Origin of the sequence: uncultured Corynebacterium sp. (assembly GCF_945649885.1) — a bacterium.
Classification (GTDB): Bacteria; Actinomycetota; Actinomycetes; order Mycobacteriales; family Mycobacteriaceae; genus Corynebacterium.
Genome location: NZ_CALZFS010000007.1, coordinates 1 through 42315 on the forward strand (window position 1 = coordinate 1; position 42315 = coordinate 42315).

General features: G+C 58.1%; 37 protein-coding genes. 17 read left to right on the forward strand and 20 right to left on the reverse strand.

Annotated elements, in window-relative coordinates:
- Nucleotides 1–129: 129 nt before the first annotated feature.
- Entirely contained in the window at nt 130–828 is a 699-nt protein-coding gene (locus tag Q0M74_RS01520; RefSeq protein WP_293951104.1) for a metal ABC transporter ATP-binding protein, read from the forward strand.
- Nucleotides 825–1709 (forward strand): metal ABC transporter permease, encoded by an 885-nt coding sequence (locus tag Q0M74_RS01525; protein ID WP_293951106.1) that lies wholly within the window; start codon nt 825–827, stop codon nt 1707–1709. Before Q0M74_RS01520 ends, Q0M74_RS01525 begins: the two co-directional genes overlap by 4 nt.
- Before the next feature lie 86 nt (nt 1710–1795).
- Here the strand turns inward: Q0M74_RS01525 and rlmB are convergent, their stop codons facing one another.
- The 6 genes from rlmB to Q0M74_RS01555 all read right to left on the reverse strand — a co-directional run bounded on the left by rlmB (nt 1796) and on the right by Q0M74_RS01555 (nt 9560).
- The gene (gene rlmB, locus Q0M74_RS01530) at nt 1796–2737 is read right to left on the reverse strand and encodes a 23S rRNA (guanosine(2251)-2'-O)-methyltransferase RlmB (RefSeq protein WP_293951108.1); all 942 of its coding nucleotides are present in this window, start codon (nt 2735–2737) and stop codon (nt 1796–1798) included.
- Nucleotides 2738–2771: 34 nt separating this feature from the next.
- Nucleotides 2772–4151, reverse strand: a complete 1380-nt coding sequence (gene cysS / locus Q0M74_RS01535) for a cysteine--tRNA ligase (protein ID WP_293951110.1) — start codon at nt 4149–4151, stop codon at nt 2772–2774.
- A 42-nt stretch (nt 4152–4193) separates the two neighbouring features.
- The gene (locus tag Q0M74_RS01540; RefSeq protein WP_059289832.1) at nt 4194–6179 is read right to left on the reverse strand and encodes a sucrose-specific PTS transporter subunit IIBC; all 1986 of its coding nucleotides are present in this window, start codon (nt 6177–6179) and stop codon (nt 4194–4196) included.
- Between the two features lie 150 nt (nt 6180–6329).
- Nucleotides 6330–7631, reverse strand: a complete 1302-nt coding sequence (gene scrB, locus Q0M74_RS01545; RefSeq protein ID WP_293951112.1) for a sucrose-6-phosphate hydrolase — start codon at nt 7629–7631, stop codon at nt 6330–6332.
- A gap of 17 nt (nt 7632–7648) precedes the next feature.
- Nucleotides 7649–8410, reverse strand: coding sequence for a glucosamine-6-phosphate deaminase (locus Q0M74_RS01550; protein WP_293951114.1), 762 nt, complete (start codon nt 8408–8410; stop codon nt 7649–7651).
- A gap of 31 nt (nt 8411–8441) precedes the next feature.
- Entirely contained in the window at nt 8442–9560 is a 1119-nt protein-coding gene (locus tag Q0M74_RS01555; protein WP_293951116.1) for an N-acetylglucosamine-6-phosphate deacetylase, read from the reverse strand.
- 144 nt (nt 9561–9704) lie between these two features.
- Between Q0M74_RS01555 and Q0M74_RS01560 the strand changes: the two genes are divergently transcribed.
- From Q0M74_RS01560 to Q0M74_RS01570, 3 genes are read left to right on the forward strand one after another with little or no spacing between them, the layout of a single operon-like run.
- Nucleotides 9705–10643, forward strand: coding sequence for a dihydrodipicolinate synthase family protein (locus tag Q0M74_RS01560; RefSeq protein WP_293951118.1), 939 nt, complete (start codon nt 9705–9707; stop codon nt 10641–10643).
- Nucleotides 10644–10657: 14 nt separating this feature from the next.
- Nucleotides 10658–11575, forward strand: a complete 918-nt coding sequence (locus Q0M74_RS01565; RefSeq protein WP_293951120.1) for an ROK family protein — start codon at nt 10658–10660, stop codon at nt 11573–11575.
- Nucleotides 11576–11602: 27 nt separating this feature from the next.
- Nucleotides 11603–12310, forward strand: a complete 708-nt coding sequence (locus tag Q0M74_RS01570; protein WP_293951122.1) for an N-acetylmannosamine-6-phosphate 2-epimerase — start codon at nt 11603–11605, stop codon at nt 12308–12310.
- A gap of 78 nt (nt 12311–12388) precedes the next feature.
- Here the strand turns inward: Q0M74_RS01570 and Q0M74_RS01575 are convergent, their stop codons facing one another.
- The 3 genes from Q0M74_RS01575 to Q0M74_RS01585 are packed head-to-tail and all read right to left on the reverse strand — an operon-like array spanning nt 12389 to nt 13635.
- Nucleotides 12389–12592: a hypothetical protein gene (locus tag Q0M74_RS01575; protein WP_293951124.1), complete on the reverse strand. Its 204-nt coding sequence runs from the start codon at nt 12590–12592 to the stop codon at nt 12389–12391.
- Entirely contained in the window at nt 12564–12935 is a 372-nt protein-coding gene (locus Q0M74_RS01580) for a fibronectin type III domain-containing protein (protein ID WP_293951126.1), read from the reverse strand. The genes Q0M74_RS01575 and Q0M74_RS01580 overlap by 29 nt, the downstream gene beginning before the upstream one ends.
- On the reverse strand, nt 12916–13635 hold the full coding sequence (locus tag Q0M74_RS01585; RefSeq protein WP_293951129.1) for a FadR/GntR family transcriptional regulator: 720 nt from the start codon (nt 13633–13635) through the stop codon (nt 12916–12918). Before Q0M74_RS01585 ends, Q0M74_RS01580 begins: the two co-directional genes overlap by 20 nt.
- A 357-nt stretch (nt 13636–13992) precedes the next feature.
- Here Q0M74_RS01585 and Q0M74_RS01590 point away from each other — a divergent pair, with 357 nt between their 5' ends.
- From Q0M74_RS01590 to Q0M74_RS01605, 4 genes are all read left to right on the forward strand, one after another.
- A complete protein-coding gene (locus tag Q0M74_RS01590; RefSeq protein ID WP_293951131.1) occupies nt 13993–15609 on the forward strand; it encodes an ABC transporter substrate-binding protein in 1617 nt (538 codons plus the stop codon).
- Between the two features lie 159 nt (nt 15610–15768).
- Entirely contained in the window at nt 15769–16734 is a 966-nt protein-coding gene (locus tag Q0M74_RS01595) for an ABC transporter permease (protein WP_293951133.1), read from the forward strand.
- Complete coding sequence (locus tag Q0M74_RS01600; RefSeq protein ID WP_293951135.1) at nt 16734–18746, forward strand: dipeptide/oligopeptide/nickel ABC transporter permease/ATP-binding protein; 2013 nt, start codon at nt 16734–16736, stop codon at nt 18744–18746. The genes Q0M74_RS01595 and Q0M74_RS01600 overlap by 1 nt, the downstream gene beginning before the upstream one ends.
- On the forward strand, nt 18746–19555 hold the full coding sequence (locus tag Q0M74_RS01605; protein WP_293951137.1) for an ABC transporter ATP-binding protein: 810 nt from the start codon (nt 18746–18748) through the stop codon (nt 19553–19555). The genes Q0M74_RS01600 and Q0M74_RS01605 overlap by 1 nt, the downstream gene beginning before the upstream one ends.
- Here Q0M74_RS01605 and ispF read toward each other — a convergent pair.
- From ispF to Q0M74_RS01620, 3 genes are read right to left on the reverse strand one after another with little or no spacing between them, the layout of a single operon-like run.
- Nucleotides 19552–20046, reverse strand: a complete 495-nt coding sequence (gene ispF, locus Q0M74_RS01610) for a 2-C-methyl-D-erythritol 2,4-cyclodiphosphate synthase (protein WP_293951139.1) — start codon at nt 20044–20046, stop codon at nt 19552–19554. The genes Q0M74_RS01605 and ispF overlap by 4 nt on opposite strands.
- Complete coding sequence (gene ispD / locus Q0M74_RS01615; protein ID WP_293951141.1) at nt 20039–20794, reverse strand: 2-C-methyl-D-erythritol 4-phosphate cytidylyltransferase; 756 nt, start codon at nt 20792–20794, stop codon at nt 20039–20041. The genes ispF and ispD overlap by 8 nt, the downstream gene beginning before the upstream one ends.
- Before the next feature lie 12 nt (nt 20795–20806).
- Nucleotides 20807–21400, reverse strand: coding sequence for a CarD family transcriptional regulator (locus Q0M74_RS01620; protein ID WP_293951143.1), 594 nt, complete (start codon nt 21398–21400; stop codon nt 20807–20809).
- A 468-nt stretch (nt 21401–21868) separates the two neighbouring features.
- Between Q0M74_RS01620 and Q0M74_RS01625 the strand changes: the two genes are divergently transcribed.
- The 3 genes from Q0M74_RS01625 (at nt 21869) to disA (ending at nt 25113) form a co-directional block, all read left to right on the forward strand.
- On the forward strand, nt 21869–22456 hold the full coding sequence (locus tag Q0M74_RS01625) for a hypothetical protein (RefSeq protein WP_293951145.1): 588 nt from the start codon (nt 21869–21871) through the stop codon (nt 22454–22456).
- 143 nt (nt 22457–22599) lie between these two features.
- Nucleotides 22600–24000: a DNA repair protein RadA gene (gene radA, locus Q0M74_RS01630; protein WP_293951147.1), complete on the forward strand. Its 1401-nt coding sequence runs from the start codon at nt 22600–22602 to the stop codon at nt 23998–24000.
- Nucleotides 24001–24081: 81 nt separating this feature from the next.
- Complete coding sequence (gene disA, locus Q0M74_RS01635) at nt 24082–25113, forward strand: DNA integrity scanning diadenylate cyclase DisA (RefSeq protein ID WP_293951171.1); 1032 nt, start codon at nt 24082–24084, stop codon at nt 25111–25113.
- Nucleotides 25114–25203: 90 nt separating this feature from the next.
- On the opposite strand, the gene Q0M74_RS01640 is transcribed toward disA, so the two are convergent.
- Together Q0M74_RS01640 and Q0M74_RS01645 are read right to left on the reverse strand one after the other, a co-directional pair.
- Nucleotides 25204–25953 carry a hypothetical protein gene (locus tag Q0M74_RS01640; RefSeq protein WP_293951173.1) on the reverse strand — a complete coding sequence of 250 codons (750 nt, stop codon included), beginning with the start codon at nt 25951–25953 and terminating at the stop codon, nt 25204–25206.
- A 77-nt stretch (nt 25954–26030) separates the two neighbouring features.
- Nucleotides 26031–26654 (reverse strand): carbonic anhydrase, encoded by a 624-nt coding sequence (locus Q0M74_RS01645; protein ID WP_293951149.1) that lies wholly within the window; start codon nt 26652–26654, stop codon nt 26031–26033.
- A gap of 63 nt (nt 26655–26717) precedes the next feature.
- Between Q0M74_RS01645 and Q0M74_RS01650 the strand changes: the two genes are divergently transcribed.
- Complete coding sequence (locus Q0M74_RS01650; protein ID WP_293951151.1) at nt 26718–27599, forward strand: A/G-specific adenine glycosylase; 882 nt, start codon at nt 26718–26720, stop codon at nt 27597–27599.
- On the opposite strand, the gene Q0M74_RS01655 is transcribed toward Q0M74_RS01650, so the two are convergent.
- Entirely contained in the window at nt 27578–27748 is a 171-nt protein-coding gene (locus Q0M74_RS01655) for a DUF4236 domain-containing protein (protein WP_293951153.1), read from the reverse strand. The two genes, Q0M74_RS01650 and Q0M74_RS01655, sit on opposite strands and share 22 nt — an antisense overlap.
- A 505-nt stretch (nt 27749–28253) precedes the next feature.
- Between Q0M74_RS01655 and Q0M74_RS01660 the strand changes: the two genes are divergently transcribed.
- Nucleotides 28254–29690 (forward strand): Rib/alpha-like domain-containing protein, encoded by a 1437-nt coding sequence (locus Q0M74_RS01660; RefSeq protein WP_293951155.1) that lies wholly within the window; start codon nt 28254–28256, stop codon nt 29688–29690.
- An 87-nt stretch (nt 29691–29777) separates the two neighbouring features.
- On the opposite strand, the gene Q0M74_RS01665 is transcribed toward Q0M74_RS01660, so the two are convergent.
- On the reverse strand, nt 29778–32561 hold the full coding sequence (locus tag Q0M74_RS01665; RefSeq protein ID WP_293951157.1) for an ATP-dependent Clp protease ATP-binding subunit: 2784 nt from the start codon (nt 32559–32561) through the stop codon (nt 29778–29780).
- A 317-nt stretch (nt 32562–32878) separates the two neighbouring features.
- Between Q0M74_RS01665 and Q0M74_RS01670 the strand changes: the two genes are divergently transcribed.
- Nucleotides 32879–34312 (forward strand): GuaB1 family IMP dehydrogenase-related protein, encoded by a 1434-nt coding sequence (locus tag Q0M74_RS01670; RefSeq protein WP_293951159.1) that lies wholly within the window; start codon nt 32879–32881, stop codon nt 34310–34312.
- Here Q0M74_RS01670 and Q0M74_RS01675 read toward each other — a convergent pair.
- The 3 genes from Q0M74_RS01675 to Q0M74_RS01685 all read right to left on the reverse strand — a co-directional run bounded on the left by Q0M74_RS01675 (nt 34309) and on the right by Q0M74_RS01685 (nt 37628).
- On the reverse strand, nt 34309–34557 hold the full coding sequence (locus tag Q0M74_RS01675; RefSeq protein ID WP_293951161.1) for a hypothetical protein: 249 nt from the start codon (nt 34555–34557) through the stop codon (nt 34309–34311). The genes Q0M74_RS01670 and Q0M74_RS01675 overlap by 4 nt on opposite strands.
- A 69-nt stretch (nt 34558–34626) precedes the next feature.
- Nucleotides 34627–36075, reverse strand: a complete 1449-nt coding sequence (locus Q0M74_RS01680; RefSeq protein ID WP_293951163.1) for an MDR family MFS transporter — start codon at nt 36073–36075, stop codon at nt 34627–34629.
- Between the two features lie 125 nt (nt 36076–36200).
- Nucleotides 36201–37628, reverse strand: coding sequence for a DHA2 family efflux MFS transporter permease subunit (locus Q0M74_RS01685; RefSeq protein WP_293951175.1), 1428 nt, complete (start codon nt 37626–37628; stop codon nt 36201–36203).
- 314 nt (nt 37629–37942) lie between these two features.
- Here Q0M74_RS01685 and Q0M74_RS01690 point away from each other — a divergent pair, with 314 nt between their 5' ends.
- The gene (locus tag Q0M74_RS01690) at nt 37943–39709 is read left to right on the forward strand and encodes a hypothetical protein (protein ID WP_293951165.1); all 1767 of its coding nucleotides are present in this window, start codon (nt 37943–37945) and stop codon (nt 39707–39709) included.
- Between the two features lie 312 nt (nt 39710–40021).
- Nucleotides 40022–41065, forward strand: a complete 1044-nt coding sequence (locus Q0M74_RS01695; protein WP_293951167.1) for a hypothetical protein — start codon at nt 40022–40024, stop codon at nt 41063–41065.
- On the opposite strand, the gene Q0M74_RS01700 is transcribed toward Q0M74_RS01695, so the two are convergent.
- The gene (locus Q0M74_RS01700; RefSeq protein ID WP_293951169.1) at nt 41045–41809 is read right to left on the reverse strand and encodes a hypothetical protein; all 765 of its coding nucleotides are present in this window, start codon (nt 41807–41809) and stop codon (nt 41045–41047) included. The two genes, Q0M74_RS01695 and Q0M74_RS01700, sit on opposite strands and share 21 nt — an antisense overlap.
- Nucleotides 41810–42315: the final 506 nt, after the last annotated feature.

A 42315-nucleotide genomic window follows, 5' to 3' on the forward strand; every position in this document is an offset into this window, starting at 1 on the left:
ACCTGGCACTGGAGACTGACATTCCAGTCGTGGAGATTGCTGAAACCCCTGAGGTGGATGGAAAGTTCCTCGACACCTTCACCACCGCTGTCACCGACCTTGAGCAGGCTGGCCGCTAGAATCAACACAATGCTATTGAATTTCACCGATGCCGCGGTGGATCCCCTGTGGAAGGACCTCAATCTCGGGCTCCGTCGGGGTGAGATGATCGCTGTCCTGGGCCCCAACGGGGTGGGAAAATCCACCCTCCTGGGCACAATTCTGGGCACCCGCAAACTCACACACGGCTCAGTGGAAACCAAGGCCCGGATCGGTTTCATCCCCCAGCAGCGGATGTTCCCGCGGGACCTGCCCTTGAGATCACGCGATCTTGTCTCCCTCGCCTCTGCGCATGGGGTGTTCAAGAAGCGTCGGGCGGCCAAGGGGGACGTCGACAAGCTCTTGGAACGCGTCGGTGCCACCGGCCTGGCTGATCGCCGGGTGGGTGAGCTTTCCGGCGGCCAGCAGCAGCTGATCCGTCAGGCCCAGGCCCTGGCCACACGGCCGGAGGTGCTGCTTGCCGACGAACCACTGCTCAGCCTCGATCCCGGCATCCAGCAGCGCACCGTCGGGCTGCTCGGTGAGCTTCGTGCCGAGGGGATCGGTCAGATCATTGTCACCCATGACATCAATCCCCTGATCAGGCTGGTGGATCGGATTCTCTACCTGGCCCCGCATGGACACACCATCGGTACCGTTGATGAGGTCATGCAGTCCGACCGACTCTCAGAACTCTACGACGCCCCCGTCACCGTGGTCCGCGTCGATAACCGAATCGTGGTGGTTTGACCATGGAAGCCTGGCTCACCGATACCCAGTACCTGCTGTCCGTCGGCTTTGTTCAGCATGCCCTCATCGCAGCAGCCCTGCTTGGGCTGCTCTCCGGAGTGATGGCCCCGCTGATCGTGGTGCGGCAGATGTCCTTCTCCGTCCACGGCACCGCAGAGCTTGCCCTCATGGGCGCATCCGCCGCACTACTCTTCGGGCTGAATGTCGGCGGTGGCGCAGTGATCGGATCCATCGTGGCAGCCATCATGCTCGCGGTACTGGGCATGAAAAACCAGGACAGTGCCGTGGGTGTGGTGATGAGTTTCGGGCTCGGCCTGGCAGTGCTCTTCATTCACCTGTATCCCGGGCGCAGCTCCACCGCATTCTCCCTGCTCACAGGGCAGATCGTGGGAGTATCCTCAGCTTCCTTGTGGATCCTGGTGGCGGTGACCGTGGTGGTCGTTGGTGCCGTGATCCTCTTCTGGCGCCCCCTGATGTTCGCCTCCGCTGATCCGCTGCTGGCCCAGGCATCCGGACTCAATATCCGCATGATCGCCATCGGCTTTGCCATCATGGTGGGTCTGACCACCTCACAGTCCGTTCAGATTGTGGGCGCGCTGCTGGTGATGGCCCTGCTGATTGTCCCTGGTGCAGCAGCTGTCCAGATCACCGCCAACCCTGTCCTGGCGGTGGTGTTCTCTGTGATCTTCGCCCTGGTTTCAGCAGTCGGTGGTCTTGTCATTTCCCTCGCCCCGGGCCTTCCGGTAAGTGTTTTCGTCACCACCATTTCCTTCATCATCTACCTGGTGTGCAGGTTACTGGGGTGGCTCCGTGGGCGGGGCGCCCAGCGTGATGAGGACGCCTACAGGCGTCGACTCCTACACACGGACCATCATCACTAAAACACCGGTTTATCCAGCGCAGAGATAAACCCTGGCTGTCCACATCATGGACACCCAGGGTTCATCTGTTGGCACAGTCTTGACAACTAGCCCTTCAGGCGACGCTGACGGGCGAACTCTGACAGCACCACGCCGGCCGCGACAGAGGCGTTGAGTGATTCCACCCAGCCTTCAGTGGGGATGGACATGATGGTGTCGCAATTTTCCTTGACCAGACGGGAGATACCCTTACCCTCTGAACCAACGACGATGACAACATTGTCGGTGCCGTCGTAGGTGTCCAGGGTGTGATCGCCACCGGCATCCAGACCAACGATCTGGTAGCCGTTCTTCTGGAATTCCTTGATGGTGCGGTTCATGTTGGTTTCCTTGGCCACCGGCACACGCGCTGCGGTACCTGCGGAGGTACGCCATGCCACTGCGGTCACGGATGCGGAACGACGCTCCGGGATGATGACACCGTTGCCACCGAAGGCACCCACGGAGCGGATGACCGCGCCGAGGTTGCGTGGATCGGTGATGTTGTCAAGGATGACGAACATACCTGGCTTGGGCAGGGCCGCAGCATCTGCGATGAGATCATGCAGATCTGCATATTCAAATGGTGGGATGGCCAGGCCGATGCCCTGGTGCATGCCGTTACCGGTCATACGATCCAGTTCCAGCTTATTCACCTCGAGCACCGGAAGTGCACGGTTGGCAGCCAGGTGGACGGCTTCGCTCAGACGCTCATCATTGGAGGTGCCTTCCGCAACATAGAGCGCGGTTGCCGGGACCTTAGCCTTCAGGCACTCCAGAACTGGGTTGCGGCCGACAACAATTTCAGTCTGTTCACGCTGGTGACGGCCCTTATCACGACGCTGACGTTCCAGCTTGCGCTTGTGTGCCGCGTGATAGACACGGTCTTCTGCCTTGGGGGTTGGGCCTTTGCCGCGGAGGCCACGTTGGACTTCTCCACCGCTGCCCTTCTGGGCACCCTTCTTGTTTGTCTTGCGGACACCGCCGTGGCGGCCGTCATTTCCTGCCATTGTGAAAAAATTCCCTTCCTAGAAGTCTCCCACTCTACTGCAGTTTCCAAGACACGCCATCAGCGGTGTCTACCACATCGATTCCTGCAGCTGCCAGACGGTCGCGCACTTCATCGGCGACAGCCCAGTTCTTTTCCTCGCGTGCCTGCGCACGTCGTTCTAATTCAGCGTTGACCAGCACGTCTAATGCCTCGAGTGCTGCGCCATCATCGGAGTCTGTGGCCCAGAGCTGTGGGTCGAAGCCTAAAACACCGGTCATCGCGCGAACGGTACCGGCGATGCGCTGTGCTGTTTCCATATCCCCATTGGCCAGTGCACTGTTACCTTCACGCACTGCATTGTGGATTTCTGCGAGTGCCTTGGGCACTGCCAGGTCTTCATCCATGGCAGCTTCAAAATCAGCGGTCCACTCGCCAACCTCGACCGCACCCACGCGCTCCAGGAAGGCTTCGATGCGCCTGTAGCCGGCTGCCGCCTCCGACAGTGCTCCCTCGGAGTACTCCAGAACGGAGCGGTAGTGCGCGGATCCGAGGTAGTAGCGCAGCTCCACCGGACGCACACTTTCCAGCATCTTCGGCACGGAGAGAACATTGCCCAGGGATTTGGACATCTTCTCCCCTGCCATGGTCACCCAGTGGTTGTGCATCCAATACTGGGCGAAGTCATCGCCAGCGGCGTGTGCCTGGGCGATCTCATTTTCATGGTGTGGGAACTGCAGGTCCAGTCCACCGCAGTGGATATCAAACTCCGCGCCCAGGTAGTAGGTAGCCATGGCTGAGCACTCAAGGTGCCAGCCGGGGCGTCCCGCACCCCAGGGGGTGGGCCAGTTCGGTTCGCCCGGCTTGGCGGCCTTCCATAAAGCGAAGTCCTGGGGGCCACGTTTGCCGAAGTTGTCGGTTTCGCCCTGTTCCATCTCCTCGACACGGTTACCGGACAACGATCCATAATCAGAGCCCTCGGCCTTGGACCAGGCGTCAACGTCGAAGTAAACGGAGCCCTCGACTTCATAGGCGAAGCCGTTGTCGATCAGGCGCTCCATGTACCGGACCATCTGGGTGACGTGTCCGGTGGCACGGGGTTCCACACTGGGTGGGAGCACACCGAGGGTTTCATAAGCCCAGGTGAATTCCCGTTCATAGGTGGAGACCCATTCCCACCAGGGGCGTCCGTTCTCGGCGGCCTTGGTGAGGATCTTGTCATCGATATCGGTGACATTACGGACAAAAGCCACGTCCAGGCCTTTGGACATGAGCCAGCGGCGCAGGATGTCAAAGGCCACGCCGGAGCGGACATGGCCGATGTGTGGCTGTGCCTGTGGGGTCGCACCACACAGGTACACCGAGGCATGACCTGGTTGAACAGGCTGAAATTCTCGAAGCGTACGGGTACCGGTGTCAAAGATGCGTAGAGTCACGTCCCCTAGTCTAACCTGTGTACGAACACGCAAGGATTCAACTTAAGGTGTAGCAGGCACTGTTTCTTTAATTGCAACGTTAAGAAGGTTGGCTCCCGCTTCAATTTCACCCAAACCATAAGTATTGACAGGTCCGGTTTTCTTGTAATTGGAGACAACAATCGGCGTGGTTACCTCATAACCTGCAGCCTTGATGGCATCGATATCGAATTCACACAGCAGCTCACCTGCTTGGACTTCATCGCCTTGCTTTTTCAGCGAGTTAAAGTGCGTGCCGTTGAGGTTTACTGTGTCGAAACCAATGTGCATCAAGATATCCACATTGGAACCATCCTCAGCCTTGGTGCGAACTGCGAAAGCATGGCCAGATGGGAATGCCACCACAATCTTTCCACTCACCGGAGAAACTAACTGCCCCTTGGTTGGGACGATGGCAACGCCCGAGCCAAGCTTTCCGCTGGCAAACATGGCATCGCTGACGCTGCTCAGTGCAATAGCTTCACCGGTCAAAGGTGCCTGGATGATGGTGGAATCGTTTGAAAATTCTGCGGGTGCTTCTGCTTCGGCTTTGGTCGTTCCTGCAGGCACTGGAGCAGCGGTTGCATCTGGATCAATGCTGCCGTTGCGGCGAACCAAGTAAAGGCCATAAGCAATCGCTGCGCCGAATGCGATGAAGAAGGTAACAACTGCACACACCAAGAACATGACCATATCTGGGGCATCAATAGAGACAACACCCAAGAAACCTGCAGCGCCCAACGCAACTGCCTTGATATTAAAGAGTGCAATCAAAGCGCCACCGATAGCTGCGGTACCGATACCGATGAAGAACGGCCAGCGCAGGCGAAGGTTCACACCGAAGATCGCAGGCTCCGTAATACCAAGAACAGCGGAGACACCTGAAGCACCTGCAAGGCCCTTGAGCTTTTCACTCTTCGCCAGGAAGAACACTGCCAAACATGCCGCACCCTGGGCGATGTTAGCCATAGATGCCGTTGCGAAGATGAAGGATCCACCCTGGTTAAACAGCTCCAGCTCAATTGGCGGGAAGGACTGGTGCAGACCAGTGATGACGATTGGTGAGTAGACCAGACCGAAGAGCAGACCGCCGACTGGACCACCGAAATCATAAAGTCCCTGTAGACCGTGTGCCAGCACATCGCCCACCCAGCGCATTGCTGGGCCAATGGCGATGAATGTAAGGAATCCGGTGAGCAGCAACGTCAGCACTGGAGTGATCAGGAAGTCTGCAGTGCCCTTGAGTCGCTTGTGCAAGAACTTTTCGATCGTTGCCAGAATCCAAGAAACCACCAGCACAGGAAGCACGGTGCCCTGGTAACCGGCTTGGGCAACATCTAAACCAAACAGGGACCACATAGGCATTTCGCCCGCAGCCATGGTGGCGGCCACGTCGTAGCCGTTAACCAGGGTTGGGAACACCATCGCCATACCAATGCCGGCGCCCAGGAACTCATTGCCACCGAAACGCTTGGTTGCGGTGAAACCAACCAACACTGGCAAGAACGCGAACGGCGCAGATGCCATGAGGTTGATCATCTCAGCAACACCGCTGATCTGAGGGAACATCTCCACCAGTGATTGCGGACCGAACAGATCCTGCGCAACCAACACATTGTTGATAGCCATGAGCAGACCGCCACCAACCAAGATTGGAATCAGCGGGACGAAAATGTCCGCCAATACCTTCACAGCACGGCTGAACCAGTTGGCGTTGTTAGCCACAACATCTTTGAGCTGCTCTGTGGACACAGCGATGTCTTTGGAGGTTGCGTCATCGAGTTCTTTGAAAACATGATCCACATCGCCTGGCCCGACGATGATCTGGAACATACCACCCGTTTCAAACGTGCCTTTCAGATCTGGATCATCATCCAGACTTTGGCGATCCACATCCTTGGTGTCTTTGAGCACGAGGCGTAAACGCGTTGCACAGTGTGCGGCGGCGACAATGTTGTCTTCGCCGCCAATGTCGCGCAGGATGCGTTGCGCGAGGTCCTTATGGTCCATGAATTTCTCCTTAACCGGGAAGAAACAAAAATATTCAGACATGAATGTTTGTTCAAAAGCTAAACAACATTAAACCTGTTTATTTGTGTCCGATCAAGGGATTTTGCGAAGTATTTGTGCAATTCGCCACAAAAGACCCTTTTTTATGACTTATCTCTCAATAGTGTCACCTTTGAAGGCCCGGAAAGCGAATGAAACCTGTCCATCACCTGCAGTTATCTCAATGGCTGTATTATCGTCCGCGATCACTAATTCGCCAGGTTTTACCTCAGCTACGCGACGATCACCATCACGATCCACAGACAAACGGACACCATCCCACTCGAGGGAAATATTGCCTCGGATGTCTACTCGGACAGGTTCAGAACCTAATACAGATCTGATTACCCCCGACTCCCCCTCTGGGAGAAGAAGCTCTTGATAGATCGCGTGGTTGCGCAAATGAAGCTTGCGGGGCACAGTCAGGCAATGCACCCATCCTTCCTGTGCAACTGTTGGGTGATCATCCTGCGCGGGCAGCCCCATCCAGCCCACGAGCCAGGCATCAGAACCGTTTACTGCAACCTGCGGTGCGTAGAATTCATGGCCGAAATCCAGCTCGCTGAATCCTCGCAAGACGCGGAAGGTCGTTCCTTCAAGCTTGCCGACGACATATCCGCACTGGTCAGAGCTTGCGTAGTGAGTAACCTCATCGTGGATTCGGTCCAATCCTTGTGGACAGAAAATCAGCACGTCGAGATCTTCGCCAGTTTCTTCATCGCGAAGCGTAAAAAGGTTGGGGCATTCCCACATGTAGCCACCGGGAACGAGATCAGGAGCAGAACCAGGTTGTGCATCACTGAGGTCAAAGGTGATTTCACCGGAGAATTCCCAGTTTTCAAGATCTGTCGAGCGGTATAGAACCGCTGCACCGGTGAGGTTTTCGCGTTGAGCCCCAAGAACCATTTTCCAACCATCACCATCAGGGCTGATCATGGGATCGCGGTAATGGGGTGTGAAACCGCTGGCGGGTCCGTCGATAAGCGGATTTTTAGGCGAACGGCGATGAATGCCTCCCATCAGCCCAGTTGGGTCCTCGACTTCGACGAGGTTTTGGGTGGCGCGGCGCTTGCCGTCAATTTTTAGGTTGCCGGTGTAGAAAAGTTTAAGTGTGCCGTCAGTAAATACGGCTCCACCGGAATAGCATCCATCCAGGTCATAGGATGCATCCGGGTAAAGAGCGTCGGGCAGGTGCGTCCACTGCAATCGCTGCGGTCCGGTCAACGGCGTGGTGGTCTGAGCCCAGCCGGTGCGCTTTGGTGCGAAGGGGAAACCTGGATCGTGCTGGTAGTAGACGTGGAGGGTATCTCCATCGACGTACATTCCGTTGGGATCATTGAGCCTGCCCTGCGGAGGAGTCACATGGTACGCAGGGCGCAAACTGGAAAGTTCTGTGTGCATAGCCCCACACACTACTTTCCTTTTTGTTTCTAGCGCAGCTTTAATTGCTCCATGAGACGGTAGTGATCAGCGTTTTCCAGCTTGGATGCTGCTGCTTCATCAACGATGATGGTGGCATTGTTGTGCATCTGCAGGATGGAACCTGGGCAAGAAGCAGTCAGCGGGCCTTCGACGATGCCTGCGATGGCAACTGCCTTGGACGCACCGGTGGCCACCAGGACGATGTTCTCGGCGCTCATGATGGTGCCCAGTCCCTGGGTCATGGCGTGGGTGGGGACTTCCTCGATGGTGTCGAAGAATCGGGCGTTGTCCTTGATGGTCTGCGGGTGCAGTGCCTGGACCTTGGTGGGTCCCTGCAGGGAGGAGGTCGGCTCATTGAAACCGATGTGGCCGTTCACGCCCACACCGAGCAGCTGGATGGCGACGCCGGCGTCGATGATCTTGGCTTCGTATTCCGCCACCGCGTGGTATGGATCAGGGTCAGTGCTGTCCGGGCTGTGGACATTGGCATCCTCGAAGTCCACGAGTGCGGTGAACTCGTTGCGAATGGTCTTGAAATAACTGTTGTCATCGTCGCGGTCCAGGCCGACATATTCATCCAGCAGGAAGGCCTGGATGTTCTTGAAGGACAGTTCGCCGGCCTCATAGAGGCGGATCAGTTCCTTGTAGGTGCTCAGCGGTGAGGACCCGGTGGCTAGGCCGAGGGTCTTTCCCTGCTGAACGAAAGGTGCAATGACAGCGGCTGCCGCCTTGCCTACTTCTTGAGCGTTCGCCCGAATAATGATGTCCATTCTCAGTGTCCTTTTCAGATCGTGTTATTAATCAAACTATCGGGCCGTCGGTCCAAACTTGGTTAATTTTGCCACTTGAGTCGAAAACCACAATATTCAGGGGAGCTCCCGAAAAAATCCCCAGGTCAGAAAGCCCCAGTACTTGCGCTGGTGTGGACGAGGTGTGGGTGGTGGCGTCGATAAGCGTCATGCCGCGTGCCACGTGACGGGAAAACTGTTGCGCCAGAGTACTTGTACCCCCGGCCAATGTGCCATCGTACAGGCGGGCAACGCCCCCACTGACCACCACATCCAATTGCCCCAGAGCATAATCGCCATCGGGCATTCCGGCGGCCTCCATGGCGTCGGTGACAAAGACCGCGTTGGTGCGCGCTCCGTCGACGATGCCGTCATGCAGGTGGACGCCGTCAGCAACCAGCTCCACATAGGCCTTGGAGGCCGCAGCCGCAGCCAGCAGGGCTCCTGCGGCACCCGGTGCGCGGTGGTGCAGCGGAGGCATGGCGTTGAACAGGTGCGTTGCGGTGACGGTCAGTCCACGTTCCAGTGCCTTGTCGACGCCCGACTGTGTCTGCTCAAAATCTGCGTCGGTGTGCCCGAAGGAGCAGATGATGTTGTGGGTGGCGCACAGATCCAGCATTTCCTCCAGGTTGTCGGTTTCCGGGGCCAGGGTGATGGAGCGGACCCAGCCGTTGGCGGCGGTGATGATGGCCGCGAAGTCCTGCGGATTGCCGGGGTAGATGTACTCCGGGTTCTGGGCGCCACAGCGGCAGGCGTTGATATAGGGGCCTTCCAGGTGGAATCCGTGGAGCAGGCCTTCCTCGCACAGTGGGATGAGTGTGTGTAGCTGGGAGATCAGGGCATCGGGTGCTGCTGAGACCATGCTGGCCAACAGGGTGGTGGTGCCGTTGCTGCGGTGGAAGAGTGCCGCTTGGCGTGCCTGTTCATAGGTTCCGGTGGGAAATGCGCCGCCGAAGCCGCCGTGGTTGTGGAGGTCCACAAACCCGGGGACGATGGTGGGTCCGATGGGGTTGAAGCCCTCTCCGGACACGGGTGTGCCGGTGACTGAGGTGATGTGGCCATCCTGGAAGTTGAGGTGGCCGTCAAGCACTCCGTCCGGGGTGACGATCCACCCCTGAAGTTCTCCTGACATGGGTTTGTCCATGTTGCACCCTTCTTGAATGCAGGTGTGAGGGGAAGTCTGTCAAAAGGGGAAAGAAAATCTTCCCAGAACCCATACTAGGACGTATGATGTCCTACGTCTACCATGTCCACTTCCTAGGAGCCCCTTCCCGCCATGACCTCCCAGACTTTCACCGGTGTCATCCCGCCCGTCCTCACTCCCCTGCACGAGGACGGCAGCGTGGACACCGATACCCTGCGCATCCTGATCGACCACCTGATTGATGGTGGCGTTGACGCCCTCTTCGCCCTCGGCTCCTCCAGCGAGGCGGCCTTCCTTACCCGCGATCAACGTCGCGTGGTCACCAGAACCATCACCGACCATGCCGCTGGCCGGGTCCCGGTCATCGTCGGTGTCATCGACACCACCACCCCACGCGTGCTGGAACACGTCGCCGATGCCATCGAGATGGGTGCCCAGGGGCTGGTGGCAACCGCCCCCTTCTACACCCGCACCCACCCCCTGGAGATCGAGGAGCACTTCACCCGCATCCACCAGGCTGCACCGCAACTCCCGCTCTACGCCTACAACCTTCCGGTATCTGTGCACGTGAACCTGGACACCGATCTCCTGCTGCGCCTGGGCAAGGCCGGCGTGATCTCGGGTGTGAAGGATTCCTCCGGTAATGACGGCGCCATCCGTGGCCTCATCGAAGCCCGTGATGATGCCGGGCTGCGTGATCAGATCAAGATCCTCACCGGTTCCGAAACCACCGTGGACTTCGCCTACCTGGCCGGTGCCGATGGCGTGGTTCCAGGTCTGGGCAACGTCAACCCACACGACTACGCTGCACTCCACAAGCTGTGCACGGAACGTCGGTGGGATGAGGCGGCGGAACTGCAGAAGCGTATCAACCACCTGTTCCACATCGTCTTTGTCGGCGACCAGTCCCGCATGTCCGGATCCTCCGCAGGCCTGGGCGGTTTCAAGACCGCACTTGTCCACCTGGGTGTGTTCCCCAACGCTGTGATGTGTGCACCTCACCAGAGCCTCTCCGGTGAGGAAACCGCCCGCATCAATAGCATTGTGGATAAGTTCTACGTCACGCCCTAGAGAAGGTAGCTTCCATGCCACGCACCTGCACCCTCGCCCTTGACATCGGGGGAACCAAGATCGCCCACGCGCTCATCCCCGATGACGCCCCGGACACCACCCTGGGATCCGGCAGGGTGAGTACGCAGGGCGCTGGTCTGTCCCCCCTGGAACAGACCCGGGCTGCACTGGAGGCTGGCCTGCAGGAAGCCGCCCGCCTCAACGTCCAGATCCAACGCGTTGGCATGGGCGCACCTGGGGTGGTGCGCGCCCCAGCAGGCGAGATCATCTACAACGGTGACACCATCACCGGGTGGGCTGGCTCTGACCTGCGTGGACTAACGCAAAGCATCATCGATGTTCCATTTGCGGCACATAATGATGTCCGCGTGTGGGCTTATGGTGAACACCTCCTAGGTGCCGGTCTGCGCCACGCTCTCAGCGGGCGGGTGCTCTACGTTTCCCTGGGCACCGGAGTGGGTGGCGCCATCATTGATGAGGGCCAACTGCTGACCGGTTCCACCTCCACTGCGGGGGAATTCGCTGAGATCATCTGCGCAGACCATGCAGGAAAAGCTGTGCGGTGTGAGAATGTAGCCAGTGGTACCGGACTCACCCGGTACTACAATTCAACTGCCGACACCAACCTCACACTCCACGACATCATGAAACGATGGGATGCGGGAGAAGAACTCGCCCGCACGATCATCACCGGGAATCTCACAGGATTCGGCCGTACCCTCGGGGCACTGACAACTCTCCTGGACCTGGCTGCCGTGGTGGTGGGCGGTGGTGTGTCCGGTATCGGTGCACCCGTCCTTGATCCCATCCGCGAGGGCATCTCCCAGACCACCCTTGTCCCCAACCGTGGTGTCCACATACTCACCACAGAGCTCGGCCCTGATGCGGCAGTCATCGCCGCAGCCCAGTACGCCCGCGACCACGCTTTCTAAACGCATTTTCAAGCTGAGGAAACCACCATGCCCCAACTCTCCTTCAACGATAAAAGAGCAGCACTCCACCAGGCCCTGCGTGGGCAGTTGATTGTCTCGGTGCAGGCACCCGATGGCCATGCCATGCGCGACACCCACACGCTCACCCATGTCGCCGCCGCCTGCGTCGACGGAGGTGCCCCGGCGATCCGCTGCGGTGGCTATGGCGGGGTGGCGGACATCAGCTCCATTGTCAACCGCGTGGAAGTGCCGGTATTCGGCCTGACCAAGGAGGGCACCGAGGGTGTCTACATCACCCCCTCCCGCGAATCCGTCCGTGCCGTCGCTGAGGCCGGGGCATCCGTGGTGTGTGCCGATGCCACCTTCCGCCCCCGCCCTGACGGGTCGACCTTCAAGGAACTTGTGGTGGTGGCCCACGACAGTGGTGTGCTGATCATGGCAGACTGCGCCACACCGGAGGAGATCATGGCAGCCCACGAAGCCGGTGCGGACTTCCTCTCCACCACGCTGGCCGGCTACACCGAACACCGGGAGAAAACCGAAGGTCCCGACTTCGACTGCCTCCGGGAAGCTCGGGCACTGGTGCCGGATGCCTTCCTCATCGGCGAGGGACGTTTCCACACCCCGGCTGATGTTGCGCATGGCCGACTCATCGGCGCTGACGCCATCATCGTGGGCACCGCCATCACCGACCCCGGATTCATCACCAGGCAGTTCGGGTCCCTGTTGGACTAGTCTGTTCGACACCAAGCCACAGAAAAGACCCAGAGGGCCACCGCGGAGATATGTCCGCGGTGGCTCTCTGCGTTTCAGCTAAGAAGACTGCTGCTTGGCGCTTCCACAGGCATCACGCAAGGTGACGGTACGCTCTTCACCGTCGTGCAGGTCGCCCTCAATGAGATAGAAGTCGATCTTGAAGGTCTGCTCATCGAAGGTGCAGACAGCGAAGCTCTGGGTCTCTGACTGGCGGTAATTATCATGGACATCCTCAAACTTCGGGAAGTCCTCCGGCTGCACCGCAACAGCGAAGAGAGCATTCCAGTGATCGGTGTCCTGGAGCGCGTGGTAGGAGGCCGAGTTGGTGCATCAGCACAATCCAGTTGGCGCCGTAGGCTGCTTCGTTGGTGACGTTGGCATTCCAATAGGCGTTCTGGGTATCGGTGTAGTGGATGAACTGGGTCTGGGTGAGACCTTCTGCCCCAGTGCGGAAGGAGCCGGTGTCAGAAAAACCCTCAGTTTCAGAACCGAGCTGGAAATAGTACTGGGTGTCAGGGGTCAGGTCGGTGGCTATGGCCTTGCTGGTGTGTTCAGTGACTTCCTGGAGGGCCAGGTATCCCAGCTCAGTCGCCGAGCTTCTCACCGATCATGCGGCGAAAGGGTGCGTAATGGTTGGTCACCGCGCGTCGATAAGCATCCCCGTCACCGTTAGAAAGCGCATCGACGATCTCGCGGTGAGCCTCGATCGTCTGGTTGATGTCCTCCGGCATCGGCAGGTTGAGCAGGGGCTGGGATTCCGACTGGATGCGCCAGAACGCATCATTGAGCTCCCGGATCAGCGGGTTGCGGATCTTCGCCAACAACGCGGCGTGAAAGGCCTGGTCCTCAGCAGCGAAGGGCTCATCCCTGCCATTGTGCATGCTCATTTTGTCCACCAGGGACAACAAATCACCGCGGGACTCCTCGGTGAAGGTCTCAATCAGCTCCTCCGCCAGGGCGAGGTCGAGGATCTCACGGGTTTCCACCACGTGGAGCAGATTCTCCAGGGAGGTATCCGTGTTGAGCACCGTCCTGAACACCATGCCGTTGATCAGTGGTTCCAGCGACATCTCAGAGACGAAGGTGCCATAGCCGTGGCGGACCTCAACGATATCGAGAGTGACCAGCGCGCGGATTGCCTCTCGGATGGCGGAGCGGGAGCAGCCGAGTTCCTCACACAGGAGTGTTTCGGAGGGGAGGACATCCCCCGGGCGCAGCCCGCGGTCCCGGATATAACGCTTGATGTCCCTGACCGCGTCCTGGGTGGTCGATCGTGTACGCACGGGCTTCCGTGGAGTGGTCATGATCCATGCCTCACAATTCTTTTCCGTTATCAGGCCCCTGCCGTCATTAGCGGGCCTACTACCAGGCTAAGTCTAAATAACGTGCGCCAACACTCCCTGAAAAGCCAGGCCCACGGGGAGTTTCTCCCAATAACGGGGGTGGGATTTCATTTGATGTTCAGGAAACCTGAGAAAAACCATTCCTGAACATCAGACGTCTGATGTATATTGACCTTACACACAACATCATGACCTCGCTCACATTATCCAATGAGAGGGTCATGGTACACAATCATCCCCCTCAGCTCCCTCAAGCTTCTCCCACCTTCCCCCTGCACTGACCACCCCAGTCACCACCTCAAGAAAAGGACGCACAACATGACCACCACTGTTTCGCGCCGCAACTTCCTCCGCGCCACAGGCATCCTCGGAGCAGCCGCTGGCATCGGCGCCACCCTGGCCGCCTGCGCACCAGACTCCTCCACTGACACCGGCAGCAACACCGGCAGCACCGCTGAATCTGGCTCCGCCAATGACGCCGGCACCATCACCGCCGCCATCTCCTATGAACTGGGCACCAATGGCTATGACCCGATGACCACCACCGCAGCTCTCACCGTGGCTGTCAACTGGCACACCATGGAAGGCCTGACTGAGATCGACCCCGCCACCGGTGAGGTCTACGCAGCACTTGCCTCCGAAATGCCCGCTACCGACGCAACCTCCGTGGACATCACCCTGCGCGAGGGTGCAGTCTTCTCCAACGGTGAGACCGTCACCGCCGACGACGTGGTCTACTCCTTCGAACGCGTCCTGGACCCCAACAACAACTCCCTCTACGCCTCCTTCATCCCCTTCATCAAAAGCGTGAACAAGAAGGACGACACCACCGTCACCCTCGACCTCGACTACGCCACCGGTGTCCTTGCCGAACGCATCGCAGTGGTCAAGATCGTGCCCAAGGCCGCAGTAGAAGCCGACGCATCCGGATTCGACACCAACCCCATCGGCACCGGCGCCTACATCATGACCGACAACGGTGGTGCCTCCAAGATCGTCAAATTCGAACGCAATGATGACTACACCGGCCCCCGCCCGGCGCGCGCCGCCACCATGGAATGGCAGATCATCCCGGATGCCTCCACCCGCACCAACTCCATCCAGTCCGGCAACACCATGGCCATCGACTCCGTGCCTTACCTCTCCATCCCCCAGCTGGAAGACACCAGCAACGTGGAATCCGTCCAGGGCTTCGGACTGCTGTTCGCCATGTTCAACCTCTCCGAATCCAACCCCTTCAACGACCTGCGCAACCGCCAGGCCTTCCTCTACTCCCTCGACATGGACAAGATCATCACCACTGGCATGTCCGACCAGGCCACCGCCGCCACCTCCTTTGTGCAGAAGGAACACCCCAACTACAACGAAGCCTCCACCGTCTACTCTCTCGACCTGGACAAAGCCAAGAGCCTGTTTGAAGAAACCGGGCTCACCAGCATGCGCCTGCTGTGCACCGACCACGACTGGGTCCGCAACTGCACCCCACTGATCCAGGAATCCCTCGCCGCAGCCGGCATCGAGGTCGACTTCACCGAACGTAAATCCGCTGACGTCTACAACACCATCGACGGCGACGAAAACTCCTTCGACGTGGTAATCGCACCCGGTGATCCCTCCGTCTTCGGCAACGACCCCGACCTCCTCATGCGCTGGTGGTACGCCGGCGACGTCTGGACCGACACCCGCATGCACTGGAAGGGCTCCGAATCCTACGACGAGATACAACAGCTGCTCGAAGAAGGCATCCGCTCCACCGACTCCGATGAACAACAAGACCTCTGGAACCGCACCTTCGACGCCCTCTCCGACAACGTCCCCCTCTATCCACTGTTCCACCGCAAGGTACCAACCGCCTGGAACCCCGAGGAACTGGTGGACTTCCAGCCCATCAGCCTCACCGGTCTCAGCTTTGTCAACGTGGCAACCAGCAGATAACCCCTAAAAAGTGCACACCCCTCAGCCCGGCGCAGCCAGCCTTCCCATCTGTGCCGCACCGGGCTGAAATGCTCTCCAGCCTGCTCCCTGGCGCATAGTCTCCCCTTCACACCGGCGATACGCGCGTTTCACCGACCAATGAAAGTATGAATACCCACCATGTCTAATCTCTTAAGACTTGTAGGTCGAAGACTGATTGCTTTGCCGATCATGATCATCGGTGTCACCATCTTGGTCTTCCTCGTCATGTCTTTCTCCCCGGCGGACCCGGCGCGACTGGCCCTGGGTGAGTCTGCCTCCCCGGCGGCTCTGGAGGCCTACCGTGAGGCTAATGGTCTCAATGATCCCTTGCTGATGCGTTATGCCAACTTCCTCTTAGGGATGATCCAGGGTGATCTGGGTACCTCTGCTGGTGGTGTGGCGGTGACTGACATGGTGGCCCGTGCTTTTCCGATCACCATCCAGCTCACGTTCTGGGGTCTGGTGATTGCTGTGGTCCTAGCGTTGATTCTGGGTGTCCTCGCAGCGCTCTTCCGTGATCGTTGGCCAGATCAGCTCATCCGCGTGGCCTCGATTGCCGCGCTGGCAACGCCATCCTTCTGGCTGGCGATTCTGCTTATCCAGTGGTTGGGAACCATCCCGGGTGCCTGGGGTTTCTTCCCTGCGCTGGTTACCCGTTGGACTCCTTTCAGTGAGGATCCCGCGGTGTATTTCAACAACATTGCATTACCTGCGCTTGCCCTGGCTGTTCCGGTGGCAGGTTCCCTGGCCCGTGTGGTGCGCACCTCCATGGTGGAGGAACTGGATCGTGACTATGTCCGCACCGCCATCGGTGCCGGCATCCCGAAGGCTGAGGTCATCTCCCGCAATGTTTTGCGCAATGCCCTGATCACCCCGATCACGGTGTTGGGCCTGCGTGTGGGGTATCTCATGGGTGGTGCCGTGATCATTGAGATCATCTTCAACATCCAGGCCATGGGTCAGCTCATCCTCGATGGCGTGACCCGCAATGACGTACCACTGGTCCAGGGCGTCACCCTCACCGTGGCCATTGCTTTCATCATCGTCAACATCATCGTGGACCTTCTCTATGTCCTCGTTAATCCCCGGATCAGGAGCATCTGATGCGCCGCAAACTCACCACCAAGTTGGAAAGCAACCCGGGCGCCCGACTCGGCGGTTTCTGTTCCCTGCCCATCCCCTCCCGGATTGCCTTCGGGTTCCTTCTCCTCATCGTGGCCGCGGCGGTGTTTGCACCGCTGATCACCAAGTTCGATCCCCTGGCCTCCGGCACTCCGGTACAGCCACCCAATGGTGAGCATTGGTTTGGCACCGATGCGATCGGTCGTGACATCTTCTCCCGTGTGGCCCATGGCGCACGTGCTTCCCTGATCATCGGACTGTTCGCCACCGGCATCGCACTGCTGTGTGCCGCAGTCCTCGGCTCAATTGCGGCCACTGCGAACAAGGTCATCTCTGAAGTCCTCATGCGCATCCTGGATGTCGTCATGTCCTTCCCCGGCATCGCACTGGCAGCGGTCTTCGTGGCGGTGTTCGGCAACTCAGTGTCCATCATCGTCTTTGCCATCGCCTTCCTCTATGTCCCACAGCTGGCCAGGGTGGTCCGTGCCAACATCCTCTCCCAGTACAGCGAGGACTATGTCAACGCATCGCGTGTGGTCGGTGCTTCCACCACCCACATCCTGATCAAACACGTGGCCCGAAACTGCATGGCTCCGATCCTGGTGTTCGCCACCGTCCTGGTCGCCGATGCCATCGTGTTTGAAGCCTCCCTGTCCTTCATCAACGCCGGTGTGAAACCACCATCACCGTCCTGGGGCAACATCCTCGCCGATGGCAAGGCACTGCTGCTGTCTGGTGCCTGGTGGCCCACCTTCTTCCCCGGCTTCATGATCCTGCTGACCGTGCTCTCCCTCAACATCCTCTCCGAAGGCATGACCGATACCCTGGCCAGTCCCAAGGCCAAGCCGGTGCCGGAGTCCCTGAAGAAGGAGACCACCGAAGACCTTGCAGCAGACAAGGCCCAGGATGCAGACGCCCCCATTGTGCTGGGCCAGACCTCCCGTGAACAGGCCAACGCAGCACTGGCGGAATCCCTCGAAGCGCTGGCAGACAGCGAATACCGCACCGATAACCGTATGGTCTTCGCGGGCGATGAAACCCCCTTGATTGAGGTCCGCGACCTCAAGATCTCCTTCCCCAACGCCCACGGTGAGGTGGCCATCGTCGATGGTGTGAACTTCACCATCGCACCGGGCCAGACCATGGGACTGGTCGGCGAATCCGGCTGTGGCAAGTCCATCACCGCAATGTCCATCATGGGACTGCTGCCAGCCACCGCCAAGATCGAAGGTGAAATCCTCTATGACGGCAAGAACCTGCTCACCCTCAAACCGGAAGAACTCAATGCCCTGCGTGGTCATGAAATCGCCATGATCTACCAGGATGCACTTTCCGCACTGAACCCCTCCATGCTGATCCGTGCCCAAATGGGCCAGCTGACCAAACGTGGTGGAAAGCGCAGTGCGGAGGAACTCCTCGAACTGGTCGGACTGGATCCGGTGCGCACCCTGCGTTCCTATCCCCATGAACTCTCCGGTGGGCAGCGCCAGCGTGTCCTGATCGCCATGGCACTGACCCGTAACCCACGCCTGCTGATTGCCGATGAACCCACCACCGCCCTGGACGTCACCGTCCAGCAGCAGGTTGTGGATCTGCTCAATGAACTGCGTGAAAAGCTCGGCTTCGCCATGGTGTTTGTCTCCCACGACCTGGCACTGGTGGCCCAACTGGTTCACAAACTCACCGTCATGTACGCAGGCCAAGTGGTCGAACAGGGCAACACCACTGAAATTCTCACCGACCCACGGCATGAATACACCCGTGGCCTGCTGGGGTCCGTGCTTTCCATCGAAGCCGGAGTGGACCGTCTCTACCAGATCCCCGGCACCGTGCCATCGCCGAAGGAATATGTTGCCGGTGACCGTTTCGCACCACGATCCAATCACCCCACCCTGGGACTGGATCAAAAACCCACCCTGCGTCCGATTCCAGGCACCGAACATGCCTTCGCTGCCACCGATGATCTCCTCGCCCAGAAGGGGGCCACACAATAATGCATATCCCACCAGTCCCTGATGTGGATGTCCCTGTCATTGAACTCAAAGACACCACCGTCATCCACAAGACCCGCGCCGGGAAACTCTTTCGCCCGGATACCGTGCATGCCAATAGAAACATTGACTTCAAGGCCTACCGCAATGAGGTTGTGGGTATCGTCGGTGAGTCCGGCTGTGGCAAGTCCACGCTGGCACGCGTGATGGTGGGCCTTCAGGCGGTGTCCTCCGGTGAGGTGCTGTTCAAGGGCAAGCCCCTGCGTGCGCGTGGTAACCGCAAGGAGATCGGTAAGTCCATCTCCGTGGTGTTCCAGGATCCGGCGACCTCCCTCAACCCCCGCATGACGGTGCGCGAGCAGCTACTTGATCCGCTCAAGATCCACGGGGTGGGCACGGACGCCTCCCGCAACAAGTGGATCTCTGATCTGGTCAACATGGTGGGCCTGCCCCAGTCCGCGCTGGAGGTGCTGCCCCGGCAGGTTTCCGGTGGTCAGCGTCAGCGCGTCGCCATTGCCCGCGCATTGACGCTGAACCCTGATCTCATCATCGCTGATGAGCCGACCTCTGCACTTGATGTGTCAGTGCGTGCGCAGGTGCTCAACCTGCTGCTTGATCTCAAGGCTGAATTCGGACTGGGTCTGGTGTTCATCTCCCATGACATCAACACCGTGCGTTATGTCTCTGACCGTATGGCGGTAATGCTCAAGGGGGAGATCATCGAACAGAACATCACGGAAGAAATCTTCAACAACGCCCAGCATGAGTACACCCGAACCTTGCTCTCAGCAACACCTTCATTGCTGAGCTAGCTGTGCGACGTCCAGACCACCGCGGTGGCCAACGCCGCGCGGCCCTCACCACGGCCGGTGAAACCCATGTGGTCTGTGGTGGTGGCAGACAGTGAGCAGGGTGCCCCGATGATCTCAGAGATCACCTGCTGGGCTTCTTCACGCCGTGGTCCGAACTTCGGGGTCTGACCCACCAGCTGGGCCGCTACATTGCCGATGACAAAGCCCTTGTCCTCCAGGAGTTCACGGACCTCCTTCAACAGCTGAGTGCCGGAGACACCGTCATATTCTGGACGCCCCACGCCCACGAAGGAACCAAGATCCCCCAGGCCGGAAGCAGACAGAAGCGCATCGACGATGGCGTGGGCGACCACGTCGCCATCGGAGTGGCCTTCGCAGCCATCGGCGCCGTCGAAAAGCAGGCAGGCAATCCAGCAGGGCTTGCCGGCTTCGATCTGGTGGGCGTCAGAAGCAATACCTACGCGGGGGATGATGGTCATCGGGTTAGTCACCTGGTACCTCAAAAATCGTGGGTTCTGCCTCATCGGTGATCCGCTGGGCAAGCATCATATCGATCGGGGTGGTCACCTTGAAGGCCATGGGATCGCCCTGCACGCAGGTCACATCCGTGCCGTACCACTCCATCAGGCTGGCATCATCGGTGGGGATGAAACCAGGATCAGGGGTAGCGAAGAACTTCTCATTGGCTGCGCGCAGTTCAGACAACAGGAAGCCCTGTGGAGTCTGCACGGCGCGGAGATCAGCACGGTTCGGGGTGTCCACCACTAGTGAGTCACTGACACGTTTGATGGTGTCGGCCACCGGCATCACAGGAATGACAGCCGGGGCACCTTCCATCACAGTGCGGGTCACGCGCGCAATCATCCCCGGTGGGGTCAACGCACGGGCACTGTCATGGATGAGCACAATCGCATCATCATGATCAATGGCCTGCAGACCTGCCCACACGGAATCGGCACGCTCGCCACCACCGTGGACCAGACGCACAGTCACGCCTTCCGGATCATCGATGAGTCCGCGTTTACCGAGGAGCTCGCGGGCATAATCCTCCATATCCGGGCTGACCAGGATGATGATCTCATCCACAACCTCGGAGGTGAGCATCGCACGCAGGGAACGCTCCACCAGGGAACGGCCACGAAGCGTAACAAAAGCCTTGGGGATTGGCCCCCCGAGGCGGGTGCCACGACCGGCAGCGGCTAAAAGAGCCACCACCGGTAGACGTTTTTCAGAAGCCAACGCTTAAGATGCCTAGTCTTCGTCGTCGAAGCTCAGATCGTTCAGATCCACATCAGCATCATCAAATTCATCGAAAGCATCCTTCTTGCCTTCCTCACCAAAGAGATCAGCGCGGTGGCGGGCAATCGTCTGATCAACCTCGCCGAGGAATTCATCAGCCTTCTTGTCATCAACAGTTTCTGCGAGCGCAAGCTCACCAACCAGAACCTGACGTGCCTTGGAGAGCATGCGCTTCTCACCAGCAGACAGGCCACGGTCCTGATCACGACGCCAGAGGTCACGAACAACCTCTGCCACCTTGTTCACATCACCGGAAGCAAGACGCTCCTGGTTTGCCTTATAACGACGGGACCAGTTGCCCGCCTCCTCCACGTCAAGCTCACGTAGAACGGAGAAGACCTTCTGCAGACCCTCTTCACCAACCACGTCACGCACACCGACCAGCTCGGCATTCTTAGCTGGGACGCGGACGACGAGATCGGAATGGTTGATCTGGAGAACCAGGTAGTCCATCGTCTCCCCATTAAGCTCACGCTGCTCAAGGGCTGCAATCATTGCAGCGCCATGATGCGGGTAAACGACGGTATCTCCGACCTTGAAATCCATTCCCACTCCTCTTCGTGGACTTAAACCACGTAACTCTCGGAACTAACAGGCCGTGGGCTGCCCATTCAGGCGCCTGAGCACAGACCTTAACCACCGCGATTCTACCACGAAATGCCTAATCAACCTTCTTCCCGGAGGCCCGCTCCCCGGACAGGCACCACCAACTGACGCATGATCACCCTGTACATCACTCCACCCACACCCGCTGAAAGTTGGAGCCTGGCACCAGGCTGCACCAATCCCAGCAGATTCCGTCCCCGCTCCTGCCTGCCAGCAGCGTTAACCGCCCTCACCCCGTACACGGGGGATGCGTTTGACAATATTTCCGAACCTCACTTTATGCCCCTTTCGTTTGCCCCCGTTTACACCCTCAGTTAAAGCAACCAACTGTGTGAACCAGACAGAACGGACTAGGGTTGTGTGCAGCATATCCAGATTTTCTGGATGGATCATGGAATATTGACTTAAGTGGAGGACGAACCCGTGAAGTCCCTGAATTCGGCTGCCCGTCGCAGCGCGATCATGACTGTTGCCGCACTGTCGGCGCTTGCGCTGGCTTCTTGCAGTGCAGGACAGGTCACCCAGACCTCTAGCCAGGCTGCTGCTGTTGATGGCGCAAACGCCGACTCTGAGAACGGCGTGATCTCACTGCGTGACGTCACCATCCACGTCAATGAAGACGGCGAGGCTGGCCTGAAGTTCGTCGCTATCAACAACGACCAGAGCCACACCGTCCACACCCTCGAAAGCGTCACCGTTGACGGTGAGTACGAGGTCGAGATCGACGGTGCAGATCCACTCGACCGCGATTGTGCGATTGTCGCTGACCTCCAGGAAGAGCTGGATAAGCTCGTTGAGCCTGAAGCCGGCTGTACCCAGCACGTCGCCACCACTGTTGAGAACCCAGGTTTCGCCTATGGCGGCAACCTCCCGGTTGAGTTCGTCTTCGACACCGGTTCCATGACCGTTGACGCAGCCATCTCCGCGCCCCTGCTGGAGTCCGGCACCTTCAACCGTGAACAGGGTGAAGGCGGAGCGCACGAGGGTTCCCACTAGAACCTCCATTCTGTCTCCAGCAACTGACCCAGGCCCCGTGGCCTGGGTTTTTTGCTTCCCAGTTGTTTCCTACATGCCGATGAAATGCCATCATCCATTATTCGAACACGCTTTTGTCCGGTACACAGTTTAGGATGAGGGACATGGCTAAAAAGGTACGCAGTGTGCATGAGTGTTCTGAATGTGGTTATTCCAGCCCCAAGTGGCTGGGCCGGTGCCCCGAATGTGGTTCCTGGGGGTCCATGGCCGAACGCACGCTGGGCGACACCCGAAGTGGCGGGGCGGCACATGCGGCGGTGTCAGGCACTGCTCCCGCGGGTCTGACACCAACATCCCCAGCGGTACCGATTGGCAAGATTGTGGCCAGCACCGCCACGAGTATCTCCACCGGTATCGGGGAACTTGACCGCGTCCTGGGCAATGGCATCGTTCCCGGCTCTGTGGTTCTCATGGCTGGTGAACCCGGTGTGGGTAAATCCACCCTCCTGCTGGAGGTGGCCAGCCGGTGGTCATCCATGAAGGAAGGTGACAGCACCCGCACCGCGCTCTATGTCACCGCCGAGGAATCTGCCGGACAGGTGCGTCTACGTGCTGAACGTACCAATGCGGTGAAAGACACTCTGTATCTAGCTGCTGAATCCAATCTGGATGTGGTCTTCGGTCATGTCAACCAGTTGAAGCCCAGCCTGGTGATCGTGGACTCCGTGCAGACCATGCATGCCGCCGGGGTGGAAGGTGTAGCTGGTGGTGTGGCTCAATCCCGTGCCGTTACCGCAGCGCTGACCACCCTGGCTAAAACCTCAGGCATTCCCATCCTCCTGGTGGGCCATGTAACCAAGGACGGCAACGTGGCCGGACCCAGGGTTCTGGAACACCTGGTGGACGTGGTGCTCAACTTCGAAGGCGACCGCCACTCCTCCCTGCGCATGCTGCGTGGCATCAAGAACCGTTTCGGCGCCACCGATGAGGTGGGTTGTTTTGAACAGCAGTCCGATGGCATCAAGGAGGTCCGTGACCCCTCAGGGCTCTTCCTCTCCCACCGTGGCTCCACCCCGGATGGCACAGCTGTCACCGTGGCCATGGACGGTGTACGACCGCTCCTGGCTGAGGTGCAGAGCCTGCTGGTGGATGCCCCCTCCAAAAATCCCCGGCGTGTGGTCACCGGTCTGGACACCACCCGTGTCCCAATGGTTCTTGCTGTGCTGTCTGCACGTGCCGGCCGGGCCACGCAGAGCAAGGACGCCTATGTGGCCACCGTTGGTGGCATGAAGGTAGGCGAACCCGCAACAGATCTCGCAGTCGCACTAGCGACTGCGTCTGCACTGGCAAAGAAGCCACTGCCGGATAAAACCGTGGTCCTGGGCGAGGTCGGACTGGCAGGCGAGATCCGACGGGTCCCCAACATGGAAAGACGACTAGCTGAGGCGGAGCGTCTAGGCTACGAAAAGGCCATTGTGCCTGCAGGTTCAGTACTGAAGAAGACCGGTTTGAAAGTTATCGAGGCATCAACACTGGTTGAGGCGCTGGCAGCTGTAAAGTTGTAATTTATGACTCCCACCACCCCCGTTCCGGCCCTTGTCGGGGCATCAGAATCCGGATCAACCAGCGCCCCGGATGTTCACACCATGCGTGCCACCCTGCAACGTCTAGCACCCGGCACACCTCTGCGTGATGGCCTGGATCGTATTGTCCGGGGTCATACCGGAGCCCTCATCGTCATCGGCGATGAGGAAAACGTCACCTCCATCTGCGATGGCGGCTTTGAATTCGATGTCACCTTCGCCGCCACCCGCCTGCGCGAACTGTGCAAGATGGACGGTGCTGTCATCCTCTCTTCTGCAGGTGACCGCATCAAACGTGCCAATGTGCAGCTGATCCCCTCACCCACCTGGCCTACCCAGGAATCGGGAACCCGCCACCGTTCCGCTGAGCGCACCGCACTTCAGACCGGAGTCCCGGTGATTGCAGTATCTGAATCACAAAACACCATCACCCTCTACGTGGAGGGCCAGTCCCATATTCTGGAGCAGCCCTCCACCCTGCTCAACCGTGCCAACCAGGCGTTGGGAACCATGGAGCGTTACCGCGATCGTCTGGATCAGGTGAATACCCGACTGCACATGGCTGAGCTGCACAACTACGCCACGGTGATCGATGTGGTTTCTGTGATTCAGCGTGAGGAGATGCTCCGACGCGTCGGCGAAGCCATCGATGGCAATGTTCTGGAACTGGGCAAGGAAGCAAAACAGATCCAGATCCAGTTGTCTGAGCTTCGTGGTGACAATGACCGTGAACGTGGTTTCATCATCGCTGATTATCTGGTCACCGATGGCATCCCCACCGATGAGTCCGTTGAGGAAGCCCTGGTGGGCATCACGGACCTTGATGATAAATCCCTGATGAAGGCCTCCAATATCGCCCGCATCCTCGGCCTTCCCCCAACTGAGGAAGCACTGGATGAACCGGTGGTTCCCCGTGGCTACCGCACCCTCAACAGGGTTCCCCGAGTACAGAAATTTCTCATGGACAAGCTCATCGCGGCATTCGGAAACTTAGATGCCCTGGCTGGTGCCTCCACGGAAGACCTTGCCGCCATTGAAGGTGTGGGGTCCCTCTGGGCCCGCCACATCACTGAAGGCCTGGGACGTCTGCGCTAACTTTTTTCTCCGGTTGTGCAGACATAGCTGATCCCCAGGAAGATGATGTTCTGGAACAGCTCTTCCTGGGGATCACATCGTTTTCAGGGATTAGCGCAGATTGAAGGTGTGCGCCTGTGAAGGATTATCACCGATCACGGTGTGCAGGAAATAGGATCCTTCGGGAACCAGCTGACGGTTGGAGCACTGCCCCGAGGCGGAACCGGTGCGGGACCAGATCGCCTGGAAGAAACGCTCCTCACCAGCGGGAAAGACACGGGTTCCAGTTTCAACAGCGGGGTTGCAGTCCACATCGGACCAGATACGTGCATTACTGGCCAGGTCATAGACCTCAAACCGCAGGACGCTGTCATCCAGGTCGATCTCGCAGTCCTCTTTAGTGGGGTTACCCACGGTCATGTACAGCTGCGGCTGCTCACCCGGCCCAAAGTTCGGTTTGTTGCTGCTGGCGGTGATGAGGAGATCGGAGAGTTCGCAGGTTTCCTTCGCGTCCTCTGATGGTTCCTCAGTGGATGTCGTAGAAGGGCTGGTGGTCGGTTCCTCAGACTCACTGGGTTCCTCAGGCGCATCAGAACTGTCCGCGGTATCAGCCGCGTCCGGGTCGGCGGTGGAATCAACTGATGACCCTGCGGCGTCTCCGGTGCTGGCTTCTACCGCTGAGGTGGTTACCAGTGGAGAGGTTGCGGCAGCGTTTTCAGATTCCTCGGAGGATCCATCACCACGCAGAGCGGTGACACCCGCAATGATCAAAACAACGACCACAAGCAGGATGACAAGCGCAGCCAGTCGGCGGCGCTTGTAGATGACTTCATTTTGTCTCGGCGTTCCCACATCACACAGCTTATTCTCTGTGCGTCAGCGAAGGAGGAACCAACACGTGGGCGTGTTGGCTTTCCACCCCAGCTCTTAAACGATGTTTAACCGACGTTGCGGGTAATCACAGGTTTTGTCAGTCCATCAGAGAGACGGTAACGCAGACCAACGATGCCGACTTTACCTGCCTCAACGCGCTCGCTGATTTCTGGGGAACGGGTGAGGATCTGCTCCACGGTGGCCACCACGTGGTGGCTCTCAAACTCCTCGATGGTCTTCATGCCCAGGCCCCGTGCCTCAAGAATGGAAGGGGCGACCTTCTCAATCATGACGCGCTGGTAACCACCCGGGATGTGTCCGCCATCGAGGGCTTCTGCAGTGGCACGAACAGCACCACAGGACTCATGCCCCATGACGATGACTAGTGGAACTTCAAGAGCCTCGATGGCGTACTCGATAGAAGCGAAGACACCCTGGTCAAGGATTTCACCGGCGGTGCGGACCACGAAGAGATCGCCCAGCCCGACATCGAAGATGATCTCCACAGGGACGCGAGAGTCAGAGCAGGAGATGACGACCGCAGCCGGCTTCTGCCCCTCGCGCAGCTCGCGCCTGCGGGAGCCATCCACGTGTGGACGGTCCTCCGTGTAATTCATAAACCGCTTATTACCCAACTTCAGCGCTTCCCACACCGCAGCAGGGGTTCGTTCTACATTTTGCAATGGCATGGCTTCATTCTTCCACTCCATATGTTTGGGATGCGAACTGCCCTGGGTTAGAATTTGCGGGACATGTCACATATTTTGCTTCAAAACTCCGTCCTCCAGTGGTTTCGCGCCAAGGCCCGCGACCTTGCGTGGCGGGCACCGCACACCTCCGCATGGGGAATCCTGCTCTCAGAAGTCATGAGTCAGCAGACTCCGGTAGCTCGTGTGGAGCCGATCTGGCTGGAGTGGATGGCAAAATGGCCCACCCCGGAAGCCTTTGCCAATGCCTCCACCGATGAGGTGTTGCGAGCCTGGGGAAAATTGGGTTATCCACGACGCGCCCTGAGGTTGTTGGAGTGTGCGAGAGAGATTGTCGCAAAGCACGACGGCCGGGTACCGAACACCGTCGATGAGCTGCTCGCGCTGCCTGGGATCGGTGATTACACGGCGCGCGCTGTTGCAGCCTTCGCCTATGGGCTCAATGTGCCAGTCGTGGATACCAATGTGCGCCGTGTGTACCGGCGTGCGGTCGAGGGACGGTTCCTGCAGGGTACCGCCTCCAAAAAAGAGCTTGTCGACGTCGCCGCCATCCTCCCGCGTGCCGACGGTCCCGAATTTTCCGCTGGAATTATGGAACTGGGCGCATTGGTATGCACCGCCACCTCCCCGAAGTGCGCGGTGTGCCCCCTGATTGATATCTGCGAATGGCAGCGCCTGGGATGCCCGGCACCATCAGAAGAGGAACTAGCCTCTGCGAAAAAGCGCGTGCAGAAATTCATCGGCACCGACCGCCAGGTACGTGGCTTGATCATGGATGTGCTGCGCAAGACCAGTGGGCCCGTGGAGAAATCAGCTATCGATGTGGTCTGGCCCGATGAAGCACAACGCTCCCGCGCACTGTTCTCCCTCATTGACGACGGCCTGGCTGAGCAGGACGAGAAGGGCTACTTCCACCTGCCGCGGTAATTGAACCCGCCGGGCAGCCTCACCGAGAACCCACCCCTGCTGTTGAACGTCACCGGTCCAAGTCTCTTGGAACCTGAGACTCCTGACTTGGACACATTCACCCAGCTGTCTTTTCCTGTTTTCATGCGTTTTCTGAAATTAAAACCCATGGGTGCCAGTGTAAAGAAAAGCTGTGTTGTTATTGGGGCTGATAGGGCTAAAGACAAGTTAGAACAGAAGGGGGTAGGAGACCACTGTTGGTGAAGCTGTGGTTAATGTTCTGGTTTCTTACCCAGACGGCACTTCCAGGGTAGTTCCGGTGAATCTCACTGCTGTTGCTAAGCCAGTGGTCGAGGACCCTAAGCATGAAACTCCATCGAAGCCTCGCCCACCACCTAAGTCTGGTGGCAGTTCCTTCGGCTCCAGCTAAGCCGTTGAACCACACCTGATTGATAGAACCGCACCTGAAATTCCTTCCAAGAGGAAAATGAGATGCGGTTCTTTTCGCACTAAAGCGTTGGGATAGCACGGCGATGTTCGGTCATCCTCGTTGAATTCGTGCAGCAGATATTCTGCCTCCCCCCCCCATCATCATCTGGCTTCAGTATTTTTTAGATTATGGTTACCAGTAGCAACCCAGGGTTTTCCTATATTTTTACGCAGGAGTTTTCCGCTTTGAAATCCAAGAAAATGATGTCATTGCTGACAGCTACCGCTTTGTCCGGTGGCATCATCACCGCTGCCGTTGTCACGCCATCCATCGTTGCCGCTGCAGAAAGCATGGCTGATCAACATCAGCCTTCCTATGTCCCTGCTGCTGGCTCCACCAATAATCTGATCTCATTTTCTTCTCTGACATCAGCTGAAGAACTTCCGGATGGAACTCAGTTCCATCTTGAAAATAATGAGGATTATCTGGTTGTTGCAGGTATCTACGTGAGGGTGAAGGACGATGGAAAAATTGTCTTTTCCGTATGGAACGGCCCCGGTGCTCAGGCGATCCCGGTCTCCGGCACAACCATTACGGTTCCGATCACCGTCGCGTACCCGGATCAGTCATCGGAGGTGATCACAGCTGAACTTACTCTGGCACCCCCACATGATGAAGGATTCGATGTTGTCTATGATGCCCCTTCGGTGGAACAGGGAACAACAGCTACCCTCCACCCTGCTGATGAAGAACTCCCCGAAGGTACGTCGATCGAGGTGATTGACAGTGCCACAACCCTGAATCTCCAGGATTCAGGATGGGAGTTCTCTGCTGAGGAGAATGCTGCATTAACCGTCGTGGCTCCTGAAGAAGTCACCGGCCCCATCCATCTTCAGTTGCGGGTCTCATACCCCGATGGCACCAGTGAACTGGCAACCACCATGGTGGAGGTCATTGACCCGACCCTGCCTCAACCTGAAGTCATTGATCCCACCCCGCCACAGGCAGACAACCCCGGGGACATCTACCCGGTGGGAGCCATCACCCAGGGTGCTTTAGCCACCATCTCCCCGGATGATTCATTGCTGCCTGATGGCACAACGATCTCACTTGTTGATGATTCACAGCTGCAGGATCTGCTCAGCGCAGGGTGGGACATCCATGTGGGTGATGAAAACGTCCTCTTCTACACCGCTCCATTCGCTGCCAAGGGACCTGCCACCGTCAATCTTCTGGTGGACTACCCAGATGGCACCCAGTCAGAAACTACAGCGGCCATCCATGTCCATGCCTCCAACCTTGCCGGGCACCATGATGTCAGCTACCCCGACACCGCCATCCTTGCCGGCGGGTCCGCGATCATCGCCCCGGTGACCACGGATCTCCCAGCTGACACCACCATCACGCTGGTGGAGGATACAGCTCTGGAGGCGGCACGGCATGCCGGATGGAGCCTCACCATCAATGACACTGGCAGGATCGCCATCTCCACACAGGAATCCATCGTTGATGGACGCAATGTGGTGAATGTTCTGATTTCCTACCCGGATGGCACCTCCGAGGTCACTGCTGTGGACCTCCTGGCCCTGCCTCAACCAACACCTGAGGAAGCTGAAGGGGAAGCTCCAACCAAGGCCCATCCAGTTCCCTGGTCCAGCTGGGGCTTCTTCGGTTCTAGCTGATCTGCTCACAGCCCGCAGATAAAAAGACCAGCACCCCTGAGAACTTTCCTCAGGGGTGCTGGCTTTTCGTCGCTAAGTGATCAGTATCTACTGCTCACGCTGTGGTGCAGCACCGCCGGTCTGCTCATCATCGGAGCCGTAGTAGTCACCGGAGACACGCTCGGAGTCATCGGTGTTGGAAGCATCCTCGTCGAGTTCGCGCAGGGTCTCAGGATCGACGTCATCCAGGGAACCGGTCTCTGGGACATCACCATCGGCTGCGGAGTCAACGTCCTGGATGGCCTCGGCAGCTTCAACGGAGATCTCCGAGAACTGGCCTTCCGGCATTGGCTTCGGGCGTGGGGTGAAGGTGAACTTCGCGCCGTCGGTGTTCTTGGATTCGCCGTCCCAGCCTTCGACGTCCACGGAGACGATCTCGCCGGCACCGATTTCGCCGAAGAGGATCTTCTCAGACATTGCGTCCTCGATCTCGCGCTGGATGGTGCGACGCAGTGGTCGTGCACCCAGTACTGGATCGAAGCCACGGGAGGCCAGGAGAGCCTTGGCCTTGTCGGTGAGCTCGATGCCCATGTCCTTGTCCGCAAGCGCACCGGCAACACGGCCGATGAGCAGGTCAACCATCTTGACGATCTGATCGCGGGTGAGCTGGTGGAAGACCACGATCTCATCAATACGGTTGAGGAACTCTGGTCGGAAGTGCTTCTTCAGCTCATCGTTGACCTTGTTCTTCATGCGGTCGTACTGGGCATCGGAATCGGTCTCGGAGGAACCGGAGAAGCCGAGGCCGACTGCCTTGGAGATGTCCTGGGTACCAAGGTTGGAGGTGAAGATCAGAACGGTGTTCTTGAAGTCCACCACGCGGCCCTGGCCGTCGGTGAGGCGTCCGTCTTCCAGCACCTGCAGGAGGGTGTTGTAGATCTCCTTGTGCGCCTTCTCGATCTCGTCGAAAAGCACGACGGAGAACGGCTTGCGGCGCACCTTCTCGGTGAGCTGGCCGCCCTCGTCGTAGCCGACGTATCCCGGAGGGGCACCGAAGAGACGGGACGCGGTGAAGCGGTCGTGGAACTCACCCATGTCGATCTGGATGAGGGAATCATCATCGCCGAAGAGGAATCCAGCAAGTGCCTTGGACAGCTCGGTCTTACCAACACCGGACGGGCCGGCGAAGATGAAGGAACCGGAAGGACGCTTCGGGTCCTTCAGGCCGGCACGGGTACGACGGATCGCACGGGACACGGCCTTGACTGCCTCATCCTGGCCGATGATGCGCTTGTGCAGCTCCTCTTCCATGTTGAGCAGACGTGAGGACTCGGCTTCGGTGAGCTTGAATACCGGGATGCCGGTCCAGGTGGCCAGCACCTCCGCAATCTGTTCCTCGCCGACCTCAGCGATCTCCTCGAGATCACCTGAACGCCACTGCTTTTCCTTCTCAGAACGCTCTTCCCCGAGCTTGCGCTCCTGGTCGCGCAGACCTGCGGCCTTCTCGAAGTCCTGGGCGTCAATCGCTGCCTCCTTCTCGCGGCGGACATCGGCGATACGCTCATCGACCTCACGCAGGGATTCCGGGGCGGTCATGCGCTTGATACGCATGCGGGCGCCGGCCTCATCGATGAGGTCAACAGCCTTATCCGGCAGGAAGCGGTCATTGATATAGCGGTCTGACAGCTGGGATGCGGCAACCAGTGCACCATCGGTGATGGAAACGCGGTGGTGTGCCTCATAGCGGTCACGCAGACCCTTGAGGATCTCAATGGTCAGCTCAACGGAAGGCTCCGGAACCTGAACAGGCTGGAAACGACGCTCGAGAGCGGCATCCTTCTCAATGTGCTTGCGGTACTCATCCAGGGTGGTGGCACCGATGGTCTGGAGCTCACCACGGGCCAGCTTCGGCTTCAACAGGGAAGCTGCGTCAATCGCGCCTTCTGCGGCACCGGCACCAACCAGGGTGTGGATCTCATCGATGAACAGGATGATATCGCCGCGCTGGTTGATCTCCTTGAGTACCTTCTTCAGGCGCTCCTCGAAGTCACCGCGGTAACGGGAACCTGCCACCAGGGAACCGAGGTCAAGGGAATAAACCTGCTTGTCCTTCAGGGTCTCCGGGACCTTGCCGTTAACGATGTCCAGGGCCAGACCCTCGACAACAGCCGTTTTACCGACGCCTGGCTCACCGATCAAAACAGGGTTGTTCTTGGTACGACGGGAGAGCACCTGCATGATGCGCTCAATTTCCTTATCGCGGCCCACAACCGGATCCAGCTTGCCGTCCTTGGCAGCCTGGGTCAGGTTACGGCCGAACTGGTCCAGGACCAGGGAATTGGAACGCTCACCGGCGCCACCGGGGGCACGACCACCCGGTGCGGAACCGGCACCAACGGCGTCGCCACCGCCCTGGCCACCCTGTGGGCTATCCGGGGATCCGCCCTGGCCACCTTCGTAGCCGGAGAGAAGCTGAATAACCTGCTGACGCACGCGTGGCAGATCAGCACCGAGCTTAACCAGCACCTGGGCTGCTACACCCTCGCCCTCACGGATGAGGCCGAGCAGCAGGAACTCGGTGCCGATGTACTTGTGGCCCATCTGAAGGCCCTCGCGCAGCGAAAGCTCCAGGACCTTCTTGGCACGTGGGGTAAAGGGGATATGACCGGTGGTCGGCTTGGAGCCCTGACCGATAATCTCCTCGACTTCCTGACGCACGGCGTCGAGGGAAATACCCATGGACTCCAGGGCCTTCGCTGCCACACCCTCGCCCTCATGAATGAGGCCGAGGAGGATGTGCTCCGTCCCGATGTAATTGTGGTTGAGCATGCGCGCCTCTTCCTGCGCGAGCACAATCACGCGGCGTGCACGATCGGTAAACCTCTCGAACATGTTCTCCCCTTACTTCTACTTCTAACGTCTAATTTTAACTTTCACCCACTCTAACGCGGGGAAAGGTGAAAACTTCCCTGCTTTTCCGGCTGCAGCTGGCAACAGGACGACAGTACTGGAAATAGTGCCAGCTCAAAGGGTGTTTTTATGGCAGTTTTCACCCTGTACGCCTGTAGCGAACAGGCCTGTGACGCTCCCCCGTGGGACTGCGGCTCGGCGACCGGGGACGAGAGCCGGGTGGGGCGTCGTCAAGCACGGGGTGGAGAAAACGGTATCCTCGCGGGTGTTTCCGCACACCGACCACAGGAGGAGAAACAATGCGTTTTCTCAATGATTCCACCCCACCCCACGAGCTAACATATGCGGATGTTTTTATGGTTCCTTCGCGGTCCTCTGTGGGATCACGCATGTCGGTTGACCTGAACACCCAGGATGGCACCGGCACCACCATCCCACTGGTGGTATCCAATATGACTGCTGTTGCCGGCCGACGCATGGCCGAGACCATTGCGCGCCGCGGTGGCATCGCGATCCTGCCGCAGGATGTGCCCGCCGACATCGCCGCGGACACCATCCGGGTGGTCAAGGAAGCCGACCTGGTTTTCGACACCCCCATCACCATCAAGCCACACCACACTGTCGGCTATGCCCGCAACCTGCTGCACAAGCGCGCCCACGGTGCCGCGATCGTGCTCGACGACGATCGTCCCGTTGGTCTGATCACCGACAAGGACCTGCGTTCGGTGGACAATTTCACGCAGGTGGGCACCCTGATGAGCACTGCTCTGCTCACCCTGCCGGATGACATCTCCCCGCAGGAAGCTTTCGGAATTCTGCATGAAGCCAGCCGCAAACTCGCGCCAGTGGTGGCTGCTGACGGTAGTTTGCGCGGCATTTTAACCCGCAAGGGGGCACTGCGCGCCACCATGTACAAACCAGCCGTGGATGCCGATGGCCGCCTGCGGGTCGGCGCTGCGATCGGCATCAACGGCGACATCGAAGGACGCACCAGGGAGCTTGTCGACGCCGGTGCCGACGTCCTCGTGGTCGATACCGCCCACGGCCACCAGGACAGCATGATCGCAGCATTAAAGCGCGTGAAGGCTCTGGGAGTTTCCGTACCGGTGGTGGCCGGCAACGTAGTCACCGCTGATGGGGTGCGTGATCTGGTTTCGGCTGGCGCGGATATCGTGAAGGTCGGTGTGGGACCGGGCGCCATGTGCACCACCCGCATGCAGACCGGTGTCGGCAGACCACAGTTCAGCGCCGTGCTGGAATGTGCGACTGCCGCCCGTGAGCTTGGCGCTCATGTCTGGGCCGATGGTGGGGTGCGCGATCCCCGCGATGTTGCCCTGGCATTGGCTGCAGGTGCCTCCAATGTGATGGTGGGATCCTGGTTCTCCGGAACCTATGAATCCCCCGGTGATCTCCACTTCGAATCCGACGGCCGCATGTACAAGGAATCCTTCGGCATGGCGTCACGCCGTGCTGTGGAAAATCGCAACCAGAAAGTCGAAGCCTTTGAAAAGGCCCGACGCGCCATGTTCGAGGAAGGCATCTCCACCGCCCGCATCTACGTGGATAAGAAAAACGGTGGTGTGGAGGATCTGGTGGACAATATCATTGCCGGTGTCCGCTCCTCCTTCACCTATGCGGGTGCGGATTCCATCCCAGTATTTGCTGAGCGTGCCGTGGTGGGTGTGCAGTCAACAGAAGGGTATGCGGAGGGTAAGCCGCGGTCATCGCGCTAGGTTGTTGACTGGGCGGTTATTCGGCGCAGGGCTTTGGTGTTGGCCCACACCAGGTAACCGCCCATGACGACCAGGTAAATCGGCACAAACCACATGCTGAACCAGGAAGTGTCCCTGGAACCGAGAAGATTGAAAGCCATAATTGCTGCACCGATGGCGATGACGATCCAACTTGCCACGATGAGCAGGGTGTGAGTCCTCTTGGAATGTTCCGGGGACTTCTTCTTGGCAGGCCGCTTGGTCATGTAGCTCCTGGTTCTGTTTTTAGGGCTTGTGGATACAGAATCAAGGGTACGTATGCATGTGTACTAACGCTAAGCGGGTATTTCTTCCTCCACACGGGTGACAAAGAGGGATGAAACAAGCGCGATCACGGCAATGATTCCACCCGCAATGAATGCCACCCGGGTACCGGAGGCAACTGCTTCTGCCTGCGCGCTTCCTGCATTGGAAGCCAGCAGGGTGCCGAAGGACAGAGCTGCAATCATGATGGCGGTACCTGCGGCACCAGCCAGCTGCTGAAGAGTATTCAGAATCGCAGAACCATGTCCATAGAGGGTTCGTGGCAGGGAACCCAGGGCAGTGGTCATCAGTGGAGTCATCATCAGACACATACCCACGGAGAACACCGTGTGCAGGACGACGACCATGGCCACCGGTGAGAAACCGTCAAGCAGGGTAAAAGCCCAGGCAGCCACCGTGAGCAGGACAGCACCCGGGATCAGCAGCGGACGTGGGCCCACCTTGTCGTAGAACCGGCCGATGAACGGTGCGACAACGCCCTGCAGGAGACCACCCGGCATGACAACGAGACCGGTGACCAGCGCAGTCACACCCAGGGAATTCTGCAGGTAGATCGGCAGGACCATCACGGTGCCCAGCATCGCACCGAAGGCCAGCAGGATAGCCACCAGGGAGAAGGTGAAGTTGCGGACCTTGAAGGGGCGCAGATCCATCAGCGCACGATCTTCCTCACCCAGCTGGATCTGACGCCAGACAAAAATGGCCAAGGACACCAGGCCGAGCGCGATAATGAGGATGGCTACTGTGCCCTCACCGTTGAGGATGGCACCAATAGAGCTGAAGCCATAGACCAGACCACCGAAGGCGACGGCGGACAACAGCACGGAGAACACATCCAGTGGGGAAACCTTGTTCTCACCGATGTTCTTGATCAGCAAGGTGCCCACAGCCAGGGCGATCAGGACGATGGGCAGCATCATCCAGAACAGCCAGTGCCAGGTCAGTGAGTTCAGGACGAAGCCGGACACTGTTGGTCCAAGCGCCGGTGCCACCGAAATGACAATGGAAATGATGCCCATCATGGAACCACGACGGTGTGCCGGAACAACCGTCAAAGTCACCGTCATGAGCAGTGGCATCACCAATGCGGTGCCCACTGCCTGGATGATGCGGCCGATCAGCAAGATGGCGAAGGTTGGTGCAAGGGCTGCCACCAAGGTGCCCACCGTGAAGAACAACAGTGCTGTGACAAAGATGGCCTTGGTGGTGAAGCGATCCAGCAGGAAACCGGTGGTCGGGATGACCACGGCCATGGTCAGCATGAAACCGGTGGTCAACCACTGTGCGGTGGTCTCCGGGACCTGGAAGTCAGCCATGATCGACGGCAGTGCGACAGACAAGATCGTCTCATTGAGAATCATGATCGTCGCAGAGATGACCAGGATGGAGAGCACTACAACAACCTCCCGTGGGAGCTTGTCCTGCTCAGGAGAGGTCTGCTTATTTACTTGGGTTTCCATAGAGGAGGGGAAGGACCTTTCAAGGCAAAATATTCAACAAGTGGGTCACCTGCTGAATGGGAAGAAAACCCCTCCAGCCTGCCACAGCCCAGGACGTTCACCAAACATCCTGGGTAGCTTGTCGATTAGGCAGGATTGGTGGCTGCGACAACCTGAGTACGTTCCAGTGGTTTGACAAAGAATGAGGCCACAAACCCGATCAATGCCAGGGCCACACCAGCAAGGAATGCCCCATTGGTGCCAGCAGCCTGAGCTGCAGTGATCTCCATACCATTTTCAGAAGCATTCAGTGCACCAACGGTCATCGCCGCGATGAGAATTGCTGTTCCCGCAGCACCACCGAGCTGCTGCAGGGTGTTCATGATGGCAGAACCATGTCCATAGAGCTGCTTGGGCAGGGACGCCAGGGAGAGAGCCATCATCGGGGTCATGATCAGTGCCATGCCCATGCCGAAGGTCACGTACATGGCAATGACTATCCAGATGCTGGAGTTCGCACTCAAACCCAGCCACATCCATATCTGGGATGCCAAGATGAGGCTGGTTCCTGGAATGACCAGAGGACGTGGACCCACTGAGTCATAGATCCTTCCAATGAAGGGAGCAAGAACGCCCTGGCTCAACCCACCGGGAAGAAGAACCAGACCGGTAACCAGTGCGGTGGCCAACAATGAGGTCTGCAGGTAGATCGGCAACACGATGACGGTACCCAGCATGGTGGCAAAAGTCATGGTGATGACCAGCATGGAGAAGGTGAAGTTCCGGACCTTGAAAGGCTTCATGTTCAACAGTGCACGGCCGCTTCGCTCCAGCAGGATCTGACGCCAGACAAACAACACCAGGAATACCAGTCCCACGGCAACAGCAGTCAGTGGGAGGAAAGACCCACCAGTGACAAAACCGTTGATGGTGGAGAGCCCATAAACCAGGCCGCCGAAGGCGATCGCGGAAAGAACAACCGACAGCACATCAAAACTGACCTTGGTGGTTTCAGAAGCATTGACCACCAGGAAGAATCCCGCAATCAAACAGGCCACACCGATGGGAACCATAATCCAGAACAACCAGTGCCAGGTCAGGGAATTCAGGACAACACCGGAAATGGTGGGTCCAACAGCAGGTGCCACAGAGATGACAATAGAGTTGACACCCATCATCATTCCGCGCCGTTCCGGGGCAACCAGTGTCAGGGTGACCGTCATCAGCAGGGGAAGCACAATCGCGGTGCCACCGGCCTGGATGACGCGGCCAGCAAGCAGAATGGGAAATGTCGGAGCAAGGGCTGCCATCACGGTACCCACGATGAACAGAATCATCGCGGTGAGAAACAGTGCGCGGGTGGTGAAACGCTGCAGCAGGAAACCTGTGGTCGGGATGGCAATAGCCATGGTCAGCATGAAGCCGGTGCTGAGCCACTGCACCACATCAGCACTGACACCGAAGTCCGTCATGATGGCTGGCAGCGCCACAGACAAAATAGTCTCATTCAGAATCATCACCATCGCAGCGATAACCAACACCGCAAGAACAAGATTCACCCGCCCCGGAGTCATGATCGGTGTTTCAGCTTTGGGTTTTGGCGGAGATGTCTTTGTGGTGGTCTCAACTGACATATGGTTACCGTTCTTTCTTTGAGGTTCTCAACCCCGATATCCACAACCTTGTAGGTTCCGTGATCTCGGAGAGCTTGCATGTTAACCAGTTCCTCGGGTGCTTCATAAGCTGGGACTACCCCCGTTAGCAACCCGTTCGTGAGAACATCCTCAGTCTGGTGAAAACTGCTGTTCATTTCACATAAGTGCTGCTGGTGCTGCTAAACGGTCTTCTTAACCACCTGAGCCACCTGTTATGACTAGATTCAATGGACATGACGACAATCAGCGAACTGGACCTGGGAGTACTCCTGCACAGAGGTTTCACCACTCCGGTGGAACTCCAGCTCACTCGAACCTGGGATTCTGGTGAAGGGCAGTTCTTCTTCATTTTCAGTCATGTTCCTGCTGTACTCCCGGATGCTGAAGGTCTGCAGCTCGAAAGACAGGGCATGAACCTACGCATGCACCATGATGGTGTTGAGGTTCTGCGCCGGACAAAAGAGAGCATCTGGTATTTCCTTGAGGACTCTGTGTTGCCCTTCCATCACCAGGGCACCGAGGTGCAGATCCTGGAACCCTTGCGTTTCATCGTTGAGCCCTATCGCATGTGGTCCGAGTACTACCCACTTGCGCGACTGGATGTCACTCAGGCAGTTGCCTCCACCGTGGCCGGACGTGAGGCTTGGCAGATCCCAGTTCATACTCAGAATGAAGGCGGATTGACCAGCCTGGATATTGATGCAGAAACCGGTGTGGTCCTGGCAGCTGAAAGCGCGAAAGAAAGAATTGAGGTAGCCACAGTTTCCTACCCTGGGTCCATCGCTGATCCCACCTGGACTGGGGAACTGGCGAAGGTACCGGTGGTTACTGTTGATTTAAGTCCACTTGAGGTTGAGAACCACATCAGAATTTATGTGGATCGCCATAACAAACGGCATTTCCATAATGCACAGGTGGGTGATGTCATCCGCCTGCCCCTGATATTCCAGGTTGATTCTGATGCACCCGCTCATCGCAGAATCACCCGGCGCGGTCAGGTATTAAGCAATAACAAAGCGCCCAATAATGGCCAGTGGGAAGCCCACTTCATCAGCGATGGATGGCATGCTGCACTCACCTCTCCCATTCCACTGATCGGTGGAATAGAGGTCACCGGAGTCATCGAAGTCTCTCCCCATGATGACGGTCCCGCAACCAGCTTTGAGATCATCTGTATCCACGAGGCCGAGGAAATGCTCATCGACGCCCTCCCCTGTGCTTCCAATGCTCCCATCGAACCTCATATATTCCAGCCTTCCGATTACGCCCATGACGACACCTATCTCTGGATGTCTGACTTCCAGCTGCCGATTGTGCGCCGATGGTCATTAGAAACTGGTGAATACTGCGGTGAGGTGGCAATCCCTGCAGCTATCCAGCCATATGGTCCCTCCATCTTCCTCTCCCAGAACAAGAACGGTGAGGTGATCGCCTTCTGGCAGGATAACCGCTGGCTGGTCAAGGATGGATCCCCCTATGTCTACGAGAAATCACAACCATCTCCGGCTCAATCTGATCCTGAGCTTCCCGGGAACTGGACTCTGGACCAGGTCCTCAGCGATGGACTTTTCAGCGCATATCCCCTCCCACCCCTGAAAGATGCCTTCATCCGGCATATCGGCTCAGGCGAGAAACTCCAACCACTGGATACCGACAACTGGGGAGTCTCAGATGGTTTCATCTTGGGTGGGCAGATCATCATCGCCACCGGAAAAGCTGAATACCACCTGGATGAAAATCTCTACCTGCAGGAAATCATCAAGATCATTGACCGTGCCAGCTACGAGGTTTTTGATGATCTTCTCCTGCGCCGTACCGATACCCACGGCCAGCTCTTCATCCGTTCCACCGGTGAGGAACTCTGCTCCATCGACTGGAACCAACCCCAAATCCTCACGGCCAGCAGCGAGCATATTCTGGTGCTGCTCAACTTCGAGGAACTCGCCACTTGGACCCCGCAGGCTGGCTGGTGGACGGTGGAGCTGGGTGGGCGTCGATAAGCTCGCTGTCGCGAGAGCGCACCGGAGAGATCCAGGAAGGCGAACATGATGATGAGCAGCCCCAGGGCGACGATGCTGCCACCGCCAGGAGTCCTGAGCAGATCGCGAGTGAAGCGAGAAAGATCTGGTTTTCTCCCCCAATATTTTGTCTGACAAGACTGTAGGTTTGAGATCATGGTTGCTGGAGATCGTGGACTACGGGTGCTGTGTACTTTTCATGGGTTGGAAGGCTGCGTCCCCGGTTGGAAGCCCGGTGACCACCTCCTCCTCTTTTTGTCATTCAACCTGGGGGAAGCTCCGGTTGAGGGGTTAATGACCACCCGTCGTGGTGTGACAGAACAGGGTGAACTGGTTGACGGGGGTCGACTCTATGGATTTCACGCCGATGGTTGGAATGCACAGCTCTATTCCAGCCGGCCACTGCACCGTGAGGTTGAGCTCACCGGTTACTTCACACACAGCACCCACTCCAGCTTCGACGTACCCACCTATGCAGTGGTCACTGCCGTATACCAGCATGATTCAGACACCATCATCGACGTCACCCTCGACGGTGCGATCCCGCCTCCACTGCAGGATCCCAGTGACGGCCAGGTGATTTGCGACGGCTCCACCCTCTGGATCATCGAATCCCCTCTTCCATTTTTGCGTGGATTCTCCGTGTCCACCGGCGAGTTGGTAGAGGAAATTTCCGTCCCAACCTGGGATCCGCTCATCCGTGTAGGCGATGATCTGGTCAGTGACAGGATCCACAGTTGGAGATTGCCTGACCTTGAGCCGGTGAAAATTGGCTCTCCTCCGGAAGTGCCGGAGGGTTGGGAGATCATCAGAGATTTCGGGAACGGACTGTGCTCGCTCATACAGGCTATCGAGGCGACGGTGGGAGACTATTCTTCCTATTCCCTCATGCAGGTGGGTAATCCACCCCGCCTCCTGGATTTTGACCTGGGTCGTTATGAAGTTAATGGCGCATACCGATTTGGGGACAAGATCCATGTCTCCACCTGGAAACACCACCTGGTTCTGGCAGCAGACTTCACCGTGCTGGAAACCGACATCAAAGAAGATCTTCTGCTGATGTACACACCACTCACCACTGCCACGGGGCTTTCCTCCGGGCGGACCGTCGGGCCCTACGTGGTTTTCCGGGAGCCTGATGGGCTGACTTTCCATGATGCGGTGACCACAGAGAAGATCACTGAGCTTTCCCAACCTGAAAAAGCATGGATGAAGGTCGCTCATGCTTCTGAAGAACGCATCGTGGTGATCCTCCATAGGAATACTGTTCACGCCATCGCCGTGTGGGAACCGGACTCTGGCTGGCGTGAGTGCAAGTTACTCAGGCCATCTTCCTGAAATGCGCTGGTGCTCCGGCCGCCAGGGCTTCTCTGAGTAATCCGAGAAGTTCTGGTTTCTCTCCATCCAATTGCTTCGGCTCAATACGCAGAACCACATAGCCTTGGTTGGTGAAGAACTTCTCCCGTTCACGTTCCGCCATGAGAGCATCGTCCAGCTGCGCCGGGCTGTCAGTTTGTATTTTGATCGGCCATCGATCTCCACGATGATCCACCCGTTGATCAAGAAATCCACCACGTAGAAACGCCCACCTCTGTCTCTGTTGAAACGGACCTGCGGCTGGATGCTTCTGATGCCTGGCAGATTTGCCTCGTGGAGGATGAGGCGGGCTCGGGTTTCCTGGGCACTGTCGGAGTTGGGCACTGATAGTTCAATGGCTCGGCGGAGAACTCGCAGGCCACGATAGCGCCGATAAGCTCCGAGACGTCTGTGCAGCTCACCTTCAGTGAGCTCAGGATACTTGCGGCGGGCTGAATCGATGACCACCACCGCCGCATGCAGCCCCTCATAATGTGCGATGTCCAGCAACAATCTCATCAGTGAGGTCACACGGATGCCGTGGTACTCACGGATATCACCAGTATCTAATCGTCCATAGCGGTAGATGACTCCCTCTGGCCAGGTCTTCGGCGAGCTCGGGATACCACCATCAGGTAAATGGCACACCACCTGTTTTTCTACTCTCAGCGTGGCTAACTCCCACAACCTGGCAGCAGCTTGTCCCCCGACAACTGCCTTGTCCATTGTCATTCCCACCGCGAAGGCTCTTGCCGCCGCCTTATCCCATGGTGGAAGTCCCCGGTATACAGCGCAATCAACAGCAATCTCGGCCGTCAGTTTGAACAGAGTTCCATCAAGTAGACGATCATTCAGCTCATAGTCACTTTGTTTCAGTCGGGTCAGGTTTATCAGCCCGAACTCTTGTCCCCAGTTCCTCATAAAGCTGATCATCAGTGGATAAGACCGAGTCATCAAGCCCCTGCTAATACGGAAGCAGCGAAGCTGTGGATAGCCAGAATTCATCAACAGATTCAGGTGGCCCTGGGTTGCAGATCACCGGCAGAATCATTAACCCAGAAATCCTAACCCAGAAAGGGCACAAATTAACCCAGAGATCAGTACTGCTTTCTAAGAACAGGATCTCTGGGTTAATGAGAGGACGGGGAAAGAGCCTACTTCACTTCTGGCTTCACCAGTGGGAAGAGAACTGTTTCACGGATTCCGAGGCCGGTGAGGGCCATGAGGAGGCG

Bases quoted from the DNA above. Each gene is read 5' to 3' on its own strand.
- Q0M74_RS01520 (WP_293951104.1), top strand. From the start codon at position 130: ATGCTATTGAATTTCACCGATGCCGCGGTGGATCCCCTGTGGAAGGAC.
- rlmB (WP_293951108.1), bottom strand. From the start codon at position 2,737: ATGGCAGGAAATGACGGCCGCCACGGCGGTGTCCGCAAGACAAACAAG.
- Q0M74_RS01540 (WP_059289832.1), bottom strand. From the start codon at position 6,179: ATGGACCATAAGGACCTCGCGCAACGCATCCTGCGCGACATTGGCGGC.
- Q0M74_RS01550 (WP_293951114.1), bottom strand. From the start codon at position 8,410: ATGGACATCATTATTCGGGCGAACGCTCAAGAAGTAGGCAAGGCGGCA.
- Q0M74_RS01555 (WP_293951116.1), bottom strand. From the start codon at position 9,560: ATGTCAGGAGAACTTCAGGGGTGGATCGTCACCCCGGACGGAGTGCTT.
- Q0M74_RS01560 (WP_293951118.1), top strand. From the start codon at position 9,705: ATGACCTCCCAGACTTTCACCGGTGTCATCCCGCCCGTCCTCACTCCC.
- Q0M74_RS01565 (WP_293951120.1), top strand. From the start codon at position 10,658: ATGCCACGCACCTGCACCCTCGCCCTTGACATCGGGGGAACCAAGATC.
- Q0M74_RS01570 (WP_293951122.1), top strand. From the start codon at position 11,603: ATGCCCCAACTCTCCTTCAACGATAAAAGAGCAGCACTCCACCAGGCC.
- Q0M74_RS01585 (WP_293951129.1), bottom strand. From the start codon at position 13,635: ATGACCACTCCACGGAAGCCCGTGCGTACACGATCGACCACCCAGGAC.
- Q0M74_RS01590 (WP_293951131.1), top strand. From the start codon at position 13,993: ATGACCACCACTGTTTCGCGCCGCAACTTCCTCCGCGCCACAGGCATC.
- Q0M74_RS01595 (WP_293951133.1), top strand. From the start codon at position 15,769: ATGTCTAATCTCTTAAGACTTGTAGGTCGAAGACTGATTGCTTTGCCG.
- Q0M74_RS01600 (WP_293951135.1), top strand. From the start codon at position 16,734: ATGCGCCGCAAACTCACCACCAAGTTGGAAAGCAACCCGGGCGCCCGA.
- Q0M74_RS01605 (WP_293951137.1), top strand. From the start codon at position 18,746: ATGCATATCCCACCAGTCCCTGATGTGGATGTCCCTGTCATTGAACTC.
- Q0M74_RS01620 (WP_293951143.1), bottom strand. From the start codon at position 21,400: ATGGATTTCAAGGTCGGAGATACCGTCGTTTACCCGCATCATGGCGCT.
- radA (WP_293951147.1), top strand. From the start codon at position 22,600: ATGGCTAAAAAGGTACGCAGTGTGCATGAGTGTTCTGAATGTGGTTAT.
- disA (WP_293951171.1), top strand. From the start codon at position 24,082: ATGCGTGCCACCCTGCAACGTCTAGCACCCGGCACACCTCTGCGTGAT.
- Q0M74_RS01645 (WP_293951149.1), bottom strand. From the start codon at position 26,654: ATGCCATTGCAAAATGTAGAACGAACCCCTGCTGCGGTGTGGGAAGCG.
- Q0M74_RS01650 (WP_293951151.1), top strand. From the start codon at position 26,718: ATGTCACATATTTTGCTTCAAAACTCCGTCCTCCAGTGGTTTCGCGCC.
- Q0M74_RS01655 (WP_293951153.1), bottom strand. From the start codon at position 27,748: ATGGGTTTTAATTTCAGAAAACGCATGAAAACAGGAAAAGACAGCTGG.
- Q0M74_RS01665 (WP_293951157.1), bottom strand. From the start codon at position 32,561: ATGTTCGAGAGGTTTACCGATCGTGCACGCCGCGTGATTGTGCTCGCG.
- Q0M74_RS01670 (WP_293951159.1), top strand. From the start codon at position 32,879: ATGCGTTTTCTCAATGATTCCACCCCACCCCACGAGCTAACATATGCG.
- Q0M74_RS01675 (WP_293951161.1), bottom strand. From the start codon at position 34,557: ATGACCAAGCGGCCTGCCAAGAAGAAGTCCCCGGAACATTCCAAGAGG.
- Q0M74_RS01680 (WP_293951163.1), bottom strand. From the start codon at position 36,075: ATGGAAACCCAAGTAAATAAGCAGACCTCTCCTGAGCAGGACAAGCTC.
- Q0M74_RS01685 (WP_293951175.1), bottom strand. From the start codon at position 37,628: ATGACTCCGGGGCGGGTGAATCTTGTTCTTGCGGTGTTGGTTATCGCT.
- Q0M74_RS01690 (WP_293951165.1), top strand. From the start codon at position 37,943: ATGACGACAATCAGCGAACTGGACCTGGGAGTACTCCTGCACAGAGGT.
- Q0M74_RS01695 (WP_293951167.1), top strand. From the start codon at position 40,022: ATGACCACCCGTCGTGGTGTGACAGAACAGGGTGAACTGGTTGACGGG.
- Q0M74_RS01700 (WP_293951169.1), bottom strand. From the start codon at position 41,809: ATGGACAAGGCAGTTGTCGGGGGACAAGCTGCTGCCAGGTTGTGGGAG.